Annotated in this window: 55 protein-coding genes and 1 pseudogene (2 of these 56 cut by a window edge); 26 read left to right on the forward strand and 30 right to left on the reverse strand. The window is 29.5% G+C overall.

Annotation, left to right across the window (positions count from 1 at the left end):
- A protein-coding gene (locus CHB63_RS03560; RefSeq protein ID WP_089377038.1) for a thiamine phosphate synthase crosses the window boundary here: on the reverse strand, nt 1-333 show its 5' portion. The gene continues 312 nt to the left of window position 1, outside the view; the window shows 333 of its 645 coding nt (coding positions 1-333); it begins with the start codon at nt 331-333; its stop codon lies beyond the left edge, outside the window.
- A gap of 39 nt (nt 334-372) precedes the next feature.
- Nucleotides 373-984: a DEAD/DEAH box helicase gene (locus CHB63_RS03565; protein ID WP_089377039.1), complete on the reverse strand. Its 612-nt coding sequence runs from the start codon at nt 982-984 to the stop codon at nt 373-375.
- A gap of 95 nt (nt 985-1079) precedes the next feature.
- Here CHB63_RS03565 and CHB63_RS17100 point away from each other — a divergent pair, with 95 nt between their 5' ends.
- On the forward strand, nt 1080-1244 hold the full coding sequence (locus tag CHB63_RS17100; protein WP_176420231.1) for a hypothetical protein: 165 nt from the start codon (nt 1080-1082) through the stop codon (nt 1242-1244).
- Between the two features lie 21 nt (nt 1245-1265).
- On the opposite strand, the gene CHB63_RS03570 is transcribed toward CHB63_RS17100, so the two are convergent.
- Nucleotides 1266-1991 carry a class I SAM-dependent methyltransferase gene (locus CHB63_RS03570; protein ID WP_089377040.1) on the reverse strand — a complete coding sequence of 242 codons (726 nt, stop codon included), beginning with the start codon at nt 1989-1991 and terminating at the stop codon, nt 1266-1268.
- A gap of 155 nt (nt 1992-2146) precedes the next feature.
- Nucleotides 2147-2962 (reverse strand): carbonic anhydrase, encoded by an 816-nt coding sequence (locus CHB63_RS03575; RefSeq protein ID WP_089377041.1) that lies wholly within the window; start codon nt 2960-2962, stop codon nt 2147-2149.
- A 294-nt stretch (nt 2963-3256) separates the two neighbouring features.
- Here CHB63_RS03575 and CHB63_RS03580 point away from each other — a divergent pair, with 294 nt between their 5' ends.
- Nucleotides 3257-4213: an aldo/keto reductase gene (locus CHB63_RS03580; protein WP_089377042.1), complete on the forward strand. Its 957-nt coding sequence runs from the start codon at nt 3257-3259 to the stop codon at nt 4211-4213.
- Between the two features lie 102 nt (nt 4214-4315).
- Here CHB63_RS03580 and CHB63_RS03585 read toward each other — a convergent pair whose 3' ends face one another.
- Both CHB63_RS03585 and CHB63_RS03590 read right to left on the reverse strand, forming a co-directional pair.
- Nucleotides 4316-5887 (reverse strand): alkaline phosphatase family protein, encoded by a 1572-nt coding sequence (locus tag CHB63_RS03585; RefSeq protein WP_089377043.1) that lies wholly within the window; start codon nt 5885-5887, stop codon nt 4316-4318.
- A 299-nt stretch (nt 5888-6186) separates the two neighbouring features.
- Nucleotides 6187-7101 (reverse strand): helix-turn-helix domain-containing protein, encoded by a 915-nt coding sequence (locus tag CHB63_RS03590; protein WP_089377044.1) that lies wholly within the window; start codon nt 7099-7101, stop codon nt 6187-6189.
- Nucleotides 7102-7333: 232 nt separating this feature from the next.
- Between CHB63_RS03590 and CHB63_RS03595 the strand changes: the two genes are divergently transcribed.
- The 4 genes and pseudogenes from CHB63_RS03595 (at nt 7334) to CHB63_RS03610 (ending at nt 11615) form a co-directional block, all read left to right on the forward strand.
- Complete coding sequence (locus tag CHB63_RS03595; protein ID WP_089377045.1) at nt 7334-8590, forward strand: DUF418 domain-containing protein; 1257 nt, start codon at nt 7334-7336, stop codon at nt 8588-8590.
- A gap of 50 nt (nt 8591-8640) precedes the next feature.
- Nucleotides 8641-9102: a nuclear transport factor 2 family protein gene (locus CHB63_RS03600; RefSeq protein ID WP_245856750.1), complete on the forward strand. Its 462-nt coding sequence runs from the start codon at nt 8641-8643 to the stop codon at nt 9100-9102.
- 407 nt (nt 9103-9509) lie between these two features.
- A pseudogene (locus CHB63_RS17465) lies at nt 9510-9716 on the forward strand (amino acid permease); the annotation flags it as partial.
- 573 nt (nt 9717-10289) lie between these two features.
- A complete protein-coding gene (locus CHB63_RS03610) occupies nt 10290-11615 on the forward strand; it encodes a CapA family protein (protein ID WP_245856752.1) in 1326 nt (441 codons plus the stop codon).
- A 601-nt stretch (nt 11616-12216) separates the two neighbouring features.
- Here CHB63_RS03610 and CHB63_RS03615 read toward each other — a convergent pair.
- Nucleotides 12217-13014, reverse strand: a complete 798-nt coding sequence (locus tag CHB63_RS03615) for a LytR/AlgR family response regulator transcription factor (RefSeq protein ID WP_089377047.1) — start codon at nt 13012-13014, stop codon at nt 12217-12219.
- 253 nt (nt 13015-13267) lie between these two features.
- On the opposite strand from CHB63_RS03615, the gene CHB63_RS03620 reads away from it, so the two are divergent.
- Together CHB63_RS03620 and CHB63_RS03625 are read left to right on the forward strand one after the other, a co-directional pair.
- A complete protein-coding gene (locus CHB63_RS03620; protein WP_089377048.1) occupies nt 13268-15115 on the forward strand; it encodes a glycoside hydrolase family 13 protein in 1848 nt (615 codons plus the stop codon).
- Nucleotides 15115-16008, forward strand: a complete 894-nt coding sequence (locus CHB63_RS03625) for a carbohydrate kinase family protein (protein WP_089377049.1) — start codon at nt 15115-15117, stop codon at nt 16006-16008. The genes CHB63_RS03620 and CHB63_RS03625 overlap by 1 nt, the downstream gene beginning before the upstream one ends.
- Before the next feature lie 743 nt (nt 16009-16751).
- Here CHB63_RS03625 and CHB63_RS03630 read toward each other — a convergent pair.
- Nucleotides 16752-17081, reverse strand: coding sequence for a Dabb family protein (locus CHB63_RS03630; RefSeq protein WP_089377050.1), 330 nt, complete (start codon nt 17079-17081; stop codon nt 16752-16754).
- A gap of 20 nt (nt 17082-17101) precedes the next feature.
- Nucleotides 17102-17704, reverse strand: a complete 603-nt coding sequence (locus tag CHB63_RS03635; protein ID WP_089377051.1) for a class I SAM-dependent methyltransferase — start codon at nt 17702-17704, stop codon at nt 17102-17104.
- A 112-nt stretch (nt 17705-17816) separates the two neighbouring features.
- Between CHB63_RS03635 and CHB63_RS03640 the strand changes: the two genes are divergently transcribed.
- From CHB63_RS03640 to CHB63_RS03650, 3 genes are all read left to right on the forward strand, one after another.
- Nucleotides 17817-19040 (forward strand): multidrug effflux MFS transporter, encoded by a 1224-nt coding sequence (locus CHB63_RS03640; protein ID WP_089377052.1) that lies wholly within the window; start codon nt 17817-17819, stop codon nt 19038-19040.
- 58 nt (nt 19041-19098) lie between these two features.
- Nucleotides 19099-19392, forward strand: coding sequence for a thioredoxin (gene trxA / locus CHB63_RS03645; RefSeq protein WP_089377053.1), 294 nt, complete (start codon nt 19099-19101; stop codon nt 19390-19392).
- Nucleotides 19393-19545: 153 nt separating this feature from the next.
- Nucleotides 19546-20658 (forward strand): TlpA disulfide reductase family protein, encoded by a 1113-nt coding sequence (locus CHB63_RS03650; RefSeq protein WP_089377054.1) that lies wholly within the window; start codon nt 19546-19548, stop codon nt 20656-20658.
- 29 nt (nt 20659-20687) lie between these two features.
- Here the strand turns inward: CHB63_RS03650 and CHB63_RS03655 are convergent, their stop codons facing one another.
- From CHB63_RS03655 to CHB63_RS03670, 4 genes are read right to left on the reverse strand one after another with little or no spacing between them, the layout of a single operon-like run.
- The gene (locus tag CHB63_RS03655; RefSeq protein WP_089377055.1) at nt 20688-20870 is read right to left on the reverse strand and encodes a CPXCG motif-containing cysteine-rich protein; all 183 of its coding nucleotides are present in this window, start codon (nt 20868-20870) and stop codon (nt 20688-20690) included.
- A gap of 13 nt (nt 20871-20883) precedes the next feature.
- Nucleotides 20884-21654 (reverse strand): sulfite exporter TauE/SafE family protein, encoded by a 771-nt coding sequence (locus tag CHB63_RS03660; protein WP_089377056.1) that lies wholly within the window; start codon nt 21652-21654, stop codon nt 20884-20886.
- Between the two features lie 44 nt (nt 21655-21698).
- The gene (locus CHB63_RS03665; RefSeq protein ID WP_089377057.1) at nt 21699-22412 is read right to left on the reverse strand and encodes an OmpA family protein; all 714 of its coding nucleotides are present in this window, start codon (nt 22410-22412) and stop codon (nt 21699-21701) included.
- Nucleotides 22412-22891 carry a lipocalin family protein gene (locus CHB63_RS03670; RefSeq protein ID WP_089377575.1) on the reverse strand — a complete coding sequence of 160 codons (480 nt, stop codon included), beginning with the start codon at nt 22889-22891 and terminating at the stop codon, nt 22412-22414. The genes CHB63_RS03665 and CHB63_RS03670 overlap by 1 nt, the downstream gene beginning before the upstream one ends.
- Nucleotides 22892-23020: 129 nt before the next feature.
- Between CHB63_RS03670 and CHB63_RS03675 the strand changes: the two genes are divergently transcribed.
- Nucleotides 23021-23716, forward strand: a complete 696-nt coding sequence (locus CHB63_RS03675) for an RluA family pseudouridine synthase (protein WP_089377058.1) — start codon at nt 23021-23023, stop codon at nt 23714-23716.
- A 726-nt stretch (nt 23717-24442) separates the two neighbouring features.
- On the opposite strand, the gene CHB63_RS03680 is transcribed toward CHB63_RS03675, so the two are convergent.
- The 6 genes from CHB63_RS03680 to CHB63_RS03705 form a co-directional block, all read right to left on the reverse strand.
- Nucleotides 24443-24889 (reverse strand): hypothetical protein, encoded by a 447-nt coding sequence (locus CHB63_RS03680; protein WP_089377059.1) that lies wholly within the window; start codon nt 24887-24889, stop codon nt 24443-24445.
- A 280-nt stretch (nt 24890-25169) separates the two neighbouring features.
- Nucleotides 25170-26222 (reverse strand): response regulator, encoded by a 1053-nt coding sequence (locus CHB63_RS03685; protein ID WP_089377060.1) that lies wholly within the window; start codon nt 26220-26222, stop codon nt 25170-25172.
- Nucleotides 26215-27381, reverse strand: a complete 1167-nt coding sequence (locus CHB63_RS03690; RefSeq protein WP_089377061.1) for a sensor histidine kinase — start codon at nt 27379-27381, stop codon at nt 26215-26217. The genes CHB63_RS03685 and CHB63_RS03690 overlap by 8 nt, the downstream gene beginning before the upstream one ends.
- A gap of 80 nt (nt 27382-27461) precedes the next feature.
- The gene (locus CHB63_RS03695) at nt 27462-29468 is read right to left on the reverse strand and encodes an alpha-ketoacid dehydrogenase subunit alpha/beta (protein WP_245856757.1); all 2007 of its coding nucleotides are present in this window, start codon (nt 29466-29468) and stop codon (nt 27462-27464) included.
- 108 nt (nt 29469-29576) lie between these two features.
- Entirely contained in the window at nt 29577-30056 is a 480-nt protein-coding gene (locus tag CHB63_RS03700) for an Lrp/AsnC family transcriptional regulator (protein WP_089377062.1), read from the reverse strand.
- 72 nt (nt 30057-30128) lie between these two features.
- Complete coding sequence (locus CHB63_RS03705; protein WP_089377063.1) at nt 30129-31241, reverse strand: M14 family zinc carboxypeptidase; 1113 nt, start codon at nt 31239-31241, stop codon at nt 30129-30131.
- A gap of 286 nt (nt 31242-31527) precedes the next feature.
- Between CHB63_RS03705 and CHB63_RS03710 the strand changes: the two genes are divergently transcribed.
- On the forward strand, nt 31528-31920 hold the full coding sequence (locus CHB63_RS03710) for a helix-turn-helix transcriptional regulator (protein ID WP_089377064.1): 393 nt from the start codon (nt 31528-31530) through the stop codon (nt 31918-31920).
- A gap of 48 nt (nt 31921-31968) precedes the next feature.
- Here the strand turns inward: CHB63_RS03710 and CHB63_RS03715 are convergent, their stop codons facing one another.
- The 5 genes from CHB63_RS03715 to CHB63_RS03735 all read right to left on the reverse strand — a co-directional run bounded on the left by CHB63_RS03715 (nt 31969) and on the right by CHB63_RS03735 (nt 36609).
- Nucleotides 31969-34407 (reverse strand): M1 family metallopeptidase, encoded by a 2439-nt coding sequence (locus CHB63_RS03715; RefSeq protein ID WP_089377065.1) that lies wholly within the window; start codon nt 34405-34407, stop codon nt 31969-31971.
- 121 nt (nt 34408-34528) lie between these two features.
- A complete protein-coding gene (locus CHB63_RS03720) occupies nt 34529-35077 on the reverse strand; it encodes a DUF4252 domain-containing protein (protein WP_089377066.1) in 549 nt (182 codons plus the stop codon).
- Between the two features lie 66 nt (nt 35078-35143).
- Nucleotides 35144-35683 carry a DUF4252 domain-containing protein gene (locus CHB63_RS03725; protein ID WP_089377577.1) on the reverse strand — a complete coding sequence of 180 codons (540 nt, stop codon included), beginning with the start codon at nt 35681-35683 and terminating at the stop codon, nt 35144-35146.
- Between the two features lie 4 nt (nt 35684-35687).
- Nucleotides 35688-36113, reverse strand: a complete 426-nt coding sequence (locus tag CHB63_RS03730) for a hypothetical protein (protein ID WP_089377067.1) — start codon at nt 36111-36113, stop codon at nt 35688-35690.
- A complete protein-coding gene (locus CHB63_RS03735; RefSeq protein ID WP_089377068.1) occupies nt 36100-36609 on the reverse strand; it encodes an RNA polymerase sigma factor in 510 nt (169 codons plus the stop codon). Before CHB63_RS03735 ends, CHB63_RS03730 begins: the two co-directional genes overlap by 14 nt.
- Before the next feature lie 139 nt (nt 36610-36748).
- Between CHB63_RS03735 and CHB63_RS03740 the strand changes: the two genes are divergently transcribed.
- The gene (locus CHB63_RS03740) at nt 36749-38251 is read left to right on the forward strand and encodes a S41 family peptidase (protein ID WP_089377069.1); all 1503 of its coding nucleotides are present in this window, start codon (nt 36749-36751) and stop codon (nt 38249-38251) included.
- A 131-nt stretch (nt 38252-38382) separates the two neighbouring features.
- Here the strand turns inward: CHB63_RS03740 and CHB63_RS03745 are convergent, their stop codons facing one another.
- On the reverse strand, nt 38383-39303 hold the full coding sequence (locus CHB63_RS03745) for a patatin-like phospholipase family protein (RefSeq protein ID WP_089377070.1): 921 nt from the start codon (nt 39301-39303) through the stop codon (nt 38383-38385).
- A gap of 47 nt (nt 39304-39350) precedes the next feature.
- Between CHB63_RS03745 and CHB63_RS03750 the strand changes: the two genes are divergently transcribed.
- The 9 genes from CHB63_RS03750 (at nt 39351) to CHB63_RS03790 (ending at nt 50509) form a co-directional block, all read left to right on the forward strand.
- Nucleotides 39351-40388, forward strand: a complete 1038-nt coding sequence (locus tag CHB63_RS03750; protein WP_089377071.1) for a sialidase family protein — start codon at nt 39351-39353, stop codon at nt 40386-40388.
- Between the two features lie 97 nt (nt 40389-40485).
- Nucleotides 40486-41040 carry a hypothetical protein gene (locus CHB63_RS03755; protein ID WP_141107261.1) on the forward strand — a complete coding sequence of 185 codons (555 nt, stop codon included), beginning with the start codon at nt 40486-40488 and terminating at the stop codon, nt 41038-41040.
- Nucleotides 41041-41106: 66 nt separating this feature from the next.
- Nucleotides 41107-42339 carry a peptidase T gene (pepT, locus tag CHB63_RS03760; protein ID WP_089377073.1) on the forward strand — a complete coding sequence of 411 codons (1233 nt, stop codon included), beginning with the start codon at nt 41107-41109 and terminating at the stop codon, nt 42337-42339.
- 158 nt (nt 42340-42497) lie between these two features.
- Nucleotides 42498-43706 carry a diaminopimelate decarboxylase gene (gene lysA / locus CHB63_RS03765; protein ID WP_089377074.1) on the forward strand — a complete coding sequence of 403 codons (1209 nt, stop codon included), beginning with the start codon at nt 42498-42500 and terminating at the stop codon, nt 43704-43706.
- 356 nt (nt 43707-44062) lie between these two features.
- Nucleotides 44063-46507, forward strand: a complete 2445-nt coding sequence (gene thrA, locus CHB63_RS03770) for a bifunctional aspartate kinase/homoserine dehydrogenase I (protein ID WP_089377075.1) — start codon at nt 44063-44065, stop codon at nt 46505-46507.
- Nucleotides 46508-46511: 4 nt separating this feature from the next.
- Nucleotides 46512-47432, forward strand: a complete 921-nt coding sequence (locus CHB63_RS03775; RefSeq protein ID WP_089377076.1) for a homoserine kinase — start codon at nt 46512-46514, stop codon at nt 47430-47432.
- Nucleotides 47433-47520: 88 nt separating this feature from the next.
- Nucleotides 47521-48816 (forward strand): threonine synthase, encoded by a 1296-nt coding sequence (gene thrC / locus CHB63_RS03780; protein ID WP_089377077.1) that lies wholly within the window; start codon nt 47521-47523, stop codon nt 48814-48816.
- Between the two features lie 58 nt (nt 48817-48874).
- The gene (locus tag CHB63_RS03785; protein WP_089377078.1) at nt 48875-49372 is read left to right on the forward strand and encodes a DUF6265 family protein; all 498 of its coding nucleotides are present in this window, start codon (nt 48875-48877) and stop codon (nt 49370-49372) included.
- Nucleotides 49373-50509, forward strand: a complete 1137-nt coding sequence (locus CHB63_RS03790) for a trans-sulfuration enzyme family protein (protein WP_089377079.1) — start codon at nt 49373-49375, stop codon at nt 50507-50509.
- A 19-nt stretch (nt 50510-50528) separates the two neighbouring features.
- Here the strand turns inward: CHB63_RS03790 and CHB63_RS03795 are convergent, their stop codons facing one another.
- The 3 genes from CHB63_RS03795 to CHB63_RS03805 form a co-directional block, all read right to left on the reverse strand.
- Nucleotides 50529-51662, reverse strand: coding sequence for an ATP-binding protein (locus CHB63_RS03795; RefSeq protein WP_089377080.1), 1134 nt, complete (start codon nt 51660-51662; stop codon nt 50529-50531).
- A gap of 2 nt (nt 51663-51664) precedes the next feature.
- Nucleotides 51665-52006, reverse strand: a complete 342-nt coding sequence (locus CHB63_RS03800) for a hypothetical protein (protein WP_089377081.1) — start codon at nt 52004-52006, stop codon at nt 51665-51667.
- A gap of 87 nt (nt 52007-52093) precedes the next feature.
- On the reverse strand, nt 52094-53560 hold the full coding sequence (locus CHB63_RS03805; RefSeq protein ID WP_089377082.1) for an aminopeptidase P N-terminal domain-containing protein: 1467 nt from the start codon (nt 53558-53560) through the stop codon (nt 52094-52096).
- Between the two features lie 268 nt (nt 53561-53828).
- On the opposite strand from CHB63_RS03805, the gene gcvT reads away from it, so the two are divergent.
- Nucleotides 53829-54911, forward strand: a complete 1083-nt coding sequence (gene gcvT, locus CHB63_RS03810) for a glycine cleavage system aminomethyltransferase GcvT (protein WP_089377083.1) — start codon at nt 53829-53831, stop codon at nt 54909-54911.
- 75 nt (nt 54912-54986) lie between these two features.
- Here gcvT and CHB63_RS03815 read toward each other — a convergent pair whose 3' ends face one another.
- Complete coding sequence (locus CHB63_RS03815) at nt 54987-55532, reverse strand: 1-acyl-sn-glycerol-3-phosphate acyltransferase (RefSeq protein ID WP_089377084.1); 546 nt, start codon at nt 55530-55532, stop codon at nt 54987-54989.
- Nucleotides 55533-55665: 133 nt separating this feature from the next.
- On the opposite strand from CHB63_RS03815, the gene CHB63_RS03820 reads away from it, so the two are divergent.
- Both CHB63_RS03820 and rmuC read left to right on the forward strand, forming a co-directional pair.
- Nucleotides 55666-56187 carry a DsrE family protein gene (locus CHB63_RS03820; RefSeq protein ID WP_089377085.1) on the forward strand — a complete coding sequence of 174 codons (522 nt, stop codon included), beginning with the start codon at nt 55666-55668 and terminating at the stop codon, nt 56185-56187.
- A 3-nt stretch (nt 56188-56190) separates the two neighbouring features.
- Complete coding sequence (rmuC, locus tag CHB63_RS03825; RefSeq protein ID WP_089377086.1) at nt 56191-57513, forward strand: DNA recombination protein RmuC; 1323 nt, start codon at nt 56191-56193, stop codon at nt 57511-57513.
- 128 nt (nt 57514-57641) lie between these two features.
- Here rmuC and CHB63_RS03830 read toward each other — a convergent pair whose 3' ends face one another.
- On the reverse strand, nt 57642-57671 hold the 3' portion of the coding sequence (locus CHB63_RS03830; protein WP_089377087.1) for a peroxiredoxin. Its footprint extends 681 nt past the window's final position; only the last 30 of its 711 coding nucleotides appear in the window; the start codon falls outside the window, past its right edge; its stop codon occupies nt 57642-57644.

Below are 57671 nucleotides of genomic sequence, written 5' to 3' on the forward strand. Positions count from 1 at the left end.
ATCTTGCAAGTTGTTTGCGGTTCCGCCAATTAGTTGCCAAGTGTATAAATGTTTTCTGGCAATAGTAGGGCAGGTAGCTGGTTTTTCCAAATGTACACCATCTGCTTTAATCGCTTTTGCTATTTTATAATGATCATTAATAATTAACCTGGTTTGAAAATGAGCTGTGATTTCTCTAGCTTCTTCTGCCAACGTTAATAATTTCTTTTCTGAGATATTTTTTAAATGTAATTGCACTAATTCTGCACCAGATGTACACGCTTTTTGAATGTTTTCTAAATGCTCCTTTGGAGAATTTCCCTGAGATATATAATGTAGTTTAGGTATGGTCATTTCTTCGTATTTTGTTAAAACATATTTCTATAAGAAGGCCTAAATAGTGACTTTTTTAGAGTATTCCATAAAATAGGATTCAAAGCGTTTTAGAATTGGGTGCATTTTTTCTGAATATAGCACATACTGGCACTTATCAATACTTTGAGTAATGGACATCAGCGCATTATATGCTGTTTTCTGAACTAAAAACTCAGCGTCATCAACACTAAATATCATTAATTGAGAGGTGCCTACACCATTTGATAAAAACAATTTATTCATTGTTTCTGGTGTGGAGATAAGAATATCTACACCTTCAAATATTTCTGATTTTTGCAAATCAAGATAAACATGTTCAAGCCCTACATAAACTCGCAACGAACTATGTCGCGTATATATTAAAAAAGCATCATATAATTCTAAAGCTTTTTCCTTATTTTCTACAAGAACTATAGCCCTTGGAAGCGTTCCAACTGCCTCAAATTTTAATTTTTGCAAGGTAGTAAGTATAAGCGTGGTTGTTTTACCACTATCTTTTGCAGCGGTGCAATAAACATTGGAACCACTTTTAATTACAGGAATACTCTTGCTCTGAAAAGGAGTAGGTGTTACTATTTCTAGATCCTCTAGCTTCTTTTGTATCTCAGCATATAATTTTTTAAAAGGCATTTGGTGTAGTATTTTTAATAATTAGGGCAAATATACTACCTGCAAATGAAATAAATGGGAGAAGTTACTTTTTCTATTTTATAAAAAGCAATCATATGTTTGGAAACGGACAAATTAGTAATCTGTTATTTAACATTAACCTAAAACAGGAGGGAAGTGTAATGGATGCGGAAAGGAATAATCAAATACCAGAAAAATGCACTAAAAACGGAAATACGAATGTTTATTTTCCAAGTAAAATTTTTGAAGTTACTCGTTGATATCCCTATAAAAATATTTGATTACCAAGCCTCTATAATTAAAGCAGGACTATCAATAGCATACGTTTCCATATTAAAATTTCCATAGTAGTTACAATTGTTGAAACCAGCTTTATTCAATAAAAGTGCTAGTTCCTCTTTTAACAGAGGCAACAATTCAATACTGTTTTCAATTATTTGTTGCGTTGATTTAACTATTAAACGGGTATTAAAATCAATCTTATTTTCAGGTTTACGATAACAATAATTTCGTTCAAATATAATTTCATCGTTTTCTATGAGGGGTAATTGCTTAATGTTTTTTTCAATAATTCTATTATAATTGACTATTTGCAGTAATAATTTTCCATTTGATTTAAGTACAGCTTTTGACTGTTTTAAAAAATTAGCTATTTCATCTAACGAATTCAAATGGACTAAGGTATTTCCAAAACAAATGATGCTATCTACAGAATTTTTATCAATAAAAGTATCTAATTTAAGCATACTTAATTGTTGAAATTGAATGGATTTTGACACATCTCCATTTTTTTGTGAGGCTACTCGTATCATTTCAGCATCCATATCAATACCCAGTACGTTCTTGTAATAATTAGCCAACTCAAATGAAAGCGTTCCAATTCCACATCCAATATCTAAAATTTTAGAATCACTTTTTAGTGTTTTAAACTTAATAAAACCAACTTGATTGGCATTGATTTTAAAAATATGGTGATAATAGGGTGCAATTTGCTTATAAAAACTCATAAAAAGTATTTTAGCATCTAAGATAGTAGTTACAAACCATTTTAAATTGTCTTTGAAATAGTTTTAAATTACAAAAATTAATAAAGTGGATTCATAGTTTAATTACAAGTTCCAGATAATCTAAAAATTACAAATGGTTATCAGGATTTAAAATATCAATTCGTCATTTTCACAACTCTACCATTTAAAGGTTGCTCATTTCTATAGTTATTTTTAGGCATTAGTTTTTGTAATTCTTTTAATTGCACTTCAGAGATAGTAATAGGCTCCTTTAAAACGATCCAAGTAACATTTTCGCTACAAGGCGGTGTTGTTAACGAACCACTATAAGTATAAAAAGCTTTGTTATCTGGCAAAATACTTGCCATATTAAATGGCGCATCAACAATTTTTTTCTCATTGACAATTAAAGGTAAATAGCTTTCTAAAAATGTGAATGGCTCACTATTTATACCTTCTTCAGCCATAATACCAATAACCAGAATTTCGCCTTTTTGATTCACATGTACTAAATGTATTTCAATAGGATAACGCACACCATTAATGGTATGTTCTGCAGCTTCATGAAAATGAAATTGTTTTAATACGTACTTTTCAGTATTAAAAAATAAATAATCGCCTTCTTCAAAATTAAACTGAATAGAATGTCCATTATTTGTTACATCATGGATCTTGGTATTTGCAGTATAATTTAACTCTAATGGTTTTAAATTAGGATCTAATGTTGCATCAATTTTTATTATATTAATTGGAGATTGAGAAGTACCGCCGCAACTAGATCCTTTTTCGAATTCTGCCCAATGTTCTGGTCCCGTTTCACCAGAATAACTCCAATGAAGGTCATTGTCTTTATGCTTAGTATCATGCTGTACAGTATCTACTATTTTAGTGTCTTTAGTTTCTTTATTGTTTTTGCAAGCAATTGTTAAAAGAGCAAAAACTAATAGCCCTAGTATTCGTTTTAGTTTCATTTAATAATTTATTTATTATGTTGTATAAATCATAACAAATATAAACCTAAAATGTGGTATAATATTATAGCTATCACATAAAAATCACCTCTAAAAGTCTTTTTTATTAACTTATTAGAATACTTTTATGTGAGCCTGAATCTAGTAAAATCGAGATGACATTGAAGGGAAACAAAATATATGTGTGAAATGGAATAATCTGTTTTTATTTTAAGTGAATTAATCAGATCTTTTATAGTATATTTCACCATTAAAATTTTAAAAAGAACTTAAATTCTTAAAAATACCAGAACAATGTCGAAGACAAAAATGGGGTTAGGTTTAGCGGCTTTAGGAAGACCTGAATATATCAATATCAGGGATGGTATTATTCCAAATAAAACGCTGGTAGCTTTTAGGGAGAATGCTTTTAGTGTTCTTAATTTTGCCTATAAACAAGGCATCCGATATTTTGATACAGCACCTTCTTATGGAAAGGGCGAACAGTTTTTAACAAACTGGAATTCTAAATATCAGCACATGGATGTTATTTTAAGTACAAAATGGGGATACACGTATGTGGCAGATTGGGAATTAGGTTTTAGTGGAGCTCATGAAGTTAAAGAGCATTCTTTAGATAAATTAATAGAGCAGTGGCAAATTTCAAAAAAACTACAACCCGCTTTAAATATATACCAAGTACATTCTACAACGTTTGAAAGTGGTGTTTTGGAAAATAAAGACGTTTTGAATCAGCTTTACGAAATAAAAAAACAAACAGGGTTACAAATTGGAATCACCACAAGTGGATTAAATCAAACTGAAATTATTGAAGCTGCATTAAAAATACAGATTAAAAAAGAGGATTTGTTTGATAGTTATCAAGTAACGTATAATATTTTAGAACAAGCTTCATATGATATTTTAAAGCATTTGCTTCAGTTAAAAAAGACTGTTATTATTAAAGAAGCCTTAGCGAACGGTCGTATATTTAAAAATGAAAAATTTAGCCATTATCAAAAGCTTTATGATGTTTTAGATGCTTTGGCTAAAAAACACCAAGTAGGCACAGATGCTATAGCAATCAGATTTGTAATGGATAATTTAGAACCAACATATTTACTTAGTGGCGCATCAAGTAAAGAGCAACTTGAACAAAATATGAAAGCTCAAAATTTTAAACTTAAAAAGGAAGAATTGGCTTTGCTAAAATTATTTAAAACAGCTCCTAAAGATTACTGGGAAGAAAGAAATGAGTTAGTTTGGAATTAGCAACTAATAACTATTAATAACAACCTAAAATAAGGTTCAATTAGAATCCCATTCCTGCCTGTTGACAGACAGGTTTAAAACTTTCTTTACCCAAGAGAGATCCTACTGATTATCGAAAGAGTTTAAAATTTTCTTCATATGTTCCAACGATTCTCCTATTTTAATTTCCTTTTTTAATGCCCCTACATTCGCTAGATCTTTCGCTAATTCATGTGCCATACCTAAAACAGCTTTTTGTAAATCATTAAGTGGATAGTGGTAATTGTCATTATCCTTTGAACCTTTGGGGTTATCTATAGAATTAAAACAAGGCCATTCTGTACCTGGCAAAGGACTCGTTCTATTAAAAATCTCCAGAAAATCCGGGGCTGAGGCATCTCTATCTGTTAAATGCTCAAAATCCCATTTCATACCAAGTGTTTTAAGCATAGAAGTATGCTGTTTTTGAGAGTTAATCACCTGTGGATCTGACCAAGCCGAAATCATAATTGTAGGAACTCTAATGCCCAAACGATCAAAAGGGAACCCCATTTCGTTAATAGATCCATCATTAGGTGGTGTAGCGCATTTTGGAGGAGATACATGATCATAACAGCCACCATGCTCATCATAAGTTATACAAAGTAAGGTATTTTCAGAATTACTGCCAGTTGGTTTTTGACTATTAGATTTTTTAATAACAGTATATACCTCATTCACCAAATCTTCACCAGCAGTTACTGAGGACGGCTGAGTAATACCCAGAATCTTAATTGGTGGGTGCATATCGTTATGATTAAAGAACAACCTTGGCTCAATAAAAGAGTAAGCAGGAAGGTCACCATTTTCAACATCTTTATGAAAATCTTCCATATGTCTAAAATGTAGTTTTCGTTGTTTTTTTTCTTTAAAAAAAGGCCAGAGCTTTTGAAAATGTATTAATAATGTTAACGGAAAGACATCCATTTTATCGTAATAGATAACCCAAGGTTTGCCTTGTTCTTCAAGACGGTTAAAGATTGTATCACGATTAAAATCTTTTTCCAACCATTTTGTATATTTAGTGTTGACCACCTGACCGTTAGAAGTAGCAGCATTAAAAAATGAACGGTTGCAAAAAGTCTGGCTAGGTACGGCACAATGCCAACGGTCAAAAACCGCAAAACTCTTTGCAAGTCCCGACATAACAGGTACTTTCTCAGCAGCAAAACATTCCATAATAATGCTATATTCATCACTATGGGGTGTATGAAAGATACCCATATTGCTATCTATTTTGTTATAATAATCTTGTACAAAACCCGTCATAGGAGCAGGATAAGGCAATTCTGAACAAGCTACCGACTTAGGAGTGCCAGTAACAGGCTGATTGTAAGGTGGTTTAAAATGTTTTTGTTTTGTAGAAAAAGCATTTTTTGAAGGATGTACACAATTATACAGTTGAGTATTGATGTGAGGGAAGTACTCGCCAGGATCTGGATTAGGATTATCCATGGTTGTACCAGGTCTTACTTTAATAGGTTCGCCATCACCATGAACTCGTTTTCCATCCGTTCGTGTAGGAGAAGGATTTGAAAGGTTTTTTCCTATTACACCATCAAATTTTTCAGAGGCATAGCCTAAAATATTATCAAAAGAGCGGTTCTCTAGCATTAGAACAACAACATGGTCAAAACAATCTAGTTTATTTTTCATAGTTATTTTTTAAAAGTTAGTAGTTGTCTGTAAGTTAAGGTTTTAATTGCAAACAAATAATATGGTAAAAAAAATTAGAATAGTATACCAATCACAAACACAGGGTTAAATAAAAATTTGTGATTTTAGATAATGACAAATTATAGTTACAAATAATTGCAGGATCTTGATTTTTTGATAATTACAAAGAATTCATGGAGACTTAATAGAATAATAACTCTGCGAGTAATTTAGCATAATATAGAATTATAACATTTAAAACTTAAATCGCAATTGCTTTTAATATAATTGTTAACAGTCTAGTTAATGGAAGAACGAAAGTCTTTAGGTGAAAAACCAACTTTTTGTTTGAATAATCTGCTAAAATGCTGTGGGTATTTGAACCCTAATTCATAGGCAATTTCACTTATTGACTTATCAAAGTCAAAAACTTTTTCCTTGGCTATATGAATAAGCTTTGTTTGTATATACTCTTGAGCAGATATTCCTGTTTCTCTTTTAACTAAATCTCCAAAATAATTAGAAGATAAATGTAAATGGTCAGCAAAATAGCCAACAGATGGTAATCCAAGTTTTAGTGGCTTGTCTGAAGCAAAATAATCGCTCAAAAGCGTGTCGAATTTTTCCAAAGAACTCTGATTCACAATGTCACGTGTGAGAAACTGTCTGTCATAGAAACGCAAACAATAATCCAAAAACAGTTCTATATTGGCCACAATCAACTTTTTACTATGCTTATCTAAATTTTGCTCCAATTCGAATTGGATTTTATCAAAAACACTCAATATAACTTTACGCTCTTTGGTTGAAAGGTGCAAAGCTTCGTTAGTGGAATAAGAGAAAAAACTATACTGATTCATTTTTCTTGCCAGATTAGTACCTAATAACAAGTCAGGATGAAATAACAATGCAAATCCTTTTGGTACAAAGTCAGGTTTGTAACCTCCTAATTCTATAGTTTGATTTGGGCTTATAAAAACAAGCGTCCCATCGTCATAGTCATATGGTTTGCCACCATACATTATTTTACATCCTTTGGCATCTTTTAAAAAGATAGCATAACACTTAAAGTGAAAAGCATCATATTTTTTGTTTTTAGGTCCTTCTTCAATAACTTTATCAAAATCGATTATACTAACCAAGGGATGCAGTAACTCTTGATTTCTTAAACTACAATAATCAGCAACTGAATTGATGTTCAAAATATTATTCATAATCCAACTTAATTTTGATTAAAGATAAGGTATTGATCTGCTATTAATCAAATATCATAACTTAAATCAGTGAAAATGGTATACAATTCAGTAATCTTGGTATAACAAAGATTTAATTGAATCGGTAATTTTGGATCACAGTAACGAATCAATTTTGTATTAATGTGGTTTCAGAAATGAAAAAACACGTTTTAATAGTAATTGGTTAAATATTTAAATCAATTATAAAATTATGGAAGAAAACATATCCCTATCATCACCACTTAAAAGAATAACCGTATTAGATGCATTAAGAGGATTTGCTCTTTTGGGCGTAATTTTGATACATATGATTCAACATTTCGGAATATTTTCAATGTCATCTCAAAATGAAGTACTTCATTTTCCAATGTTAGACGAAGCAGTGCGATGGATTGGGAACAATATCATAATGGGAAGATTTATAAATATTTTTGCCTTTCTCTTTGGGATAAGCTTTTTTATCCAAATGGACAGGGCAGAAAAAAAAGGTGTAAACTTTCGTTTTAGATTTATTTGGAGAATGATTCTATTGTTATCTCTTGGCTTATTAGCTCATTCCTTCTTTAATCTCGAAATCATTTCCATTTATGCTTTCTTTGGACTATTGCTTTTACCACTGTATCGTGTAAAAAATTATATGTTGTTAACGCTTGTAGCACTACTATTAATAGGAGGTCCACGTATAATACAAGTAGTAAATCACAATAACAAATTAGCAAAAGAGCAAGTAGTGGTATCAGAGGAAAGCAATAATGATCAAACAGCACGGACACTACCCGAACATACTGCCAACCCTTCCTTCTTAAATAGTGCAAAGTATAATTATGAAGAACGCTTACCTGGCAAGTTAAACTATCAATTTGGATTCATTGGGCGAGGTTATATAACACTTGCTTTATTTATTCTTGGCTTGTATGTAGGTCGTAATCGTTTCTTTGAAAAAATAGATGAGCAAAAGAAACGTAATTTATGGCTCTTTGTCGGATTTCTTTCGGGAACTTTACTAATTACCTTGATTCAGAAAATACTCCCTGACCAAAATATGTTTATTTTATTTAGGCCTGATGGTCAAAATATTTCAACATCAATATTGCTGACTAGGACTTTAGAGGATATTGGAATGGTTCTATTTACAGGGGCTTTAACAATGGGCTTCATTTTGCTTTATCAAAAAACCAAATTTAGAAACTACCTTGAAGTTTTATCGCCTTATGGAAGAACAGCATTGACAAATTATATAATTCAAGGTGTAATTGGTTGTCTTATCTTTGCACCATGGGCATTTGGAACCATTTTTAGTGATTGGGGAGTATCGGCCTTGTTTTTTCTGGGAATTGTAATTTATATTGTGCAAATAATTTTTAGTAAAATGTGGCTCAAAAGATTTTTGTATGGTCCTTTGGAGTGGCTTTGGCGAAGTGGGACTTATTTAAAGTTTCAACCATTCATAAAAAGAGTAAACAAATAATGATGATTCACTTTTGCATAAATGAATATTAATAACTAATAAAACTTTAAATGATGAACACAAAAACCGCAATATTTGCAATACTAATCTCTGTTTTAAGCACGTCCTGGACGTTCGCACAAACTTCGGTTGAGCAGGAAATTACTGAACTCTCAAAAAATAAATGGCAATGGATGGCAGATAAAGATGTAGATAAACTGGCTATACTTTTTCACGATAAGTCAAAATTTGTGCATATGAGTGGTTCTTGGAAAAAAGATAGAGAGTTAGAAATCATTAAGTCAGGTAGCATCTGGTATAAAAAGGCAGAGGTGCATGATGTTGCTGTTGAAGTTTTTGGTGATGATACAGCTGTACTCTGGAACCGCATCACATTGACTGCTAATGTGCGTGGTAATGATGTGTCAAATGAATTTACCGTGACTGAATTTTATAAAAGAGAAGAAGGTGATTGGAAATTACTGGACTTGACATTTAGTAGTGTAAGGGACACCCATGAAATTGAACATTAAATAAGGCACTATATCTACAATTATGTGTAAATAGCCTGAAGTAGGTCTATACAGTAATTCGCCAGCGCACCAACTTTCTTAATTATAGCTTCAGCCACTGGCTAAATTAATAATATAAAATGTATTATAATGTTAGCGTTATGTTACTTTGCTTTGCTCACTTTTTTATTATTTTATAAATAGGAGTTTGCGAATTCCGTTTTACTCCATTTGAATAAAAGCAAAGTTTAATATTGAATTTTATGATAAGTTTTATACTAAATAGTTACTTCTACAATGTTAATGGAACACTCTTTTTTGAGTAGGTAGGAGCGTGGAGGAAAAGTGTGTGTAATGGCTAATTTATTTAAATTCAAAAATAACCCAATGTTTCTTTTACTTCCTCTTTATATTTTCTCCCAACAGGAATGTATGTTTCTTTGATAATTATATCGAGCATAAGTGCAATGGTATGGGCTGGTCCCCGGGTAACACAGGTTATGGCACAGGACCATAGGCTATGGAGGTGGTTTTCCAAAAAAACAAAAAGCAACGTTCCGCAACGTGCCATTTCGCTTCAAACCACCATAACACTTATGTTATTATTCACTGGAACTTTTGAACAGGTAATAATCTATAGTAGTTTTGTGCTACAATTGTTTGCAGCCCTAGTAGTAGCTGGAGTATTCGTAGTAAGACATAAAAATAAAATCAAAAGTGGATTTAGAAGACCTCTTTTCCCATTCCACAAATATTCTTTCTGGCACTCAGTTTTTGGGTGCTTCTTTAATTGATGTTTTCTCAACCATTAGAAACTGGTTTGGGTCTTCTTAATTTGTTACTGGGTTTTCTGGTGTTTAAATTTGATAATTTTTATAGCAAAAAAATGTCTAAATGATCAGCTATACCAAGGAAGTACCGAATATTCTATTTTGAATAAATTTAAGGTAGATCTTGAATTTGGTGGAGTAGTTAACTACTTGTGAAACCTTTTAATAAAGTTTTTATAAATGATATTTATCATTTACTGATATGATAAACCCCTGTAAATTTGATCGAGATTAACTATTAAATACTGAGAATTTGAAAGTTAAAAGTGGTAGTATTGGAAATATTAATATTATAAATTTATAGAAATGAATTAATTGGTAATGTTAATATTGAGGATAGCCATAAGAAATTACTTGAAGTGGTGTTTAATAATTTAGTTGATTAAATTAAATAGAAGTTGCAAAGAATTTGCGAAAAATTTTTCAAATCATAGTCATCTGGAAGTAAATTGGATATGGTTTTTTATTGACAGAAGTTTTAATCTAATGAAACCTGGAATTCTTCTTATCGGATTGTTGATAATAATAATGTCACTTCTATTAAGAGAGGTTAGTACTCAAAATAATACTAAAAAAAGAGTTGTTGAGATGCAGGATACTGACAAACAAATGAAGCTATTTCTTTGCGGTGATGTGATGACTGGTAGGGGTATAGATCAAATCTTACCACACCCCAGCAATCCAGAGATATTTGAATCGTATTTGAAAGATGCCAGGGGATATGTAACCATTGCAGAGAAAAAAAATGGTCTCATAGGATATCCCGTAAACTATAAATATATCTGGGGTGATGCACTTAAAGAATTTGACCGTACAAAACCTGATTTAAAGATTATTAATCTTGAAACGAGCATAACCACCAACAATTCATACTGGAAAGGAAAAGGAATCCAATACCGCATGCATCCTAAAAATATAGAATGCCTTTCAGTAGTTAAAAATTTATACTGTTCATTGGCAAATAATCATATATTAGATTGGGATTATAAAGGACTCACGCAAACTATTAACACCCTAGACAAGGCAGAAATAGAATATGCCGGAGCTGGTATTGATTTCCAAGCAGCAAATAAACCCGCTATAATTGAAATTGAGGGTAAGGGAAGAATTATAGTTTTGTCGTATGGTATGCCTTCGAGTGGAATTTTTTCAAGTTGGGCAGCACAGAAAAACCGACCGGGAGTTAATCTTCTAAAGGATTTATCACAAGCTGGCATTCAGGAAATTAAGGCACTTGTTGAAACAGTAAAACAACCCGGAGACATTGTGGTTTTTAGCCTGCATTGGGGAGGTAACTGGGGATATGAAATACATTCCAATGAAATGGAATTTGTCCACAGTCTTATTGATACAGCTCAAATTGATGTGTTTCATGGCCATTCTTCACACCATTTTAAAGCCATAGAAGTATACAATAACAAGCTAATATTGTATGGATGTGGTGACTTTTTAAATGATTATGAAGGCATTGGTGGAAAAGAGAGTTACAGAAGTGAATTAACACTTATGTATTTTGCCAACATTGATCCAGAAACAGGAAATCTGATAAAACTGGAGATTACTCCTATGGAAATCAAAAATTTTAGAGTGAACGAGGTTGTTACTTCAGACTTGCTTTTGGTAAAGGATCGGCTTAACCGTGAATGCAAGAGATACAACAGCTCAGTAACTTTGCAAAACAACCGGTTACTTTATAATTGGTGAGCAAACAACTGCAAATAAATATAATTTAGAACTTAAGCCGTAATTTCTTTTAACATAATTGTTCATTTCTTTATTATTTTAAAATATTGAATTCACGAACCACCTAATGTCGATTTGCCTAACGATATAGACCTAAAGGCACTATATCTGCAATTATGTGTAAGTTACTCACAGCTTTTTATTATTACTGGAGTTCGTGAATATTAGTATTAAAAAAATACTAATATTTGCCTGAAATACAACTATACAGCAATTCACCAGCGCGCCATCATTCTTGATAATTGCTTCAGCCACTGGCTAAACCAACAATACAAAATGTATTATAATGTGAGCGTTATGTTACTTTGCTTTGCTCACTTTTTTATTATTTTATAAATTAGGAGTTTGCGAATTCCGCTTTACTCCCTTTGGCTAAAAGCAAAGTTTAACTTTTCATAAAATGAACAGTTTTATACCAAAAAGTTTCTTCTGCAATTTTAATGAAATCGACGACAGGAGATTCACGAGCTCTTATTTGAAAAATAAAAGAGTAGCGAGTAAACACTTATTATGCTGACTGACGAAAGGAGGGAAGCATAATAAGTGTGAAATGGTTAAATATCTAAAAATAACCTAATACATCTTTTACTTTATCTTTATATTTTCGACCGATTGGAATAGAAAACCCTTTGAGTGACAGTTTAGTTGGTGAAAATGAATCAATAAAATTGAGACCGATGATAAAGGAACGATGCACTCTCAAAAACTTTTTTTCAGGCAGTTCTTTTTCAATAGACGAAATACTTTTATAAGCAATAATTTCTCTATCGATAGTTTTTACTTTGATATAGTTTTTAAGACTTTCAATAAATATGATGTCTCTTGTAAAAATTTTCTGAAGTGATTTTTCAACTTTTAAATAAATGAATTCATTAACATTTTCTAACTGCTTCTTTTCGAGTTCAATAGTTTTTTGATTTGTTTTTTGCCAACTCTTTAAAAATGCATATCCAAAAGGAATAATTATAGCAATATTTACATCTAAAAGGGTATTCATAATTTCTGTAGTAGCAAAGAAATTTGAACTTTTAAAATTTTGTAAATACGTAGGTTGAATAATATAAAAAAAGAATGTTCTTTGAATAAAAACTGTCACAGCAATTAAAAGTAGTATATAAAGCAATACAAACTTTCCATATTTCTTTTCAAGTAAAAATTTAGGAAATAAGAAGAATAATGTTACATAAACCAAAGTTAACCGTGAAGGTAAACTAAATACTTGAATCATAAAATTCCTAAAATAGTCATTGTCATAAGTTCCCCAAACCAGTGTAAAAAAAAACACAAATACCAACCAATACAATATGTGTTTGGTGATTTGATTTGAAATTATATTTTTAATAAAAAAGGAAAACTTCATATGGAGAAAATATATTCTGCTAAAGTCTATAAATTAATCTTAATAACCACTAATTAAATACAAACAACCAGTAATTTTATATAAAAAACAGGTTCATGAGGGTTTTCTATCTTCTATTATTGTCATATCTAAACTTTACTAAAATCAACTTAATTTGTTGTTTGGAATAAGCAAACGGTTGTTTAAATAATAGCATTGTTTTACTTCTTTTCTAATAGTAATATTGACGAATATAATCTTAAACTTTACTAAAATGAATACTGTATTTAGAACTTCAATTATTTGCTTATTACTTTTTTTTTCAATTCAATTTATAAATGCTCAAAGTATTGCATTAAATAAAGTAGAACCACCCAATTGGTGGATTGGTATGGAAAACACCGAATTGCAACTTTTAGTTTATGGCAAAAATATAAGTCTTGCAAAGCCAAGTATTACTTATGATGGAGTTTCTATTAATAGTGTAACTAAATTAGAAAGTGCAAACTATTTATTTATAAATCTTACTATTTCAAAAACTACGAAAGAAGGTGTTTTTGATATTGTTTTTGATACGAATAAAGGAAAAAAATTAGTTTATAAGTATGATTTAAAATCAAAAAAAGAAAGAAATAATAGTAATCAAACTGTAGATGCTTCAGATGTAATATATCTTATCACACCAGATCGTTTTTCTAACGGAAATTCTACAAATGATTCTACTGACGATACACTTGAAAAAGTTGATCGTTCTAATAAAGACGGAAGACATGGTGGAGATATAAAAGGAATAATTAATCATTTGGATTATATTCAAAATTTAGGTGTAACGACTTTATGGTTAAATCCATTTTTGGAAAACAATCAACCTAAATACTCATATCATGGTTATGGTATTTCAGATTTTTATAAAACAGATAGCCGTTTTGGAGATAATAAAGATTTTAACGCTTTGGTAGATTTATCTCATCAAAAAGGAATGAAAATAATTATGGACCAAGTATTTAATCATTGTGGCTCTGGTCATTGGTGGATGAATGATTTACCATCTGAAAATTGGTTAAATCAATGGGAAACATTTACGCGAAGTAACTTTACCAATATTGCTGCATCTGATCCTCATGTTTCAAAAAGTGATTATAATCTATTTACAAGAGGTTGGTTTGATACTAACTTACCAGATTTAAATTTGGACAATCCATATTTAGCAACGTATTTAATTCAAAATTCTATTTGGTGGATTGAATATTCCAACTTGGATGGAATTAGAATGGATACATATCCTTATCCTGATAAAAAAGTAATGGCAAAATGGATGCAAACAATTAAAACCGAATACCCGAATTTTTATATTGTAGCGGAAACCTGGGAAGCAAAAGCATCTTCACTATCATATTGGAATAATGGAGGTATTAATAATGATGGATATACTTCTTATGTAAATAGTGTTTGTGACTACCCTTTATATTATGCAATGTTAAAAGCCTTTGGTGAAGAAGAAAATATTTATAAAATATATGAAACCTTGGCAGAAGATTTTGTGTATGGTGATCCATTTAATAATAAGATTTTCAATGGAAACCATGATGTAGGTCGATTGTTTACGCTGTTAAATGAAGATGTTGATAAACTAAAATTAAGTATGGCATTTATTTTAACAACAAGAGGAATTCCTCAATTGTATTATGGAGATGAGTTGTTATTTGATGGCGATAAACCAGATGGGCAATTACGAAAGGATTTTCCTGGAGGTTGGGAATCAGACAAAAGAAATGCTTTTATGAAGAAAGGAAGAACAATTAAAGAAAATGATGTTTATAATTATGTAAGTACCATTTTAAATTGGCGTAAAAATGCCGTTGAAATTCATTCTGGAAAATTAACACACTACCAACCAGTAAATGATATTTACATCTATTTTAGACATACCAAAACAGAAAATACAATGGTAATAATTAATAACGGTAAAAATGAAATTAAAGATTATAGTTTAAAACGATATGAAGATTCTTTAGTTGGATATTATTCAGGAGTTGATATCATTACAAATACTTATTTTACATCTTTAAAATCAATTGATTTAAATGCGAATACTGCATTAATTATAAAACTTAAACAATAATGGAAAACATTTTTATTATTGGTGGAGCATCTTATAATTCTGTAATTACATTGGACGAATTCCCAGTAGCAATACCCCAGACAATTCATAATTGTCACTTTAAAGAAACTATAGGTAATACAGGAGCAGGAAAAGCATTGACATTATCAAAATTGGGTTTTAATACAACATTTCATTCTTTAATAGGCAAAGATTCTTTTGGGGAGAAAGTCACCTCTTTTTTACAAGAACCCAATCTTAATTTCATTTCAGATATTGATCCTAAGGGAACCGAAAGACATTTAAATATTATGAATGGTTTAGGAGAACGGATTTCTATTTTTATGAATCCTAGTTCTGATACGCCAGAAATTGACTATTCTAAATTTGAAAAGGAAGTGAAAAATGCAATTTATATTGTTGTGAATATAGCTAATTATTGTCGAAATATTTTACCAATTTGCAAGCAATTAAATAAAGAAATTTGGACAGATTTACACGATTATGATGGTAAAAACGAATACCATCAAGATTTTATAGCTGCTGCAGATTATATCTTTTTAAGTTCCGATAATTTACCCAATTATAAACCATTTATGCTGCAACAAATAGCAAATGGAAAAAAATTAGTTGTTTGCACTCACGGAAAAGGAGGAGCCACTGCATATACCAAAGAAGGCGGTTGGATTGAAACATCAATAATAGATGCTTATAAAATGACAAATGCCAACGGAGCAGGAGATTCTTTCTTTTCGGGGTTTTTATATGGTTTTTCTAAAGGGTATGACACAAAAAAATGTATGCAATTTGGTACTATTACGTCAGGTTTGTGTATAGAATCAGAGTTGATTGCTAACAATAAATTAAGTAAAACAATAGTTGAAAGAGAGTTTTTAAAATATTATGTTAAATAGAATTTTTAAAACGGCCTCATAAAACTTTGGCTATAACAATAGGCAAGTGAGCGTATATGTTTTAGGGGGTAGAAGCATTCTTGCCATCGGCATCAACTCGCTCAAAATTGCAAAGATTCTCAATCTTTTCAATTTATGCCGTCTAAAATATAGCGAATAAGCCGTAATTGTTTCCAAAGTTTTATACGTGACAAAAGTAATTATCCAGTGGATGATTGCTTTTGGTGGCGAGATGGTAGCGACGGCATTTTTTTGTTTTCCAACGCATCAACTCGCTCAAAATATTTAAGATTCTCAATCTTTAATATTTATGCCGTATCAAGAAAAAAAGATAAGCATAATGAATGGAAGCTTGTTTGGAACGAAATGAAAGCAAGTGTTTAGAAATTATCTGGTATTGCCAACGCTAAAAGGCTCGCTCAAAATTTCAAAAGTCCACAGGACTTTCAAAATTATGCCGTAAACTGTTGCGCCAACTTAACGAGAACATTCTGAAAACTTTTAGAACGAGAATATTCAAACTAATTCAGAATATAATTACAAAACTAAAAGGATTGCTTTTTTTGGTGTTGGCAAGCGGCTGCAAATTGCGTGTAGAAAAAAATTCCTGAGCATTTTATTTATACAAAGCAATAAAGTGATCCACTATAAAAACCAAAAGGTCATAATTTGTATTATAATTTATATTATGTTAAATAGAGTTTTTCAAACCATCACCCATTCTAAAACATCTTATCTAACAATTAACTTTCTGAATCGTATATTAAAACACGCTCCCATAAATGAAAAGCTTCAGAAATAAATAATTTATGTGCAGGCTCTATTTGATATTTGTCGTGTTCTTCTAAATTATTAAAAGAAACTTTTAAACAATATGTATAGCTATCATCAATTACTGGTCTGTTGGTTTTTGCCGGTTGCCCAAAATGTTTATTCTTTGCGTACACAGATGAATTTAAAAATTTATGCATCGCCTTTTCAAATTCTTTTCTATCATTTTCATTAGTTGGGTCTTTCAACCAAAAGAAAACCATGTGAACAAATTGCTCCGCAATTGTATTTTTTAATTCCATATTCTAATCTTACTTATTAATTATTCTTTTTTTTCGATCATTAAAGTGGTCATACATCTTTTAGAATGTACAATCGTTGTTTTTACATCTTCTATAAATGAGATCTCATTCCTATTTTGAATTTCTTCAAGAATTGTTGCAGTTAGTAAAAACCTGGTTGAACCATCAGGTAATTTATAATTTCCATTTTCCAATGCTATCACCTCGTTTTCCAGGCCAAAAATAGATGCAGTTCTTATAAATAACGTTCCGTGAGGTTTTAATACACGCAATAACTCATCAAACATTTGTGAAAAATGGCTTAAATCCTTTGCAAAATGCAATACAGCATTACAAATTACATGGTTAAAATTATTGGATTTGTAAGGTAATTGTTCTACAGTAGCTTGTGTAAAATACTCTTTTTGAGTCGGATACAGTTCTTTACAGGTTTGTGTAGGGCCTGAATGCATATCAGTTCCGTAAATTTCAAAACCTTGCTGATAAAACCATTTTAAATTTCTGCCATTTCCACAACCAGCATCTAAAATTTTTGCTCCAGCCTGATAACGACCTTTTAATATTTGATCTAAAATATAAATATCAACACCTTTAATACTCTTCTTTAGCGTTACAAAATTCATAACTACCTCTTTTCTAATTTTTAAACTGCAAATTACAAATTCTTATGAAGCCATCACTTTTTACAATGATAAAAATACGTTATTACTAATACAATTAAAGTACATTTGCCCAATGCAAATTAAGAAAACATCCCAATTTGAATTTATAGCATTAATGGCCTCATTAATGTCTATAGTTGCTTTGGCTATAGATGCTTTACTACCTGCACTTAATTTTATTGGTTTTTCAATTGGAACTACTCAGGAGACTGATAACCAGTTGTTAATAACTATGATTTTTTTAGGTTTAGGAATTGGCCCACTATTTTTTGGCCCGATTTCAGATAGTTTAGGACGAAAACCTATTGTTTTTCTTGGCTTTGGAATTTTTATAATTGCTAGTTTAATTTGCGTGTTTTCAAAAAGTTTGGAAATGATGATTGCCGGAAGAATTTTACAGGGCATTGGCCTTTCAGCTCCTAGAACTATTAGTATTGCAATGGTTAGAGATACTTTTAGCGGAGATTATATGGCACGTATTATGTCATTTATTGCAGTCGTTTTTATTTTAGTACCAATTATTGCTCCTGCAATGGGTCAATTTGTTTTAAATCATTATAATTGGCAAGCAATATTTTATATTCAGTTGATATTTAGTGTTTTAATATCGTTTTGGTTTTGGAAAAGACAACCTGAAACGCTTCCAATAGAACGGCGTTTAAAATTTACAAGTCATATTTTTATGAACGGCCTAAAAGAAATTTCAAAATCTAAAAGAACCATTGGCTTTACTATAATCTCTGGGTTTATAACAGGTTCTTTTATGGTGTATTTAAGTACATCTCAACATATTTTTCAGGAACAATACCTTTTACAAGACGAGTTTCCATATATTTTTGCCGGTTTAGCAGTAGCAATTGGAACATCAACTTTTTTAAATGGTACACTTGTTTTAAAGTATGGTATGGAAAAATTAGTAACTATTGCACTTGGCTCCTTCTTTAGTATTTCATTATTATATGTATTCTTATTCAGCGGATCAGGAAACCCTGGAATAGGAGTTTTACTTACTTTCTTTGGTTTACAGTTTTTAGCAATTGGTTTTCTGTTTGGAAATTTAAGAGCATTGGCAATGGAACCTGTTGGGCATATTGCAGGAATTGGAGCAGCAATAACCGGGTTTATTTCAACTATGATGGCCGTACCAATTAGTATTTTTATTGGAAAATTCACCTCTAGCACTGCAATGCCTTTATTTATAGGGTTTTCAATTTGTGGCTTACTTTCAATTTTAGTACTTGTTTATATAAAAATAACAAAAAAACAAGTAAAATTTTCACCTGAAAATTCGATCTAACCACTACTCTATTTCCTATTGATTTTGTAACTTTAAGTATCATTTAAAAAATACTAAGATGAAAAAATCATTCAACGACATTATAAATCAGAAAGTTCCTGTTTTGGTTGATTTTACTGCGGATTGGTGTGGACCTTGTAAAAGTATGGCGCCAGTTTTAAAACAACTGAAAGCAGAATTAAAGGATGCGATAAGTATTATAAAAATAAATGTAGATAAAAATCAAGAATTAGCAGCAAAATATCAGGTGAAGGGAGTTCCAACATTTATTATTTTTAAACAAGGAAAACAAACTTGGCGACAATCTGGAATGCAATCCATTTCTCAATTAAAACAAGCAATTCAGGGATAACAGTTACAGTTTTTAAAAATGCCTCAGATACTGCATTTTATGGATTACGAGGAGTAAATGGTGTAATTGCATTGACTTTAAAATAGTTGTTTCCTACATTTTTATTGTTTTACATGTGAGTTTTATTAATTATACTTGTAAAAAAAATAATTAATGAAAAAGTTATCAATCTTATTAGTAGTATTATTTTCAACTGCTCTCATTTCTTGTGAAGAGAAAGAAAAAGAATCTGCACCATTAGAAGGTTTTACAATAGATGTTTCTATAAATAATATCAATACTTCTGAAACATATTTGTACAATCATAAAAATATTGCAATTGATACTGCTTTAGTATCAAATAATTACGTTAATTTTTCAGGAGTTATAGATACCATTCAATTGTATACTGTACAATTTAAAAATAACAATCTTAAGATTCCTATTTTACTTGAAAATACACCAATGTACGTATATGCATCACCACTTTCTCAAATAGCTTTTGGAAGTGTATCTCAAAATGAATTGAATAGTTATAATGAAGCGTTAGCTCTGATAAAGAATAAATTAAAAGCAAGTATTGATACGCAAAATGAAAGCGAATTAGACTCTATAAATAGTGTTATTTTTAATTATTCAGTAGCTAAAATAAAAAGTACCAACCACGCTCCTATTGCCGATTTAATTTTTGATAAAATACTGGTTGATAACAATTTAAATAAGAATAATTTACTTGCTTTAAAAGCAGTTTCAGAAACAAATAATCATAAAAAGTGGTTACCTAAAATAAATTCGGAAATAGATAAATATCTAGCATTAGAACTATTAGAGGAACAAAAAAAACTGGCTGAAGTGGCAAAACCTCGTGTTATAAAACGTCAACAAGCACCATTGTTTTATGGAGAATCTTTGGATGGTTCCAATTTGAGTTTACAATCTGCATTAAACGGTAAAAAGGCAGTCTTAATGGACTTTTGGGCAAGTTGGTGCGGACCTTGTAGAGCAGTTACACCCCAAGTAAGAAGTATTTACAATCGCTATAAAAATAAAGGTTTTGATATTATAACAATTTCTGAAGACAAAACCAGAGCTGCTTGGACAAATGGGATTACTGAAGATAATATGTTAGCCTGGAATCATATTTACGATGATAATATGAGAATTGCTTATATGTTTAATGTTGAATCCATTCCTCATATGATTTTATTAGATGGAAATGGTGGAATTATTGAAAATAAAATTTCGATTTCCCGTCTTGAAAATGAGTTAAAAAAAATATTTAAGTAGAAAAATCACCTTAAATTATTGGTTTAGATTTATTGATCTATATTATTAATTTCTAGTATTGTAAGTTCTCCGTTTGTGAATCCAATTTCAATTTGAATAGGATTACAACAAACTTCACAATCTTCAATATAAGTCTGACTTTTAACAGAAGTATCAAACAACATTGAAATTTCTTCCCAACAATGTGGACATTGAAAAAAATATTCTTCCATTTCTAAATGTACATTATCTAAATAGGATTATTACTGCACCAATCGCTGTAACTATAAGTATAAATTTACGATAAACTTGATTATTTATCAATTTAACGATTTTTACACCTATAAAAAATCCAAGAATTACACCAGGTACTAATATTAAATTGAGTTTTAAACTTTCAACAGAAACGGTTTTCCAAACAAAAATGTGAAAAGGCAGTTTAAATACATTAATTACAAAAAATAACCAGGCTGCTGTACCAATAAACTCATTCTTTGGCAACCGCATTGCTAAAAAGTAAATATTTGAAAATGAGCCAGCTAAATTCCCAATCATAGATGTAAAACCGGCTAATAATCCCATTCCATTAGAAAAAACACGAGATTTTGGAATTTCATTGGTTTTTTTTCGCTCCATATAAATCATAAAAACAACAATACCCAAAATTAAAATGGCCATTAATTGTTTAAAAAGTGCATCAGAAATATCATTTCCAAACCAAACCCCCAATAAAACCCCAATTACCATGCTTGGTAACAGTTTTACCAAATATTTCCATTGAGTATGACGGTGGTAATAAATTACAGCAAAAATATCGGCAGCAATCATCATAGGAATTAATACACCTGTAGATTGTTTTCCGCCGAAAACAATTGCCATAATGGTTACTATAACAACACCAATGCCTTTTAAGCCAGCTTTGCTAGTTCCCAATAAAAATGCACCTAAAAATGCAAAAAACCACTCGAAGTTTGTTAATTGTAAATTACTAATTTGATTAATTATACTTTCAAACATAATTTAACTTAAAACTTCGAATGGTTTATTAATGTAAAATGATCTTAATTTTCGCCAGATTCTTTTTTGGCGTCATCAATCATTTTATTATTTGGTACAATTGCAATATTTACTCTTCTGTTTTTTGAACGACCTTCTGCAGTAGAATTGTTAGCAATTGGTTGTTCTTCTCCAAACCAGTTAGTTGTAAATCTGGTAGCAGCCAATCCTTTTGTAACTGTAAAATAATTAGTTACTGAAAATGCGCGATTTTTAGAAAGTGTCATATTGTATTCGTCGGCTCCAGTACTATCAGTATGACCTACAACAACTACGTTTGTATCAGGAAATTCTAATAAAATCCCCGATAATTTGTTCAATAATACTTCTGAAGCACTATTAATATTGTATTTGTTTGTATCAAAATAAACACCACTATTTTCATCAAAAGTCACTACAATTCCGTCGTCAACTCGTTCAACTACCGCTCCTGGAATTTCTTCTTCAATTTTTTGCGCTTGTTTGTCCATTTTTTTACCAATAAGCACACCAGCTCCTCCACCTACTACTCCACCAATAACGGCACCTAATTCACCACCGCTTCCTTTTTTACCAACATTGTTTCCAATAATGGCTCCTAATATAGCACCTCCAGCTGCACCAATTGCGCCTCCTTTTTGAGTATTACTTGCATTTTTTGTTGCTTCACAACTACTAAGGTTTAAAACCAAAACCATTACAAATAAACCTAATCCTATTTTTTTTAATATTTTTTTCATTATTCATTAATTTTTGAAAAATTCATATAAATTTTGAATGGCTTTCCATCTAACATCACTGTTTGCTCCCATTCCATATTGCTTTCTGATAATTGCGTTAAATTAAGTCTAAAACCTTTATTATCAGCTGATTTGTTTTTAGCATCTGTTGGTTTTAGTAAAAAATCATACAATCCCGTTGCTTGATCCACTTCCTGAATTGTAAAAACAAAATTACGGTCTCCTATTAAACAATTTTCATTGTTTATGGTATAAATTCCCGTGTTATTATTTGGAATAAATCTCCATGTACTACCTTCAAAACATTCTTTTGAGGCATCATTCAATAAAGAAACATTAAATTTTCCGGATTCACTATAAGATACGGAATCCATAGACCAATAGCCCTTTATCACCTTTTTCGATTGAATAACTGTTTTTGGTGTGCCACAGGAAATTATAGCAAACCCTAAAACAACTAACATAATTATTTTTTTCATTTTCATTTTGTTATTAAAAATTATTTTATAAAAGTATCAAAATTAGTAACTTGTTTAACATCTTATTAAAAATATTTATTTGTACAATTTCTTATTAAAATCCTATTAGTTTACTGCTATATTTGCAACATGCAAATTGAAATTCTTTTTGAAGACGACTATATTATAATTGTAAACAAACCAAATAATGTTTTGATTCATAATAGTTATTATGCTCGTAACATTAAAGATGATACTTTATTGGATTTACTTCAAAAACAATTTAACACTGATTTTTACCCAGTACATCGTTTGGATAGAAAAACATCTGGTGTTATTGTTTTAGCCAAACAAAAGGAACATGTTTCAATTTTTCAAGACTTATTTAATGCTAACAAAATTGAAAAAACATATATAGCTATTGTTCGAGGATTTTTTGAAACTGAAGTAGTGGTTAATTCTCCAGTTAAAAACCCTGATACTAAAGTTTATAAAGAGGCCGAAACTTTTTGTGAACCAATAGCTACAAAACTTTTAGAAATACCTGTTCACCCCTATCAAACCTCAAGATATAGTTTGGTTAAACTTAAACCTGCAACGGGCAGAATGCATCAGTTACGTATTCATATGAACAAAATTAGTCATCCTATTGTTGGAGATTATAAGTATGGAGATCGGTTTCATAATAGAATGTTTGAAACTGAATTTAATTCTCATAATTTATTTTTACATGCGTATTCCATTCAATTTGAACACCCTATTTCAAAAAAATATATAAGTGTAAATACTTCTTTTCCCAATGATTGGTTGTTGATTTTTAAAGTGTTTGACTGGAATTTTAACTAAAAAGAAAAACCGTTTTTAAGTTTTAAAAAATATTTAATTTTTTTGAATAGTGTATTTAACTTTTATTAAAATCATTTATTTTTCACCCCAATAAATAAACAATCGTAATATCGATTATTGAGTAAATTTTCACATTGCCTCAACCAATAAAGGTTACGTTTACTTCTATTAGCTTTTAAGGTTTGCTTCCGACTTACCATACAAATTCCCAAAGAACTAAAACCTAAAAACGGTTATGTTAACTTATAATATTTAATAAAAACCGTTTTCAAGTTCTAAAACTAACTTAATTTAATTTTTTGAATAATGTATTTAACTTTTATCAATCTCATTTGTTTTCACCCCAATAAACAAACAATTTTAATATCTATTATTAAGTAAATTTTCACATTGCCTCAACTAGTAAAAGCTACGTACACTTTTATTCGCTTCTAAGGTTTGCTTACGACTTACCATACAAATTCCCAAAGAACTAAAACCTGAAAACGGTAGTACTAAATTCAATTTTTCAAAAAACCGTTTTCAAATTTTATTTTCTTCAATTTTACTAATTCAAAATTTATATGACAATAGTTTGTAAAGAACTTTGCTATCCCTGTGTATATTGCTCTTTACCTTTTAATTAATTATTTGTTACCATAATAATGGATACTAAGTAATTAACTATTGATTTAAATAAATTTCAAAGATCTAAAATTTGAAAACGGCAAATGCATTCGAGCTCTTTTATTCTGCTAACAACCTATGTTGTTTTTCGTTTTTCATAATAAACAATACCAGCTCAAATACTTGTTCTTTTAAATATCTAAAATTTTGTATATAATTATCAACTTCAATTTTTAAAAGTTTTTGATCTTTTCTAAAATCATCTTCTTTTTTTAAATATATATTTTCAATTAATAATGCTAAATTTATTCTATGCTCTTTAATTGAAGCTATTAAAATTTCACCTAATTTACTTTCATGATTTATCCCATTTAGTAAAAGCTTAGCATTGCTAAAATTATCACTTTTACAAAGCCCAATAATATGATCGGTAATTAACTCCTTTAAAAATTCTTGTTCAACTTTTATATACTCAATTTCAGACAACCAATTCTTTGTTTCAGATTGTAGATTTTCAATACTATTGTTGAAAATTGGCTTGTTTTGTTTTTGAATAATTCGTTTCATATTATTTTTGATTTTAAAGAATCCGAAAAACTATTTTGGTAATCTCTCGGATTCAATTAAGAAGATTAGTCAATTTTAATTACTTTTTAACGTTTTTTATTTTTTCAAATATCTAATTTTAAAGAAGTACGTCTAATTAATTCTCCATTTTCCTACTAATCCCTAATCTTCCAACTAAAATTTATTTCAATTGTCAAACATTTATTTATGGGAACTAAATTAGACATGGTAATAATAAAATACAATGATTAGAATCATTTCTAAAAATGATTGTTATCAATTATTGAACTTCTAGGAGCTTCTTTTTATTAAGTATTTTTATGCTTTTCGTAGTAATATCTATCAATTTTTCATCTTTAAAATCATGCAGCGTTCTAATAAGGGTTTCTTTTGCAATACCAATAGAACTCGCCAAATTACTTCTGTTTATAATTATTTCATTATTAGATATTAACGGGTAATTTTCGAATAGATTTAAAATAGTAATGGCCGTTTTTTTTCTAACCGAAGCATATGCCAATAGTATTGATTTTTCATTATTGTTTACTAAATTATCAGCTAAAACATCAATAAAACTGTAAATAATATGATGGTTGTTATTTATAATTGCAGTTAGTTCATCTTTATTAATTTTGTATAAATGAGTGCTTGTTATTGCTTTTGAATTTTCAAAATGTGGCAGATGCTTCACAAATGATAAATACCCAAAATATTGTTCATTTGTATAATAACCTGTAATTAATTCTTTTCCTAATTCATTTGTTTTATAGGTTTTAACCACTCCTTTTTTAATAAGAAATATAAAATTACTTACATTTCCTTCACAATAAATAGTTTCTCCATTTTTATAATTATATACTTTTTTTTGAGCTAAAAATTGATCAAAGTTTTTGATGTTTTCAAATATTGGCTTCTTAATATTTTGTTTTTCAGCATCATCTTGTTTTTTATTCTCAAAAACTTCTACCCTTTTCATTCTTGTTTCAATAGCTCTTAAAAGCACCGACTCTTCAAAAGGTTTACATATATAATCATCTGCTCCAAACTCCATTCCTTTTCGTAAATCATCTTGATTTGTTTTCGCAGTTAAAAAAATAAATGGAATTTGTTTTAATTTTGGATTTTTAGAAATAATTTGAAGGACTCCATAACCATCTAAAACTGGCATAAGAATGTCACAAATTATAATATCTGGCAAAAATGTATTGGCTAAAGAAACTCCTTTTTTACCATTTTCCGCAGTTTCAACAATGTAATTAGCTAATTCTAAAATTTCTGCTGTATTCTCCCTTACAATTTTATCATCTTCTATTAATAACACTTTTTTATTCATAGTTTCTAATTTTTGGTATTTGTATATTAAAAACTGTTCCTAAATTTTCTTTACTTTTAAACGAAATAGCCCCGTTTAAACATTTTACATATCCATTTACTATATTTAAACCAATTCCCGTTCCTGGATAATAACTTACATTTTTAGCTCTAAAAAATCTTTTAAATATTAAATTTTGCTCATTGGAAGGAATCCCAATTCCATTATCCCCAAGGCTTATATATATATTACCTTTATTAAATGAACTTTTAACTTTAATAATGCTATTTTCCTTTGAATATTTTATGGCGTTGTATAAAAGATTAGTTATAATAATATTCAAAATATTTGAATCTTGATAAATGATCTCATCGTTATCTTTATTGAAAATTATTTTTTGGTTTTTTTGTAAAAGTGGTTTAGCATTCGCTATAATACGGTTTATTAAATCTCCAAACTTAAATTTAGTATAGGTAGGGATTATGTTACCAGATTCTATATTTTCAAGAGTTAGCAAACTGTCTACCATACCATTTAAATGATTAATCATTGCTTTAACTTTAACTAAATGTTCATCTCTTTTAGTTGCATTCTCTAAATCAGAATATTTCACAATTAGTTCTGCGGAAGTTAAAATTGCACTTAGCGGTGTTTTAAATTCATGAGATGCTAAGGTTATAAATTTTGTTTTTAAATTGTTTAATTCTATTTCTTTATTTAATGAAGTTTTTAATTTCTCAATAACACTTTCTAATTCAATATTTCTAAGCTTCACTTCTTCTTCTAATTGATAATTTAAATTGTCAATTTTTAATTCTTTCTTTTTTCTAGAAGTTATATCTGAAATTAGCGCTTTAAAATAGATTTTTTTCTCATATTCTAACTTTCCGAAACTAAGTTCTAATGAAACTTCTTTTCCCTCTTTTGTTACACCTAACCCTTCAATTGGAATCTTAAATTTATTTTTATCTGGGTTTTTTATAAATTCGTTTAGAATACGACTGTTTTTAAATAATTCACCTGCATTTTGGGTAAAAAGTTCATCAACTGAATAATTAAAAATTTTTGAAGTGGGTATGTTTGCTAAAACAATTTCTTTTTCAGAATTCCACACAAGAATTCCAACCTGCATAGAATCAAAACAGACTTTATAAAAAGCTTTTTTATCTTTTAGGAACATAACGATAGCATTTTAAGCTAAAGTTAAAATTAAAGACTGTTGAATTATATGATTTAAATCAGGAAATAAGGATAAAACTGTTAATAATTTAACAAGTCAATAATTTCTGAATGAATTTTATGAATAGGTAAATAGTTTTTTTCTAAATTATTAGCAAACGGAATAGGTGTTTCAAGACTTCCAACACGCTTAATTGGGGCATCCAAATATTTAAAACAATTCTCAGAAATTAATGCTGATATATCTGATGCAATTCCACCAAATAAACTGTCTTCCTGCAAAATCAGCACTCTTCCTGTTTTTTTAACCGAATTATAAATAGTTTCAGTATCCAAAGGCTGTAAGGTTCTTAAATCTATAATATCTGCTGAAATCTGATGCTTTTTAACTATATCTAAAGCCCAATGAACTCCTGCGCCATAGGTTACAATGCTTAAATCATTTCCACTATTTAATATAGCTGCCTGCCCAAATGGTATGGTATAATAATTTAATGGAACATCTTGATATATAGATCTATATAATAATTTATGTTCGAAAAATAATACTGGGTTTTCATCTTCAATTGCGGTTGCTAATAATCCTTTTGCATCAAAAGGAAATGCTGGATAAACAACTTTTAATCCTGGAGTTTTTGTAAACCATGCTTCATTTGTTTGACTATGAAAAGGACCAGCATTTACACCAGCTCCGCAAGGCATACGTAAAACAATATCAGCTTTTTGTTGCCATCGATAAAAAGATTTTGCGAGTAAATTAATGACTGGATTAAATCCAGAGGTAACAAAGTCTGAAAATTGCAACTCCACAACAGATTTTATGCCTCCATTTATAGAAAGCCCATATGCAGCTTCTATGATGCTTGATTCACAAATAGGAGTATTTCTAACTCGTTCCGGACCAAACTCATTTAAAAACCCTTCAGTAATTTTAAAAACACCACCATATTCCGCAATATCTTGTCCCATTATTACTAATTGGTCAAATCGTTGCATACTTTGTTTTAAACCTAACGAAATAGCGTCAATCAATCTTATATTAGATGATTCTTTGTTTGGTTTTGTTTGAATAAGATTAAAGTGCTTATAAACATCATTTAATTCATTTTTAACAGATGAAACTATTTCTTCTTCATCAAAAGCAATTTTTAAATGTTCATTAATTTCAAGAATGATATTTTCTTTAATTAAAACATCTAATTTTTCAGATAATATTTTTTCTTTTTTTAAAAAATTGTGAAAATTAACAACAGGATCTTTTCTGGCCCATCTATCTAAAATATGTTGAGGAACATATTTTGTGCCACTTGCTTCTTCATGACCACGCATTCTAAATGTTTTAAATTCAAGTAAAACAGGACGTGGTTTATTTCGAACACTTTTGGCTATTTTGGATACTTTACTAAAAACATCTAAAATATTATTACCTTCAATTATATGACTCTCAATGCCATATCCAATCCCTTTATCAGCTATATTTTCACATTTAAATTGCTGACTTATTGGTGTAGATAATCCGTATCCATTATTTTCAATACAAAAAAGAACCGGTAAATTCCATACAGATGCAACATTTAAAGCTTCATGAAAATCTCCTTCACTTGTTCCTCCTTCTCCACTAAATACTGCAGTAACTCTTTTTTCTTTTCTAAGTAAATTTGCAAGTGCTATGCCATTTGCAACCCCAAGTTGTGGGCCTAAATGGGAAATCATTCCAATAATTTTAAACTCCTGAGTTCCAAAATGAAATGACCGATCTCTTCCTTTTGTAAAGCCGCTTTTTTTACCTTGCCACTGGGAGAAAAGTCTATGTAATGGAATTTTTCTTGTTGTAAACACTCCTAAATTTCGATGCATTGGTAAAATATACTCGTCAGCATTTAAAACTCTGGTTATACCAACAGAAATTGCTTCTTGTCCTATTCCCGAAAACCATTTGGAAATTTTTCCTTGTCTTAGCAGAATTAACATTTTTTCCTCAATTAATCGAGGTTTTAACATTAATATGTACAATTCAATTAATTGCTTGTTAGAGTAGGTTTTTCTATTGAAAACTAATTCTCTAATTGAATTATTTTTTGACCTCATAGGAAATTAAGAATAAGACTAAATGTACTAATAAAATTATACAAAAAAAACCTTACTAATTAAATAATAAGGTTTTTTTTGAATCTTTATATTCAATCTAAAAAAAAATTAAATTTCTCTAAAAATAGAATGCATTAATCGCGTTTTATCATTGATGCTTTCTTCCAATGCAATCATAGTTTCTGTTCTGGAAACACCATCTATATCATCAATTTCAAAGATAATTTCTTTTGCATGTGTAGTATCTTTGGCTCTAATTTTACAGAAAACATTGTATTTTCCTGCCGTTATATAAGCAACTGTTATATTCGCAATTTTTCTTAATTCGTTAATAACTTGTTTTGTTTTAGATGTTTTGTCTAAATAAATCCCAACGTGAGATATAAATGAATATCCCATCTTTTCGTAATCCAATGTTAATGTAGAGCCTTTTATAATCCCTTCATCTTCCATCTTTTTCACTCTAACGTGGATTGTACCAGCGGAAACCACTAATTTTTTTGCAATATCAGTAAATGGTGTTCTGGCATTTTCGATAAGAATATCTAAAATTTGATGATCTATTTCATCTAATATAAATTTTTTCATGTCTTGTTTTTAGTAAAAATACAATAATAAGAAACAAATTTATTAAAAAAATCTGATTATAGCGTAAAAAATTTACGAATTTGACAATTTTAATTCATTAAAATTCAATTTTTCTGCATTTATGATGTTATAAGAACTATAATTGGATAGATCTCCGGTTGTTTCAATGCACTTATACATTTCCAGTTTGTTGTTTTTCACTTTAAATTTATATTGAATTCCTATATCTTCAACAACTGCCAAACCATCTTTTACTCTTTTCATTCTTTTATAAATGATATCTAAAAATAGTTTATCGTTATTAGGAATAGAAAAATACGGCTTATAGTTGCCAAAACTTGGCGCACTAGCAATAAAATAGATTCCTTCTAAAATGGCATAAAAATTAAATTTCCTTGTAATTTCTCTACTATAATCATTGTTAAAATGCCCAGCTTCAATTAAAATGGTATTATGTCCCAGTTTTTGAAAATTATCACCTGTTGCAGTAGGATAAAACTCATCGGTATAGCGCCCCACTTGATTAGGAATGCATTGTTGCAGTAATTCGTTCATAGCAACAATTACACTCATGGTTTCTTTACGGCCTTCGGTTAAGGTGCGTTCCAGGTCTTCTGAAGGAGCCAAAAATGAGATTGTTGCTGGATTTTTTGTTCCTTCTACATTAAAAATAGTGCGTTGGTCATGTAAATTAAAACAAAATTTAGGATTAAAGCTATCTAAAGTTAATCGTAACAACTTACTTTCTATGGCTTTTCTATCAACGGCATCTCTATTTAAATCAACATTATCAGTATTTTCTCGTGTAAATTTAACAGCACCATCTGGATTTAATAATACAATAAATTGTAATGTACAATTTGAAAGTATTATTTGTGCAACTTGTTCAAATTCTTCAGTTGGATTTTCAAAAAAGTTAAATAAATCAAATAAAGCTTTTGTACCTGTACTTTCATTCCCGTGCATTTGGGACCATGAAAGAATTTTTATTTCACCTATACCTATGGAAATTTTATAAATAGGAGTTTCATTTTCTGAATATCCGATTACTTCTTTTTTGAATTTTGATGATAAATTTTTTATTAAAGGGATAATATCACTAAACAATATTCTTCTTCCTTTTAGATTTTTTTCAAAATTAAGGGGATACCAATTCTCTAATTTTTCTACACTTATTAATTTCATTTTACAAATGTAAATAATCATTAGTTTACAATTGTATACGAATAAAATTTAAATTATGTATACAATTGTAACTACTTATAATTTAAAGAATCAAAATTAAAAACAATCTTATTTAAAGGTATAGGTAAATTCTATATAAAATGTCTAAATCGCTGTATTTTAGGTAATCAATAGCCATTAGCTAAAGTTATAATCTAACTTAATAGGCGGTTGTGATACTTTTTAAAACATTTTTTGTTTACTGGATTTAAATAGATTACATTTGTAACTCTAAATATTGGTTACAATGGTAAACGTTGAGGAATTTGCAAATAGACTTAAAATTATCATAGAATACTATGAAATTTCTGCAGCAATATTGGCTGAAAAAATAGAAGTACAACGTTCAAGTATATCTCATATTCTATCTGGAAGAAACAAACCTAGTTTAGATTTTGTTTTAAAAATTTTAAAAACATTTCCTGAAGTTGAGTTGTATTGGTTATTAAATGGTGTTGGAAAATTCCCGAAGGAAATCGATAAAAAGGAAGTTACCCCTAGCCTATTTAAAAATAAGGTACTTCCTGAGAAAAGTAAAATTGAAAATAATATGCCAATTAAAACAGAAACTTCTTCCAACGAAATTGAAAGAATTGTTATCTTTTTTAAAGATGGTACTTTTAAAAACTACAAGGCATAAAAAAGGCTTCTAAAATTAGAAGCCCTTTAAATTAAATTGTATTACTATTTATTCTATTAATTTAGACATTCCTGTCTTTAAAATAATTATTAATTCTTCTTTATTACTATTTGTAGATTGTTGTTGCAATGAAACCATTTGATTTAGCATATTTACAGCCATTTTATCAAAATTATATTTTTTGTATTGTTTTCCTAATTCAACAAAATCATTAGTAATATTTTCTATTGCCTCTTTATTATCGCTTTCCGCAATCCATTTAAATGCCCCACTATACAATTGCTGAGTCCTTGGATTTTGAGTTAAAAACATTCCTTTTAATACATGGTTCGCAATAAAAGGTAGATTTGTTTTGTCTTTTTCATTAATATAAATTGTTGTAATAGCTTCAGCCAAACTTTCTTTAACATCACTACTAAGTGAATGTACCTTGTTTAAGGCACTTTCTTTATCAATTTGATAAAGTGATGTAAGTGAATTTCCAATAATAGCGTAAGACTCGTTATCCATTCCCCTTTCAAATAGCGGCTTATAAATTGGCTCCACTAATTTTCCTAGAACAGCTATTGCTTCTGCCCTTACCAAAGTAGATGCATCATTTTGCGCCAGTTTTTCAACTTTTACAATAATATCTCTTTTATTATATTTTTGAAATAAATCTAAATTTTTAAGAGCTAAAACTCTTATCTCAAAATAAGGATCATTAAAGGCTTTAACAACAGTGTTTTGAGCTTCTTTATTATCCTGCTGATGTTTTACAATTTCTTCTAAGGCTAATTTTCTATCCAAATAATGAGGTGCGTTATTAAATTGATAAATAAAATTGTCTAAAGTTTTATTTTCTGAAAACTCTGCAAGTAATACATGTTTTGAATCAACATTAATTAATTTAGGTAATTTTCTAAATGGAAATGTAAACGAACTTTGCTTATCGTTAACCCAAACTTCATGACTTGTTTTACCCGTTTCTTCATAAATATCAATAGATAATGGGAATTTAAATACTTTTCCTTGTTGATCAATATTAACGGTTACTGATTTATTAATAATATTATAATCGTACGTAATATTCGCTTTTATATGACCACTTCCAAAATACCACTGATTGAAAAACCAATTTAGGTCCTTTCCACTAATTTTTTCAAAAGCCAAACGGAGTTCGTGCGCTTCAGCAGTTCCAAATTTGTGATCATTTAAATAGGTATTCATTCCTTGAAAAAAAGCTGCATCTCCTAAAACATCCCTAAGCATATGCAAAATAGCATTCCCTTTATGATAGCTTACCGTATCAAACATATCCTCTTTGTTGTGGTAATTAAAACGCACCAAAATCTTATCTTCACTTTCGCTTTGTAAATAAGTTTGAACATCGTTGTACATATGTGCTGCAGCTTTATCAGCACCATATTTATGTTCATACCACAAGTAAACACTGTAGGTTGCAAATGATTCATTTACAGTTAGATTTGCCCAGCTTTCTGTAGTTACTAAATCCCCAAACCAATGATGAAATAATTCATGGGCAATAGTTCCTTCCCATTCATTATTATCAATTAAACTTCCTTTATTTTGTTGAGCATCTTCAGCATGTACAACTGCCGTTGTATTCTCCATTGCTCCGCTTACATAATCTCTTACAACAATCTGACTGTATTTATCCCAAGGATATTCAATTCCTGTTAAATCAGAAAAGAAAGTCATCATTTCAGGAGTATTCCCAAAAATATCTTTAGCAACAGATTCATATTCCGGCTCTACATAATAATCTACTTTTTTTCCGTTCCAGGAGTCATTTACAATACTAAACTCACCAACTCCCATAAAAAATAAATAAGGCGCATGTTTTTGATCCATTTTCCAATAATCAGTACGAGTACCATTACTATTGTTAGTTTGTGAAGTTAGGGTTCCGTTAGAAAGGGTTACAAATTTTGAAGGAACCGTCATATAAATTTCTTGCGAAGTTTTTTGATTTGGAGCATCAATTGTTGGAAACCAACAACTACTTGCTTCGGTTTCGCCTTGTGTCCAAACTTGTGTTGGTTTTTCAGGGTCTTCCTCTTTTGGATCTATAAAATAAAGCCCTTTTGCGTCTGTTATAACACTACTTCCTTGTTGAGTAACTTCCTCAGGTTTTGCAATGTATTTTATATAAACAGTATAGGCTTCCCCTTTTTTATAGGTTCTATCTAAATCTACAGTAATTTCATTATCAGAATAATTAAACCCAGCCGTTATATCATTTACTTTAACTTCTATAACTTTAAAAGATTTTGCGTCTAAAACAACTTTATTTGTTGAATAAAAATGAGGTGTTAAAGTAACCCAGGCTTCACCATTTAACTGACTTTTTTCAAAATTGAAATCAACTTTTAATTTTGTATGAATTAAATCATTTATCTTTTCTCTCTCAGGTTGATAACTATTATTCTGACCATTTATAATTACTGTAAAAAGCAATACAGCAACAAATATTATTTTTTTCATTTTAAATATTTAATTTTTAAGATTTCAAAAATACTATTTTAAATGGTTTTAGTAGTTAATACCAAGTTAAAAAGCCATACTGTATAAAGTATGGCTTTAATATTTTATGATGTAAAACATATTATTTTATAGAACTAAACAATCCTTCTAATTGTTTAAATTGATCTGAGTCTCCATCTAATTTAATATCATTTGCAAGTTTCATAATATCATTTGGATTCATCTTATCACCTGTTACTCTAACTACGGCAAAGCCTTTTTCATTATCAGAACCAAAAATAATTACTTCATCTATTGCATCTTCCTCTCCTAAATAATTAACAACAACACTCCCTTTTCCTAAGTTCATACGCATTAATTGTTTGTAGGCTGAATTTTTAAGAATTAGTTTAACTTTTTCTTTTTCTGAACTATACAATTCTTTATTTGTTTCGGTTAACTGAAGCGCTAAAAAATTTATTTTATTAATAGTTTGTAATGTTTTTCTTACATCCTCTGAAACATTTTCATCTTTTAATTCAAGGATGCTGGCAGGCAAATCAATTGAAATAAATTCATTATTCTCTTTACTGTCTACATAGTATTTTTGCAGTGATGTATTATTATCACAAGCAATTAAGGTTAGCATTAATACTAAAACGATACCTATATTTTTTACAATTGATCTCATTAGTTTTTTAGTTTTAAATTGATAAAAATTAGCAGGTAAAAATTACATTTCACCTGCTAATTATATTTATTGTTTTTTCAATACCTTACCACTATTGGGTATGTGGGTTTCTGTAAGTTCAGAGATTTTATTCAAATCAATATCTCCAGTTAAGGATAAAATTACAGATTCAGCTTTTACAGGGCTATCAGAATCATTCATATATTTTCCAGCTCCACTAACATACATTAGCAATTCGCTAACGTGGTCTTCATCTTTACCTTGACGCACATATATTTTAACATTTGCATCCTTATCTTTAACTCGCATTAACTCTGTAAGTTTTGAAGAATTTAAATATTTATTAATCACATTTCCCATTTCTTTTGAAATTTCAGGATTTTCGGTAGTAAAAACTTTAAATGAATTTAAGTTTTGAACCATCTCTAAATATTCTTGACCTTCTTCTCCACCACCTTTAAATTTAGCAAGCATTCTAAAAGCTTCTTTGTTCACGATTACAGATGATACATCATCCATATCTTCAAATTTATCGAAAATTGAACCTTGTGCATAAGTTCCATAAGACACTAAGGCAATTGCAAATAATATTATTAATTTTTTCATTTTTTTACTTTTTAGGTTGTTTAAAAATTTTGTTTTTTGTGTTTTCAAAATATTCCAATTTTGCAATTGCAATATTTCCTTTGTTTAAATTTGCCGCCAGCATACCAAAAGCCATTTGGGTTTCTGCATATACTTTTTCAGCCTTTTTTTGTTGGTTATTTTGATAACCGGTGTAAACACTTACCAGTAATACTACAGAGGCTGCTACAGATAACCATTTCCAATTCATCTTTTGAGTTTTTAATTGGATGGTTTTTGTAAAACGCTCATTTTTACTGGTAGAAAAATATCCGAATAATGTTTCGTATTCTTGTAAATGCGGGGCTACATTACCACTTGAAAAATAGTTTTTCAACTCTTTTTCTTCTGCAATTGTAGTTTCTGCATCTAGATATTTCTCCAACAACTTTTCTATGTTAGCTAATTCCATAATTATGTTGTTTTGTTAATTGTTCTCTAATTGTTTTCCGTGCTCTCGATAATGAAACTCTAATTGCCGTTGGTTGTAAATTCAACATTTTTGCAATTTCATCATATTCATATTCTTCAATATCTCTAAGCTGTATAATTAATTTTTGCTGCTCAGGTAAGTTTTCAATCAATTTATGTACCAAACTTACACTGTCATTAAGTTCCATTCGCCGATCTAATGGCGTATCTTTTTCTTTATAATTGCTATGAATTAACTTTAAATTACTTGCTTGTTTAGATTTTAATCGATCAAAACAATAATTTTTTGTCATTGTCATTGCAAATGCTTCAATGCTTTTATAGTCTTTTAATTTAGACTTGTTTTTCCATAACTTAAAATATAGTTCCTGAGTAGCATCTTCAGCTTCCTCAGTAGAAACCAGTAGCCTTTTTGCCACACGAAATACTTTATCTTTAAAGGGCATTACCGTTTTTAAAAACTCTGACTGCTTCATCTTAAGTTTGGTTTAATAACTTTTTTTGTGGTTGTTACAATTATGACGACCAACTTTCGTTTTTGTAACACAAGGATTTAATTTTGTAATTAAATTTAATATCTTGCGACAAAAATACAAGTATAATATAATTTATAATATGAATAGAATAAAATCCCTTTTACCAATTTTAATGTTTATGAGCGTTATTTTTATTAGTTGTAATAAAGATAATGATCTAGAGCCGGACCAAAACCCAAATGTAGAACCAAATCCTATCGATTTTTCACAAGTTGAAATTCAAGATTTTATTTGGCAAGGTTTAAATACCTATTATTTATGGAAATCCAATGTTCCTAACTTAAGTAATTCTACAATTGACAATGATCAAAATTATTTTAATTTATTAAGTAGTTATTCTAATCCAGATGAGTTTTTTGAAAGTTTAATATATGACAGACAAAGTACAGATAAATGGTCTTGGGTAGTTGATGACTATGTAGCTTTAGAAAATTCTTTTCAAGGAATTGTAAAAAGTAACGGTGTAAAATACAGGCTAGCCCTAGAAACAGGAAGCGATTCGGATGTTTTAGGTTATGTAAGATATATCTTACCTAACTCAGATGCTTCAGGAAAGGATGTGCAAAGAGGCTATGTTTTTGATGCCATTAATGGTGAGCAATTAACACTTAGTAATTATCAAAGTTTATTAGCAGAAGATACTTACACAATGAATTTTGCAGATTTAAACGGAGGAAATCCAATTTCAAATGGAAAGTCTGTAGAATTAACACAGATTGAAAATTTTGTTGAAAATCCGGTTCATATTGTAAAAACTATTGATGCTAATGGAACTAAAATAGGTTACATTATGTATAATGGCTTTGATGCTGGTTTTGAAACTGAATTAGCGAATGCCTTTTCTCAAATTAAAGCAGAAGGTGCTAGTGAATTAATATTAGATTTAAGATATAACGGAGGCGGTTACGGTTACATTGCAAGTGATATTGCGAGCCTGATTACTGGTCAATTTAAAGGTGAGGTGATTTCAAAAGAAAAATGGAATCCTGAATTACAAACTTGGTTTGAAGCAAATCATCCAGATTGGATTGAAACCTATTTTGATGATAAATTTACACAAACAGGTGACCCAATTGATGGATTAAATTTAAATAAATTATATGTTATAACTACAGGAAGTTCCGCTTCTGCAAGTGAACTTTTAATTAGTGGATTAGATGCTCATATTAATGTAGCTACAATTGGAACTACCACTGCCGGTAAATATACTGGTTCAATTACAATATATGACTCTGATAATTTTAGTAAATCTGGAGATAATTTAAACCCTAATCATACTTGGGCTATTCAGCCAATTGTTTTACAATACACAAACAATAATGGTGAAACTGTAAAAGGTGGAATTGAACCAACTGTTAATACTGTTGAATTTGTCTCAGAATTTGCTGAATTAGGAACTGTTGAAGAACCATTATTGGCTGAAACCATTGCCTATATTACAGGTAGCGGTAAGCCAGTATTAAGAAACAAAAAGAATCTAATAAAACTTAAAGAAGTTGAAAACAAATTAGATTTAAATTTCAAAGAAAATTCAGTCATTTTTGACAAACAATTTCCTTCGGACTTTATGAAAAGACAATAAATAATACCTTTTAAAGGCTAATAGAATTTGTCAAGCTGAGCCTGTCGAAGTTTCTTATATTTAACAATCAGTTAAAATATTTCGACAAGCTCAATATGATATTAAAATAAGTTTTTCATCCAGTTCTTTTTTTAGCTTAAAAGATCAACCCTAAACTCATTCATAGTATCATCATCTTTTCTTTTTGCATGTTTATAACCCGCTTTCCACCATTTAGTCATTAATTCTTTATCAAAAACCAGAGAATTTGTAGTTAAAACAGTTGGTGTATAATATAAATTTAATTTTACATCATGATGTTTTGCTGATAGTTTGCCAATGGTAATATTATGCCTTTCAACATGTTCTAGCATAAAATCAAAGACATCAAATAATAATGAAAATGGATTTTTAGATTTAATTCTATTAATTTGAGTAACCTCAGTTTCTAAAATAATAGCATCTATTTCGGTTGCTCCTCTTAATATTGCTTCTCTAATTGGAACCAGACATCCAAAACCACCATCAGCATACTCACAACCATTTTTATTTAATAAGCTCATAAATGGCACATAGTTACAAGAAGCCCAAATCCAATCACAAAAATCATTATAACTACAATCATTAATAGATTTGTATTCAACTTCATTGGCTGATAAATTAGAAACAGCTACAACAGCTTCTATTTTATTTCTCTTAATTTCAAGATACATTTCCTCTGTAACATTATTTTTAATGAGTTTTCGTAAATTTTTACTTTCACCAAAAGTTTTTCGTCCATTTATAAAATTCCACAAAATATTTAAATGGTTTATACTTATTACTTTTTCACCATGTATTTTTTTAATAACAAATGGGCTATTGCTAAATATAGTATGCTGATTAACTGTAGTATAAAGCTTTTTTAATGCATCAACTTGGCCTAATGCTAAATGAGAAACCATTAAGCTACCCGTTGAAGAACCAACAAATAGATCATATTTTTTTTGTTTGTTTTTCATCAAATATTGAGCAACGCCTCCTGCAAAAGCACCTTTACTACCACCACCAGAAATTACCAATGCTTTTTTCATAAAAATTCTATTGTTTTATTTAATTTAGACGGATAAAAATATTAAAAATGAAAAGAATTCCATTATATATTGCAATCTTAATTTTTTTAAATTCTTGTAATCAGGAATATAAGGCTCGTCAAACTGTAAATATCTCCATTGAAAACTTCAAAATGGACAGCACCAGTATACGTGCTATTGAAATTGTAAATGATTCATCAATTGTTTACGCAGGTTCAAATGGAGATCTTGGAATAATTACAAGTTCAGGAAAAATAATTGGAACTAAAAAAATAATTACTGATACTATTATTCCGCATTTTAGATCACTATCTTATACAAAAAAAGGCGTTTACGCTTTAAATGTTGGAAACCCTGCATTGCTTTATCAATATAAAAACAACGCCATTAATATTGTCTATAAAGAGGAAAACGAGAATGTGTTTTACGATTCTATGAAATTTTTTGATGAATTGAATGGAATTGCAATGGGTGATCCAACGGACGACTGTTTATCTATTATAATTACTCGTGATGGCGGAAATACCTGGGGAAAAATTAAGTGTGATGATTTACCTAAAATAGAAAAAGGAGAAGCTGCATTTGCTGCAAGTAATACAAATATTGCGATTGTTGGTGAAAATGCCTGGATTGTAACTGGAGGTAAAAAAGCGAGAGTTTTCCATACAGATGATATGGGATTAACTTGGAAGGCATACAATACGCCTATAATTCAAGGAAAAAATACAACAGGTATTTATTCTGTGGATTTTTACAATGAAAAACAAGGAATTATATGTGGAGGCGATTATTTAGATAAGTTTGGAAATTCAGTAAACAAAGCAATAACTAAGGACGGTGGAAGAACATGGGAAGTTGTAGCCGAAAATTCTGAACCAAAATATGTAAGCTGTGTTCAATATGTTCCGGAAACTGGTGGGAAAGAAGTATTTGCAGTTTCTACAAATGGTGTTTTTTATTCTAATAACTACGGCAAAGAATGGGTAAAAATGAGTGATGAAAGTTATTATTCAATTCGATTGTTTGATAAAAATACAGCTTGGTTATCAGGTAATAATGTGATTGCAAAAATGGTAATTAATTAAAAGCCCTTGTCATACCTGTCGTAGGCGGGTTCGCAGGTGTAACAGCAAAAAAGTAAACGTATAAATTCAAATACTAAAAATAACGTAAAATTAATAAATGAAACATTTACTCTTTATTTTCTTACTAATGTTTATTCTTACTAGTTGTGTAAAGCAATCTGATTTAAGTAAGTCTTTTGATTGTAAAACTCATAATTTAAATAATTTAACTACAATAACAGACTTTAAAAATAACTTTAGAATAAGTATTCCAAGTGATTGGAAAACAAACTTATACTATGATAATTTTCAGTCTGAAATATTTACTGCCGACACCATAAAACAATTAAGTGAAACCTATATTTTAGATGTGTCATTTAATTACGGAAATTTAAATTTTGATGATTCTTTTCATAAAAAAACAGATTCATTATTAACAAATTCTAACCTTCAAAAAATAAAATCTAATACAATTCAGTTTCGAAATAAACCAGCATATTGGTATGTTGTTAAAGGAACTAAAAAAGGGTTTAATTATCACCAATTTAATTTAATAGTTCTTAATTCCGAAAACACCTATTTTACTGCAAATTCTGAGATCTATGGTGATAACAATATTGATGATCGTATTTGTGAATCAATTTCTATTCTTGATAAAATTGAATTTTTGTAATAAATTAAGAAATTTAGATTGCAAATCCTCAATTGAATACTTACTTTTGATGAAAAATTAAATATAATGCAAAAAATAATAGATCGCTTCGTTAGGTATATAACAATAGATACACAATCGGATCCTGATAACCCTGCTTTTCCAAGTACAGAAAAACAATGGGATTTAGCACGTATCTTAATAGCCGAATTAAAAGAAATTGGAATGGAAGACGTTACAATAGATGACAATTGCTATGTAATGGCTACGCTTCCTTCAAATGTAGATTTTAAAGTTCCTGTAATTGGTTTTGTGGCTCATATCGACACAAGTCCAGATTATACTGGTACTAACGTGAAGCCACAATTTCATCCAAATTATGATGGAAAAGATATTGTTTTAAATAAGGAAAAAAACATAGTATTATCTCCAAGCTATTTTGACGATTTATTATTATATAAAGGTCAAACCCTTATCACAACTGATGGTACAACACTTTTAGGTGCAGATGATAAAGCAGGTATTACAGAAATTGTGTCTGCAATGGAATATCTAATAAACAACCCTGAAATTAAGCACGGAAAAATTAGAATTTGCTTTACACCAGATGAGGAAGTTGGTAAAGGAGCTCATATGTTTGATGTTGATAAATTTGGTGCAGAATGGGCTTATACTATGGATGGTAGTCAGGTTGGAGAACTTGAATATGAAAACTTTAATGCTGCTGGTGCTAAAGTTATAATTAACGGAAAAATTGTTCACCCAGGTTATGCAAAAGGAAAAATGATAAATTCTATGCTTATTGCTTCTGAATTTATTACAGGCCTGCCAAAAAATGAAATTCCTCAGGAAACTGAAGGTTATGAAGGTTTTTATCATTTACATGATATGGAAGGTGAAGTTGAAAAAACAACATTAGAATATATTATTAGAGATCACGATATTAAATTATTTGAAGATCGTAAAGCTGCATTTCAAAAAGTTGCTGACGATTTGAATAAAAAATTAGGTTCAAATTTAATTGAAGTTGAAATTAAAGACCAATATTTTAATATGCGTGAAAAAATTGAACCGGTTATGCATATTGTTGATATTGCTGAGGAAGCGATGAAGCAATTAAACATTAAGCCACTTATTAAAGCGATTAGAGGTGGTACAGATGGTTCTCAACTTTCATATAAAGGATTACCTTGCCCAAATATATTTGCTGGAGGTCATAATTTCCACGGTAGATACGAATATGTTCCTGCAGAATCTATACAATTAGCAACAGATGTTATTGTGAAAATTGCTGAAATAACTGCGAAAAGAGCTAAATAGGTTAGATAATTTTAAAAAGACTCATAAGCTCTTCTTGTTAATTCAAGAAGAGTTTATTTTTTGGTTATTTAACAAACTGTTAAATATTGTTATTTTATAAAATTATATTTTGAAACCTGAAATGGTTTTATACTTTTGGAACTTATAAAATAGAATGAATGGATAATCAATTATTAGTTTCTCTTTCCGAAAAATACGGAAGTCCACTTTACGTGTATGACGCAGAAAAAATTATTTCGCAATACAACCGTATTACAACGGCTTTTTCTACAGTTAAAAGTTTAAAATTAAATTATGCTGTAAAGGCTAATTCGAATATCAGCATTTTAAAACTGTTTAAAAAATTAAACTCAGGAATTGATACAGTTTCTAAACAAGAAGTAAAATTAGGTTTAGAAGCCGGTTTTGCGCCAGAAAATATCATATTTACACCAAACGGAGTTTCTTTACAAGAAATTGAAGAAGTTGCTAAACTGGGTGTTCAAATTAATATTGATAATATTTCAATTTTAGAACAATTTGGTCACCACTACCCTAACATCCCTGTTTGTATTCGTATAAATCCACACATAATGGCTGGTGGAAATCATAAAATTTCTGTAGGTCATATAGATTCTAAATTTGGAATTTCTATTCACCAATTACCTCTTATTAAGAGAGTTGTTGAAAATACAGGAATGCATATTAATGGAATTCATACACATACAGGTTCTGATATTTTAGATATTGATGTTTTTTTAGCAGCAACAGAAATTATATTAAATACTGCTAAAGATTTTAAAGATTTAGAATTTATTGACTTAGGCAGTGGATTTAAAGTGCCTTATAAAGAAGGTGATATTTCAACAAATATTGAAGAGTTAGGTGAAAAACTAAGCAAAAGGTTTAATAAGTTCATTAAAGAATATGGTAAGGAGCTAACTTTAATGTTTGAACCTGGTAAATTTTTAGTGAGTGAATCAGGTTCGTTTTTAGCACATGTAAATGTTGTAAAACAAACCACCTCAACAGTTTTTGCAAGTATAGATTCAGGGTTTAATCATTTAGGACGTCCAATGATGTATGATTCCTACCATCATATTCATAACATTTCAAATCCTAGCGGTAGAGAACGTTATTATTCTGTTGTAGGTTATATTTGTGAAACTGATACATTTGGATCAAATAGAAGAATTAGCGAAATTAGAGAAGGTGATATATTATGTTTTAACAATGCTGGTGCGTATTGTTTTTCAATGGCATCTAATTATAATTCGAGATATAAACCAGCAGAAGTCTTGTTTTACGAAGGAAAAGATTATTTAATAAGAAAAGAAGAATCTTTTGAAGATTTATTAAAAAATCAAGTTATTATAGATTTAGAATAATGCAAAACTCCGAAGTTATCTTCGGAGTTTTTTTGTATTCATAAAAAGTTCTTTAAAATAATGATAAGTATATAGTGAATGTTGTTTAAAATTAAAATTTTAGTAAAATTTAATGAAAACTGCTATAGTTTTAAAAAAATAGTTACTTTTGAGCAATGCAAATAGTAAAAACATATAAAATTTTATCAAGCGCAATTTTTATGCGCAACTTTATTATTGCTACAACTACTTCAACTATTACCCTTTAGGGGTTCTAATCTATTCATATCATCCGTATATATTATATTCATTTTCATAAGTTTATGAAAAATGGAGTATTAAAAAATAATTGAAATAAACATATTAAATTAATACAAATGAAAGTATTAAAATTTGGAGGTTCATCAGTAGCTTCTTCAGAAAACATAAATAAAGTAATAAGTATAGTTAAAGAAAGTTCTTATAAAAATGAAGTTGCAGTTGTTGTATCCGCTCTTGGTGGAATAACGGATTTATTGTTAGAAGCTGGGAAACTAGCTTGTAATGGCGATGAAAATTATTTAAAAAGCTTTAAAACTATAGAAGAAAGACATTTAAAAGTTGTTAAAGAGCTAATTCCGGTAAATAATCAAAGTGGTGTTTTAGGTCAGGTTATAAAAATGTTGAATAAATTGGAAAATACACTTGAGGGCGTTTTTCTAATTAATGAACTATCAAATAAAACATCTGATAAAATAGTGAGTTTTGGAGAATTGTTCTCTTCATTTATTATTGCGGAAGCAATGCAAAACAACAAATTAGATGCTATTCTTAAAAATTCACAAGAATTAATTGTAACCAACGAAAATTTTTCGAACGCAGCGGTTAATTTTGATAAAACAACAAAAGCTGTTGAAGATTATTTTAACCAAAACAAGCATAAAATAGTTGTATTACCTGGGTTTGTTGCTAAAACAGAAAAAGGAGAAGTATCTACTTTAGGACGTGGTGGATCAGATTATACTGCTGCGATTATAGCTTCAATTACAAATGCTTCAATATTAGAAATTTGGACAGATGTAAGTGGAATGTATACAGCAAATCCAAAAGCTGTAAAAGAAGCTTTTCCAATTAAAAATATATCGTATCAAGAAGCGATGGAATTATCGCATTTTGGAGCTAAAGTGCTGTACCCACCTACAATTCAACCAATATTAAAAAAGGAAATTCCAATTTGCATAAAAAATACTTTTGATGCAAAAGCAGAAGGAACACTAATTACTAAAGTTTCGTCAAATACAAATCCAATTAAAGGAATTAGTCATATAGAAAATATGGCCTTAATTACATTAGAAGGTAGTGGAATGATTGGTATTCCTGGTATTTCTAAACGATTATTTGAAGCTTTATCTTTAGAGAAAATTAGCGTTTCACTAATTACACAAGCGTCATCTGAACATTCTATTTGTTTTGCAATTAGTAATGATGATGCTGAAAAGGCAAAAAGTGCAATAGATGCGGAATTTGGTTATGAAATTGAGCAAAATAAAATTGAGCCTTTAATTGTTGAAAAAAACAATGCAATAATTGCGTTGGTTGGTGATAATATGAAAAGTCACCAAGGTATAAGTGGTAAAATGTTTAGCACTCTTGGAAGAAATAATGTAAATATTAGAGCCATTGCACAAGGTGCTTCAGAAAAAAATATTTCAGCAGTTATTTCTCATAAAGATATAAAAAAGGCATTAAACTCGCTGCATTCAGAGTTTTTTGAAAACCAGACAAAACAATTAAATTTATTTGTAGTTGGTGTTGGAAATGTTGGAGGCAAATTAATTGAACAAATTAAACAACAACAACAATACCTTTTAAATAACTTAAGGTTACAGGTAAGAGTTATTGCGATGACAAACTCTAAAAAAATGCTTTTTAATGAAGATGGTATCGATTTAGATAATTGGAAACCTCAATTAGAGAAAGCGGAACCGTTGGATTTGGATTTATTTCATAATAAGGTAACTGAACTAAATTTTAGAAATAGCATTTTTGTAGATAATACTGCAAATGAAAGTATTTCTAAATTATATGCAAGTTATTTAAAGGAAAGTGTTGCAGTTGTTACTTGCAATAAAATTGCTTGCTCTTCTAATTACACTAATTATTTGAATTTAAAGCAATTAGCAAGAGAATATAATGCACCTTTCTTATTTGAAACCAATGTTGGAGCTGGTTTACCTATTATTGATACACTTAAAAATTTAATTGCATCTGGAGATAAAGTAACGAAAATACAAGCGGTTTTATCTGGTAGTTTAAACTTTGTGTTTAATAATTTTAACGAAAATACTTCTTTTTACGATGTTGTTAAAGAAGCTGGGGTTCAAGGGTATACAGAACCAGATCCTAGAATTGATTTAAGTGGTGTTGATGTAATGCGTAAAATTTTAATTTTGGCTCGTGAAAGTGGAACAAGATTAGAATTAAGTGATATTAAAAATAATTCTTTTCTACCGCAAGCATCTTTAGATGCTGATTCTGTTCCGGATTTTTTAGAAACTTTAAAATCGGAAGCTGAACATTTTAATAAAATACAACAAAAAGCAGCTGCAAATAATTGCAGATTAAAATTTGTTGCAGAATTTGACAATGGAGCTGCAAATGTTGGTTTACAAGAAATTCCGTCCGATCATCCATTTTATAATTTAGATGGAAGCGATAATATTGTATTGTTTTTTACAGAAAGATACCCTGTACAACCTTTAATTATTAAAGGAGCTGGAGCCGGTGCAGATGTAACGGCCTCTGGGTTATTTGCTGATATTATTAGAATTGGAAACAACTAGTATTATGAACGAATTAAAAATATTTTCTCCTGCTACTATAGCAAATGTATCTTGTGGTTATGATGTGCTTGGGTTGGCACTAGATACCATTGGTGATGAAATGATTATAAGAAGAGTTGCTAAAAAAGGGGTGACTATTACAAAAATCACAGGTCAGGATTTACCTTTGGAAACTCATAAAAACGTTGCTGGCGTTGCTGCATTAGCATTATTAGCTGAAACAGACAGTGAATTTGGTTTTGAAATAGAAATTGACAAACGCATAAAACCTGGAAGTGGAATTGGAAGTAGCGCTGCAAGTTCTGCAGGAGCAGTTTGGGCAATAAATGAACTTTTAGGAAAACCTTTTTCAGTTACTGATTTAGTTAGATTTGCAATGGAAGGTGAACGTTTGGCATCTGGAGTAGCACACGCTGATAATGTAGCTCCTGCCCTTTTCGGAGGTTTTACATTGGTTAGAAGCTATGAACCCTTAGATATTATAAGTATTAATACTCCAGACCAGTTGTATGCAACAGTAATTCACCCGCAAATTGAAGTAAAAACTTCAGATGCTCGAGAAATTTTAAAAACCACTGTGCCTTTAAAAGACGCCATAAAACAATGGGGAAATGTTGGTGGTTTAATAAGTGGCTTATATACTGAAGATTACGAATTAATCGGGCGTTCTCTTGAAGATTATATAATTGAACCAATTCGCTCGATATTGATACCAGCTTTTGATGCTGTTAAACAACAATCATTAAATGTTGGCGCTTTAGGATGTGGAATTTCAGGTTCCGGTCCATCAATATTTGCTTTGAGTAAAGGTGAAGAAACTGCATTAAAAGTTGTGGATGCAATGAAATCTGTTTATAAAAAAGTTGGAATAGACTATGATATACACATTTCAAAAATTAATAAACAAGGAATAAAAATAATATAAGCTGTCATTCCTGTGAAGACAGGAATCTAAACTAATAGTATATGGATTTCTGCCTTCGCAGGAATGACAAAAGAAAAAATTAATAATTATGAACTTTTATAGTTTAAATAAAAACGCTCCAAATGTATCATTTAAAGATGCAGTTGTAAAAGGATTGGCACCAGATAAAGGCTTGTATTTTCCAGAAAGCATTACGCCATTAGAAAAGGATTTTTTCAATCATATCGAATATTTTACAAATGAAGAAATTGCTTATGAAGTAATTAAGCAATTTGTAGCTGATGAAATTCCTGAGAAAGAATTAAAAGAAATTATTTCTGAAACGCTTTGTTTTGATTTTCCTGTTGTTGAAATTAAAAAAAATATTTCAACTTTAGAGTTGTTTCACGGTCCTACAATGGCTTTTAAAGATGTCGGTGCTCGTTTTATGGCAAGATGTTTTGGCTTTTTTAACAAAGAACAGAATGCAAAAAAAGTGACTGTTTTAGTTGCAACATCAGGTGACACTGGTGGTGCTGTAGCAAGTGGTTTTTTAGGAGTTGAAGGTGTTGATGTAGTTATTTTATACCCAAGTGGTAAAGTAAGTGATGTTCAGGAAAAGCAATTAACAACGCTCGGACAAAATATTACCGCACTGGAAGTTAATGGAACTTTTGACGATTGTCAGGCAATGGTAAAAACAGCCTTTTTAGATACTGAAATCACTTCTCAAAGAAATTTGACTTCAGCAAATTCTATAAATGTTGCACGTTGGTTGCCTCAAATGTTTTATTTCTTTTTTGCATATAAACAAATAAAAAACAAAAAGATAGAGTTGGTTTTCTCTGTACCTAGTGGGAATTTTGGAAATATTTGCGCCGGTGCAATGGCTCAAAAATTAGGTTTACCAATAAAACAATTAATTGCTTCTACTAATGTGAACGACATTGTTCCAAATTATTTAGAAACAGGTGTTTATACTCCAAAACCTTCAAAAAAAACCATTTCTAATGCAATGGATGTTGGAGATCCAAGTAACTTTATTAGAATTCAGGAGATTTATAATAATGATGATTCATTGTTAAAAGAAAATCTTTCATCATATTCTTTTACAGATGAAGAAACGCGTGAAGCAATGAAAGAAATTAAAAAGAAATCTGGGTATATTGCGGATCCTCACGGAGCTGTTGGATATTTAGGTTTAAAAAAATATTTTAAAAAGAATAAAGGTCAGGGTATCTTTTTAGAAACAGCACATCCTGTAAAATTTTTAGATGTAGTTGAACCTGTTTTAAATAAAACTATTGAATTGCCTCAACAAATTTTAGAAGTAATAAATAAGGAGAAAGTTTCTATTGAAATTTCCACTTATAAGGAATTAAAACAATTTTTATTGACTTCATAGGTAATTGTTTTAATAAATAAATATAAGTAGTTTAGCTAGGTAATTTTAAATTCAAATTATGAAAAAATACCTAGCTATTTTATTTTTAATTGCGTCTATAAATTCTTATTCTCAAAACACCTTAAAACTTGATCCGTTAAAAAAGGCAACAAAAGCCACGATTAATGATGTTTCCTGGATTTCTGGATATTGGGTTGGAGAAGCATTTGATGGTCAAACAGAAGAGGTTTGGACTCCTCCGCTAGGCAATTCAATGATGGGATCATTTAAATTAGTTGTGGATGGAAAAATTGAATTTTATGAATTTTGCACCATTTCTGAAGAAAATGAAACTTTATATTTTCGTTTGAAACATTTTCATAACGACTTAAAAGGTTGGGAAGAAAAAGATGAAAGACTGACTGCTCAGTTAGTAAAAATAGAAAAAAACAAAGCTTATTTCAATGATTTTACTTTTGAACGCATAAATGAAAATGAATTAAACATTTATGTGGTTTTTAAAGATGATTCTGGTAAAGATACTGAAATGAAATTCCCTTATAAATTAAAAAAATAAATGAAATCAAAACCGAAATTTGCTACAAAAGCCATTAAAAGTGTAGAAAACCATTTTGAAGGTTCAGAACCAGTAAGTACACCAATTTATTTATCAAGCACTTACAAAAGAAAAAATGACGGGTCATATACCAATGATTTTGTTTATTCACGAGGCGATAATCCAAACAGATCAATTGTTGAAAATAGTATTGCTCAATTAGAAAATGCTAAATATGCATTTGCTTTTTCATCGGGAATGGCAGCTATTAGTGCTGTTTTACAAAGTTTAAAAGCTGGTGATCATATTATTTTACCTGATGATATTTATTACGCAATTAAAAAATTAATGGAACAGGTTTTTAAGCGATGGGATTTAACCTATACATTGGTGGATATGAGAAATATAAAGACAGTTGAAAATGCATTAAAACCAGCTACATCCTTAATTTGGATTGAATCACCCTCAAACCCCCAGTTAAAAATAAGTGATATTAAGGCCATATCTAATTTGGCACATAAAAACAATGCACTTTGTTGCGTTGATAATACTTGGGCCACACCTGTCTTTCAAAATCCATTAGAATTAGGAGCAGATATTGTAATGCACTCTTCAACAAAATATTTTGGTGGACATAGTGATGTTGTTGGAGGAGCTATTGTTTTAAACAATGAGAATCTGGCAGAAACTATTAAATCCATTCAATTATTAAATGGAGCAGTTCCATCTCCTTTTGATTGTTGGTTAATTGCTCGAGGTATTCAAACATTGCATTTACGCATTACAAAACAAGCAGAAAACGCTTATAATTTGGCTAAATATTTAGAAAATCACCCAAAAATTGAAAAAGTTTTATATCCGGGATTAGAAAGTCATCCGCAGCATTTATTAGCTAAAGAACAGCAAAAAAATGGATACGGAGCAATGCTTTCAGTCTTAGTTAAAGGAAATTTAGAAGAATCTTTCAAGGTTTCAACCAAATTAGAATATTTTACGTCTGCAACTAGTTTAGGGGGCGTTGAAAGTTTGGTAGAACATAGAAAATCTGTTGAAGGACCTGATAGTAAAACTCCTGACAATTTATTAAGAATTTCAGTAGGGATTGAACATATTGAAGATTTAATTGCCGATTGGAAACAAGCTTTAAACAACGAGTAAGATCTAATTAACTTAAAAATTAATACTCAACTTTATTTGATGGTTTATTTTTTGTTTTCAATTTTTTTCTTCTAATTTTAGAAACAGGTAGTGTAAACTTAAATAAACTGCCTTTGTCTTTTTTATCCTCAACCCAAATATTTCCTTGATGTCTCTCTACAAAGTCTTTACAAACAACTAAACCTAAGCCAGATCCTTTTTCATTTGCAGTACCTAATTTAGTTTTATTATCATCAATTGTAAATATTTTTGTTTTATTTTTTTTATCCACACCAATACCTGTATCTGAAACGGTTACTTCTATAAAATTTTCATTTTCAGTTAAATAAACTTCTACAAAGCCATTATTCTCCGTAAATTTAATTGCATTTGAAATCAAGTTTCTTAAAATTACTTCCACCATATTTTTATCTACACTGGCATTTGAATTTTCAGGATAAAAACTTTTTAAAGTAATATTTTTCATTTGCGCTGTTTCTTTAAGTTGATCAATTACTTCATCACAAATTTTACCAATATTACAATAAGAAGGGTTAAAAGCTAATTTTCCAGATTGATTATTTGCCCAATTTAATAGATTATTAATTAAGTTATAAGTTTTTTTAGCCTGAATATTCATTTGGTTAATGAATTTCTCTGTTTTTTCAATATCATAACTTTGAAGATTTCTTTTTAAAAGATCTGTAAGACCCAGGATAGAGCTAAACGGGCTTCTTAAATCATGTGCTATAATTGAAAACATTAAATCTTTAGTTTCTAATGTTTTTTTTAATTCCTTTGTTCGTTCTTGTATAATTGTTTCTAGTTCTAAATTATATTCTGACACATAATTATATAGTTCATTTCTAAAAACCAACCCAATAAGATTACCTTCTTCACTTACAGGTAAAACATCGGTATTTGTAATTTTCATTTCCCAAAGCACTTCTTTAACAGATTGTTCACAATCTACCATTTTTTTAATTGATAAACAGTCTATTACCAAAACTCTTGGATTTGCAACAAGATCATTTATGGTTAGTACACCATAAAATTTATTTTCATCTTGCACAACCAATGCTCTGCGCTCTATCAATTCCTTTTTAATTGCATTTAAACCATAAAAAGGATTAATTGTTAAAAAATCTCTTCGTATTAAATGCGAAATTTTCATAATTAATCTTCTTCAACTATATTGTATGAAATCTTAACTTTAAAATCAACTTTTATAATTTCCTTTTCAGAAACATACGGAAATACATTTGACATTAATATTTTCAATATTTTTTCCTTAGGCATTTTTGTTAAAATTCTCTTGTTAACAAATACGCAATCTACATTATCATGATCGGTATCAATAATTTCAAAACCATTAGGAATTAATAAATCAAAAGATCTAGAAATACCTTGTTTTCCGTGAGGAGAGTGTTTACCTAAAACCAATATTTCTTCAAAAGGAGGTAATTTTATTTCTTCAAAACTTAAATTTACCGTATATTTTACTGCATTATTTTTCATATTCTTTTTAATTTGATTAGGTACATTGTTAAAGATAATAATAAATTTTTATATAAAATTGGAAATATCAAATAGAATCATTTTAAATTAGTTGTTTAAATTTGGTAAAATAAAACTATCTAATACACTGGGTAAGGTCATAGCAGCTTCAATTTTGTCAGATTTTCTTGGAGCCATTGCAGATAAATTAATTGGTCCGTTTTTAGTCACTAAAATATCATCTTCAATTCTAATACCAATTCCCCACCATTTTTCATCACAATCACTACCTTCAGGAATATAAATCCCAGGTTCCATTGTAACTACCATATTTTCTTCAAACTTATTATAATTTCCAGGATCGTGCACATCTAAACCAATATGATGAGAAGTTCCGTGAGGAAAATACATATGACTTGAATTTTTAGAAGGAATTATTCCTAATTTAAATAAACCTTCATTTATTATTTTAATTGCAATTTTATTTGGCTCTGTCATTTTCGTGCCAATTCTATAGGCTTTAATACCTGCTTCCTGAGCTTCATAAACTAAATCGTAAATTAGTTTTTGTTCAAGCGTAAATTTTCCGTTTGCAGGAATTGTTCTGGTAACATCTGCAGTATAACCGTGATATTCCGCTCCTAAATCCATTAATACCAACTGATTATCTCCAATACTCGTTTTGTTGTTTTCTACATAATGTAAAATACATCCATTTCCTCCTGCTCCAACAATTGACGGATACCCTTCATATTCAGCACCATATTTTTTATAAACAAACTCATGAACTCCTTGCGCTTCAGTTTCAGACATATTAGGGTGCATTGCTTTCATCATCTCTAATTGTCCGATTGCTGAAATTTCTACAGCTTTTTTTAATAAAACCAATTCTTCTTTAGTTTTAACTTCTCTTAATGAAGCCATAATACCGCTAAGCATTTTGGTGTCAATTCTTTTTTTAGTTTCAGTTTCAATTTTATCTGTGGTTGGTTTATTTAAATTGATAAGATCATAAGAAACCTTTTCTTTAAAACTTTTAATTAAATCATACAAGTCAGCACCTTCTCGAGTATCTCTTATATCATTCTCAAAGTTTTTGAATAATATTTTATCAAATTTGGAAAAATCAATTTCATAACTACTGAATTCACCTCCATTATAGGCGATTCTAAAACCTAAATCATCTTTAGCGCCATTAACTCCCAAACGTTTTCCATTCCACATTTCTGCATATTCATCTCTTTCCTGAACAAATAGTACTTCATTTAAAACATTCCCTCGTATTTCTTGATCATCTTTAAAAACAATTAACAATGCATGAGGTTCTTTATAACCCGTTAAATAATAAAAATTTGGATCTTGATGATATACGTATTCAACATCATTAGCTCTGTTTCTAACCGCGTTAGCAAAGAAAACAGCTACACTATTATTTGGTAAATTTTCCCTTAAAGCTTCCCTTCTATTTTGATGAAAATCTTTTTTTAAGTAATCTTGAGGTAAATCCTTTTTTTGAGAATAAATTATAGATGCTGTAAAACAAAATAATAAAACTAAAAAGCTGTTGAATTTCATGTGTCTATTTTATTTTTTTAACGGTCACATGCTGTTCGCTATTATCCATTTCTTTGGATGATAAATTTCTTAGCATGCTCGTTTCATATTTTTATTGAAATAATAATTAATTGTATTCAAATATAATGAAAAGATAAAAATAGCTTAAAAAGCTTTGAAATATTAACAAATAAATATGATAAAATTGTAGATATCATCTTTATTTGGTAAATTAATACTAATCAACTTATTGTTATTTCACTAATTTTGCATCACTAAAATATTTATAATGAAAAATACTGCATTAACTCACATTCATGAGTCTTTAGGAGCTAAAATGGTGCCATTTGCTGGATACAATATGCCTGTTCAATATGAAGGAATTAATATTGAGCACGAAACTGTTAGAAACGGTGTTGGCGTTTTTGATGTTTCACATATGGGTGAATTTCATTTAAAAGGAGAAAATGCCCTGGCATTAATTCAAAAAGTGACCTCAAATGACGCATCTGTGCTGTTTGACGGAAAAGTTCAATATAGTTGTTTGCCAAATAATGATGGTGGAATTGTTGATGATCTGTTAGTTTATAAAATTAGTGATACCGAGTATATGCTAGTTGTAAATGCTTCAAATATTGAAAAAGATTGGAATTGGATTTCTCAACACAACGATTTAGGTGTGGAAATGACAAATGTTTCAGATGAATATTCATTATTGGCTGTTCAGGGTCCAGATGCTTCTGAAGTATTACAATCCCTAACAACATTGGATTTACTTCGTATGAAATATTATACTTTTAAAATTGGTGATTTTGCTGGTTTTAATGATGTAATTATTTCAGCAACCGGATATACAGGTTCTGGTGGTTTTGAAATTTATATGAAAAATGAACAAGCAGAAGAAATTTGGAATGCAGTTTTTAAAGCTGGAGCTAAATTTGGAATAAAGCCTATTGGTTTAGCGGCCAGAGATACTCTGCGTCTGGAAATGGGATTCTGTTTATACGGAAATGATATAAATGACACAACTTCTCCAATTGAAGCTGGTTTAGGATGGATTACTAAATTCACCAAAGATTTTGTGAATGCAGAAGCCTTAAAAAAACAAAAAGAGGAAGGTGTTACTAAAAAACTAGTGGCTTTTGAAATTACTGAAAAAGGAATTCCACGTCACGGATATAAAATAGTTAATGTAAACGGAGACATTATTGGTGAAGTTACTTCTGGAACTATGAGCCCATCATTAAAAAAAGGTATCGGAATGGGTTATGTCACTATAGAAAATGCGAAACGTGATACTGACATCTTTATTCAAGTTCGCAATAAAAATATACCAGCAAAAATAGTTAAGCTTCCTTTTTACAAGGGATAAATACATTTTAATAAAATAAAGAAAGGTGTTAAAATTATAATTTTAACACCTTTCTTTATTACTAAAATAGTTTCCCTATAAATTAAAATTTTCAGGTATTTTACCTTTTATTCCTTTAAAATAGTTGTAAAAAACCTTAAAATCTTCGTCCATATTATCAGTTAAATAATAAGGTTCGGAGATTTTTGCTTGTTTATTCCCAAAGTCCAAAGTAACCATAACAATTGGTACATTTGCACCTTTTGCAATGTAATAAAATCCTGTTTTCCAAGGATCTATTAATTTTCGAGTACCTTCAGGAGACATCCCTAAAATAAAATTTTCTCGGCTGTTATATAGGTCAACAATTGCATCTACTTTGTTATTACTTTTGGATCTATCCACTGGAGCTCCACCTAACCATCTAAAAATAAATCCAAATGGAGGCTTAAACAGAGAGGCCTTTCCAATATAGTTTGCTGGCAATCCCTCGGCATATTTTATAGCAACTCCTAATGGAAAATCTAACCAATGTGTATGAGGTGCCGCAATTAAAACATATTTCTTTAAATCTTTTGGAAAACTACCAACAGTTTTCCACCCAAGTAATGTGTATAAAATAAATCGTGCTAATGCTTTCATAGAGTTGTTAATAACTCAGCGTTATATTTTAAATAGCTAGTTATGGCGACAAATATAAAAATCTTACTTTTATAAACTAAATATTTCTCTTATTTGTTATTGAATAATCTTTTGAAAAAATAAAATATATTTTATGAAAAAACATTTAATCGTCTTTTTTGCTTTGATAAGCTTAATGTCTGTAAATGCTCAATTAATTAAAGATTTTGGGGAAGTTTATACCGTTGAATCTCCAGATTTATTATTGGATACTAACACTGAATATAAGGTTATTTTTGATATTTATACAGACCGTGCTAACGGCGAAAAATTAAATCCGTTACTTAATACTGTGGCACGTTTTATAAATATGCATGGGGAGCAAGGAGTTTTATTAGAAAAAATGAAAATTGCAGTTATTCTGCACGGAAAAGCAACAAGAAGTGCTTTAAACGACAGTTCTTATAATGAATTTTATAAAATTGACAACCCAAATTCAAAATTGATTGAAGTTTTAAAAAACAAAACTGTTGAAATTTTTGTATGCGGACAATCTTATATGGCAAGTAAATATCAAGTAAAAGATAAATCTGAAAACGTTAAAATGGCACTTTCAGCATTAACTGCTTTGGTTGAATATCAAAAAAATGGCTATCAAATTATAAATTTTAATTAGTAAATGGAATCATATATTATAAATGCAATCATCTTTATTTTAGCCTTGGTTATTGGAGGTTTTCTAGGTAAACTTTTAACCAAAGGAAACTTGGATAAAACACTTTCTGAACTCGAAACCAGAAATAAACTTTTACTTGAAGAAAAAGGAGTTAACAAAGAGAATATCAACACTTTAATTTTAGAAAAAAATGCTTTGAGCAATGAAAAGCATGAGATTGATGTACGCTATGCTCAAAAGGTTTCTGAGCTTAATAATTTAGAAGAAAAACTAAATGAAAATAAAGCTGAAGTTGAAAAATTACAAGAAAAATTTACCAAAGATTTTGAACTTTTAGCAAATAAAATCCTTGAAGAAAAATCTTCAAAATTTACCGAACAAAATCAAGAAAATATCCAGCGAATTTTAAATCCGTTACAAGAAAAAATTCAAACATTTGAGAAAAAAGTAGAAGATACTCATAAAGAAAGTATCGATTACCACGCAGCTTTACGTCAACAAATTGTTGGTTTAAAAGATTTAAACCTTCAAATGAGTAAAGAAACTGTTAATTTAACAAAAGCGTTAAAAGGAGACAGTAAAACCCAAGGAAACTGGGGAGAATTGGTTTTAGAGCGTGTATTAGAAAAATCTGGGTTAGAAAAAGATAGAGAGTATTTTGTTCAGCAAAGTTTTGTAAATGATGAAGGAAAAAGAATTTTACCCGATGTTGTGATTCATTTACCTGACAATAAAAAAATGGTAATTGACTCAAAAGTTGCTTTAACAGCATACGAACAATATGTAAATGCTGATAACGATAATGAAAAAGAGAAGTTTATAAAAGAGCATGTAAATTCTTTAAAGCGTCATATTGAACAGTTAAGCGAAAAAAAATATGAAGACATTTACAAAATTGAATCACCAGATTTTGTGTTGTTATTTATCCCGATTGAACCTGCATTTGCAGTAGCGTTAAATGCTGATAACCAATTATATAATAAGGCATTTGAAAAGAATATTGTTATTGTTACACCTACTACCCTTTTGGCAACTTTACGCACAATTGATAGTATGTGGAATAATGAAAAACAACAACGTAATGCCATTGAAATTGCGATTCAAGCGGGTAGATTGTATGATCAATTTATTAATTTAACCGAAGATTTAATTAAGGTTGGTAATCAGTTAAGAACTGTTCAAGGTTCTTATGACACTTCAATGAAAAAATTAACAGGAGCAGGTAATCTTATTAAAAAGGTTGATAAATTAAAGAAACTCGGAGCTAAGGGAACCAAGAATTTTAATGATAAATTATTAGAACGGGCTTTAGAAGATGAAGATTAAATCTTTTTAAATAACAACTGGTTTAAATAATTATAGAAATAATGTCAAACTGAGCTTGTCGAAGTTGTATTTAACTACTAATAGCTAAAATGGCACAACAAGATCAGTTTGACAAAACTATTCTAATCTTATTTTTTAAGAACTTTTTTAAGAACCAC

This window comes from Lutibacter flavus (assembly GCF_900188355.1).
GTDB lineage: Bacteria > Bacteroidota > Bacteroidia > Flavobacteriales > Flavobacteriaceae > Lutibacter > Lutibacter flavus.

Bases quoted from the DNA above. Each gene is read 5' to 3' on its own strand.
- lysA (WP_089377074.1), top strand. From the start codon at position 42,498: ATGGATAATCAATTATTAGTTTCTCTTTCCGAAAAATACGGAAGTCCA.
- CHB63_RS03715 (WP_089377065.1), bottom strand. From the start codon at position 34,407: ATGAAAAAAATAATATTTGTTGCTGTATTGCTTTTTACAGTAATTATA.
- CHB63_RS03650 (WP_089377054.1), top strand. From the start codon at position 19,546: ATGAAAAAGTTATCAATCTTATTAGTAGTATTATTTTCAACTGCTCTC.
- CHB63_RS03635 (WP_089377051.1), bottom strand. From the start codon at position 17,704: ATGAATTTTGTAACGCTAAAGAAGAGTATTAAAGGTGTTGATATTTAT.
- CHB63_RS03775 (WP_089377076.1), top strand. From the start codon at position 46,512: ATGAACGAATTAAAAATATTTTCTCCTGCTACTATAGCAAATGTATCT.
- CHB63_RS17100 (WP_176420231.1), top strand. From the start codon at position 1,080: ATGTTTGGAAACGGACAAATTAGTAATCTGTTATTTAACATTAACCTA.
- CHB63_RS03565 (WP_089377039.1), bottom strand. From the start codon at position 984: ATGCCTTTTAAAAAATTATATGCTGAGATACAAAAGAAGCTAGAGGAT.
- CHB63_RS03620 (WP_089377048.1), top strand. From the start codon at position 13,268: ATGAATACTGTATTTAGAACTTCAATTATTTGCTTATTACTTTTTTTT.
- trxA (WP_089377053.1), top strand. From the start codon at position 19,099: ATGAAAAAATCATTCAACGACATTATAAATCAGAAAGTTCCTGTTTTG.
- CHB63_RS03815 (WP_089377084.1), bottom strand. From the start codon at position 55,532: ATGAAAGCATTAGCACGATTTATTTTATACACATTACTTGGGTGGAAA.
- CHB63_RS03680 (WP_089377059.1), bottom strand. From the start codon at position 24,889: ATGAAACGAATTATTCAAAAACAAAACAAGCCAATTTTCAACAATAGT.
- CHB63_RS03690 (WP_089377061.1), bottom strand. From the start codon at position 27,381: ATGTTCCTAAAAGATAAAAAAGCTTTTTATAAAGTCTGTTTTGATTCT.
- CHB63_RS03725 (WP_089377577.1), bottom strand. From the start codon at position 35,683: ATGAAAAAATTAATAATATTATTTGCAATTGCCTTAGTGTCTTATGGA.
- CHB63_RS03570 (WP_089377040.1), bottom strand. From the start codon at position 1,991: ATGAGTTTTTATAAGCAAATTGCACCCTATTATCACCATATTTTTAAA.
- CHB63_RS03710 (WP_089377064.1), top strand. From the start codon at position 31,528: ATGGTAAACGTTGAGGAATTTGCAAATAGACTTAAAATTATCATAGAA.
- CHB63_RS03755 (WP_141107261.1), top strand. From the start codon at position 40,486: ATGAAACATTTACTCTTTATTTTCTTACTAATGTTTATTCTTACTAGT.
- CHB63_RS03640 (WP_089377052.1), top strand. From the start codon at position 17,817: ATGCAAATTAAGAAAACATCCCAATTTGAATTTATAGCATTAATGGCC.
- CHB63_RS03705 (WP_089377063.1), bottom strand. From the start codon at position 31,241: ATGAAATTAATAAGTGTAGAAAAATTAGAGAATTGGTATCCCCTTAAT.
- CHB63_RS03720 (WP_089377066.1), bottom strand. From the start codon at position 35,077: ATGAGATCAATTGTAAAAAATATAGGTATCGTTTTAGTATTAATGCTA.
- CHB63_RS03740 (WP_089377069.1), top strand. From the start codon at position 36,749: ATGAATAGAATAAAATCCCTTTTACCAATTTTAATGTTTATGAGCGTT.
- CHB63_RS03575 (WP_089377041.1), bottom strand. From the start codon at position 2,962: ATGAAACTAAAACGAATACTAGGGCTATTAGTTTTTGCTCTTTTAACA.
- CHB63_RS03670 (WP_089377575.1), bottom strand. From the start codon at position 22,891: ATGAAAAAAATAATTATGTTAGTTGTTTTAGGGTTTGCTATAATTTCC.
- CHB63_RS03595 (WP_089377045.1), top strand. From the start codon at position 7,334: ATGGAAGAAAACATATCCCTATCATCACCACTTAAAAGAATAACCGTA.
- gcvT (WP_089377083.1), top strand. From the start codon at position 53,829: ATGAAAAATACTGCATTAACTCACATTCATGAGTCTTTAGGAGCTAAA.
- CHB63_RS03785 (WP_089377078.1), top strand. From the start codon at position 48,875: ATGAAAAAATACCTAGCTATTTTATTTTTAATTGCGTCTATAAATTCT.
- thrC (WP_089377077.1), top strand. From the start codon at position 47,521: ATGAACTTTTATAGTTTAAATAAAAACGCTCCAAATGTATCATTTAAA.
- CHB63_RS03590 (WP_089377044.1), bottom strand. From the start codon at position 7,101: ATGAATAATATTTTGAACATCAATTCAGTTGCTGATTATTGTAGTTTA.
- thrA (WP_089377075.1), top strand. From the start codon at position 44,063: ATGAAAGTATTAAAATTTGGAGGTTCATCAGTAGCTTCTTCAGAAAAC.
- CHB63_RS03745 (WP_089377070.1), bottom strand. From the start codon at position 39,303: ATGAAAAAAGCATTGGTAATTTCTGGTGGTGGTAGTAAAGGTGCTTTT.
- CHB63_RS03700 (WP_089377062.1), bottom strand. From the start codon at position 30,056: ATGAAAAAATTTATATTAGATGAAATAGATCATCAAATTTTAGATATT.
- rmuC (WP_089377086.1), top strand. From the start codon at position 56,191: ATGGAATCATATATTATAAATGCAATCATCTTTATTTTAGCCTTGGTT.
- CHB63_RS03685 (WP_089377060.1), bottom strand. From the start codon at position 26,222: ATGAATAAAAAAGTGTTATTAATAGAAGATGATAAAATTGTAAGGGAG.
- CHB63_RS03655 (WP_089377055.1), bottom strand. From the start codon at position 20,870: ATGGAAGAATATTTTTTTCAATGTCCACATTGTTGGGAAGAAATTTCA.
- CHB63_RS03675 (WP_089377058.1), top strand. From the start codon at position 23,021: ATGCAAATTGAAATTCTTTTTGAAGACGACTATATTATAATTGTAAAC.
- CHB63_RS03625 (WP_089377049.1), top strand. From the start codon at position 15,115: ATGGAAAACATTTTTATTATTGGTGGAGCATCTTATAATTCTGTAATT.
- CHB63_RS03580 (WP_089377042.1), top strand. From the start codon at position 3,257: ATGTCGAAGACAAAAATGGGGTTAGGTTTAGCGGCTTTAGGAAGACCT.
- CHB63_RS03800 (WP_089377081.1), bottom strand. From the start codon at position 52,006: ATGAAAAATAATGCAGTAAAATATACGGTAAATTTAAGTTTTGAAGAA.
- CHB63_RS03630 (WP_089377050.1), bottom strand. From the start codon at position 17,081: ATGGAATTAAAAAATACAATTGCGGAGCAATTTGTTCACATGGTTTTC.
- CHB63_RS03660 (WP_089377056.1), bottom strand. From the start codon at position 21,654: ATGTTTGAAAGTATAATTAATCAAATTAGTAATTTACAATTAACAAAC.
- CHB63_RS03730 (WP_089377067.1), bottom strand. From the start codon at position 36,113: ATGGAATTAGCTAACATAGAAAAGTTGTTGGAGAAATATCTAGATGCA.
- CHB63_RS03615 (WP_089377047.1), bottom strand. From the start codon at position 13,014: ATGAAGTTTTCCTTTTTTATTAAAAATATAATTTCAAATCAAATCACC.
- CHB63_RS03790 (WP_089377079.1), top strand. From the start codon at position 49,373: ATGAAATCAAAACCGAAATTTGCTACAAAAGCCATTAAAAGTGTAGAA.
- CHB63_RS03805 (WP_089377082.1), bottom strand. From the start codon at position 53,560: ATGAAATTCAACAGCTTTTTAGTTTTATTATTTTGTTTTACAGCATCT.
- CHB63_RS03600 (WP_245856750.1), top strand. From the start codon at position 8,641: ATGATGAACACAAAAACCGCAATATTTGCAATACTAATCTCTGTTTTA.
- CHB63_RS03820 (WP_089377085.1), top strand. From the start codon at position 55,666: ATGAAAAAACATTTAATCGTCTTTTTTGCTTTGATAAGCTTAATGTCT.
- CHB63_RS03695 (WP_245856757.1), bottom strand. From the start codon at position 29,468: ATGAGGTCAAAAAATAATTCAATTAGAGAATTAGTTTTCAATAGAAAA.
- pepT (WP_089377073.1), top strand. From the start codon at position 41,107: ATGCAAAAAATAATAGATCGCTTCGTTAGGTATATAACAATAGATACA.
- CHB63_RS03750 (WP_089377071.1), top strand. From the start codon at position 39,351: ATGAAAAGAATTCCATTATATATTGCAATCTTAATTTTTTTAAATTCT.
- CHB63_RS03665 (WP_089377057.1), bottom strand. From the start codon at position 22,412: ATGAAAAAAATATTAAAAAAAATAGGATTAGGTTTATTTGTAATGGTT.
- CHB63_RS03735 (WP_089377068.1), bottom strand. From the start codon at position 36,609: ATGAAGCAGTCAGAGTTTTTAAAAACGGTAATGCCCTTTAAAGATAAA.
- CHB63_RS03585 (WP_089377043.1), bottom strand. From the start codon at position 5,887: ATGAAAAATAAACTAGATTGTTTTGACCATGTTGTTGTTCTAATGCTA.
- CHB63_RS03795 (WP_089377080.1), bottom strand. From the start codon at position 51,662: ATGAAAATTTCGCATTTAATACGAAGAGATTTTTTAACAATTAATCCT.